General features: G+C 65.7%; 55 protein-coding genes and 1 tRNA gene (1 of these 56 running past the window's edge). 32 read left to right on the top strand and 24 right to left on the bottom strand.

Annotated features, from left to right (window positions below; translation table 11 throughout):
* The 3 genes from Q2T94_RS19690 to Q2T94_RS19700 form a co-directional block, all read left to right on the top strand.
* A protein-coding gene (locus Q2T94_RS19690) for a trans-aconitate 2-methyltransferase (RefSeq protein ID WP_264269148.1) crosses the window boundary here: on the top strand, window positions 1-20 show its end. Its footprint begins 769 nt before the window's first position; the window shows 20 of its 789 coding nt (coding positions 770-789); its start codon lies beyond the left edge, outside the window; its stop codon occupies window positions 18-20.
* Between the two features lie 39 nt (window positions 21-59).
* Window positions 60-371, top strand: a complete 312-nt coding sequence (locus tag Q2T94_RS19695; RefSeq protein ID WP_302266265.1) for a hypothetical protein — start codon at window positions 60-62, stop codon at window positions 369-371.
* Window positions 372-505: 134 nt separating this feature from the next.
* Window positions 506-1,960, top strand: coding sequence for an HNH endonuclease (locus tag Q2T94_RS19700; RefSeq protein WP_302266266.1), 1,455 nt, complete (start codon window positions 506-508; stop codon window positions 1,958-1,960).
* Here Q2T94_RS19700 and Q2T94_RS19705 read toward each other — a convergent pair.
* Window positions 1,947-2,609 (bottom strand): MBL fold metallo-hydrolase, encoded by a 663-nt coding sequence (locus Q2T94_RS19705; RefSeq protein ID WP_302266268.1) that lies wholly within the window; start codon window positions 2,607-2,609, stop codon window positions 1,947-1,949. The two genes, Q2T94_RS19700 and Q2T94_RS19705, sit on opposite strands and share 14 nt — an antisense overlap.
* An 85-nt stretch (window positions 2,610-2,694) precedes the next feature.
* Between Q2T94_RS19705 and Q2T94_RS19710 the strand changes: the two genes are divergently transcribed.
* The 13 genes from Q2T94_RS19710 (at window position 2,695) to secG (ending at window position 16,770) form a co-directional block, all read left to right on the top strand.
* On the top strand, window positions 2,695-3,078 hold the full coding sequence (locus tag Q2T94_RS19710) for a GntR family transcriptional regulator (RefSeq protein WP_264269144.1): 384 nt from the start codon (window positions 2,695-2,697) through the stop codon (window positions 3,076-3,078).
* A 62-nt stretch (window positions 3,079-3,140) separates the two neighbouring features.
* Window positions 3,141-6,023 carry an excinuclease ABC subunit UvrA gene (gene uvrA, locus Q2T94_RS19715; RefSeq protein WP_264269143.1) on the top strand — a complete coding sequence of 961 codons (2,883 nt, stop codon included), beginning with the start codon at window positions 3,141-3,143 and terminating at the stop codon, window positions 6,021-6,023.
* An 80-nt stretch (window positions 6,024-6,103) separates the two neighbouring features.
* On the top strand, window positions 6,104-6,823 hold the full coding sequence (locus Q2T94_RS19720; protein WP_264269207.1) for an HAD hydrolase-like protein: 720 nt from the start codon (window positions 6,104-6,106) through the stop codon (window positions 6,821-6,823).
* Window positions 6,824-7,492, top strand: coding sequence for a lysophospholipid acyltransferase family protein (locus Q2T94_RS19725; RefSeq protein ID WP_264269142.1), 669 nt, complete (start codon window positions 6,824-6,826; stop codon window positions 7,490-7,492).
* 17 nt (window positions 7,493-7,509) lie between these two features.
* Complete coding sequence (gene uvrC / locus Q2T94_RS19730) at window positions 7,510-9,471, top strand: excinuclease ABC subunit UvrC (protein WP_302266270.1); 1,962 nt, start codon at window positions 7,510-7,512, stop codon at window positions 9,469-9,471.
* A 36-nt stretch (window positions 9,472-9,507) separates the two neighbouring features.
* Complete coding sequence (gene rapZ / locus Q2T94_RS19735) at window positions 9,508-10,401, top strand: RNase adapter RapZ (protein ID WP_264269140.1); 894 nt, start codon at window positions 9,508-9,510, stop codon at window positions 10,399-10,401.
* 6 nt (window positions 10,402-10,407) lie between these two features.
* Window positions 10,408-11,448: a gluconeogenesis factor YvcK family protein gene (locus Q2T94_RS19740; RefSeq protein WP_264269139.1), complete on the top strand. Its 1,041-nt coding sequence runs from the start codon at window positions 10,408-10,410 to the stop codon at window positions 11,446-11,448.
* A gap of 10 nt (window positions 11,449-11,458) precedes the next feature.
* Window positions 11,459-12,439, top strand: coding sequence for a DNA-binding protein WhiA (whiA, locus tag Q2T94_RS19745; RefSeq protein ID WP_264269138.1), 981 nt, complete (start codon window positions 11,459-11,461; stop codon window positions 12,437-12,439).
* 93 nt (window positions 12,440-12,532) lie between these two features.
* Complete coding sequence (locus tag Q2T94_RS19750) at window positions 12,533-13,162, top strand: superoxide dismutase (RefSeq protein WP_264269137.1); 630 nt, start codon at window positions 12,533-12,535, stop codon at window positions 13,160-13,162.
* A 241-nt stretch (window positions 13,163-13,403) separates the two neighbouring features.
* On the top strand, window positions 13,404-14,417 hold the full coding sequence (gene gap / locus Q2T94_RS19755) for a type I glyceraldehyde-3-phosphate dehydrogenase (protein ID WP_264269136.1): 1,014 nt from the start codon (window positions 13,404-13,406) through the stop codon (window positions 14,415-14,417).
* A gap of 28 nt (window positions 14,418-14,445) precedes the next feature.
* Window positions 14,446-15,678 carry a phosphoglycerate kinase gene (locus Q2T94_RS19760; RefSeq protein ID WP_302266273.1) on the top strand — a complete coding sequence of 411 codons (1,233 nt, stop codon included), beginning with the start codon at window positions 14,446-14,448 and terminating at the stop codon, window positions 15,676-15,678.
* A complete protein-coding gene (gene tpiA, locus Q2T94_RS19765) occupies window positions 15,675-16,490 on the top strand; it encodes a triose-phosphate isomerase (protein WP_302266274.1) in 816 nt (271 codons plus the stop codon). Before Q2T94_RS19760 ends, tpiA begins: the two co-directional genes overlap by 4 nt.
* Before the next feature lie 28 nt (window positions 16,491-16,518).
* Entirely contained in the window at window positions 16,519-16,770 is a 252-nt protein-coding gene (gene secG, locus Q2T94_RS19770; RefSeq protein WP_264269133.1) for a preprotein translocase subunit SecG, read from the top strand.
* Window positions 16,771-16,857: 87 nt separating this feature from the next.
* Here secG and pgl read toward each other — a convergent pair whose 3' ends face one another.
* The 6 genes from pgl to tkt form a co-directional block, all read right to left on the bottom strand.
* On the bottom strand, window positions 16,858-17,628 hold the full coding sequence (gene pgl / locus Q2T94_RS19775; protein ID WP_264269132.1) for a 6-phosphogluconolactonase: 771 nt from the start codon (window positions 17,626-17,628) through the stop codon (window positions 16,858-16,860).
* A complete protein-coding gene (locus Q2T94_RS19780; protein WP_264269131.1) occupies window positions 17,612-18,553 on the bottom strand; it encodes a glucose-6-phosphate dehydrogenase assembly protein OpcA in 942 nt (313 codons plus the stop codon). Before Q2T94_RS19780 ends, pgl begins: the two co-directional genes overlap by 17 nt.
* Window positions 18,550-20,109, bottom strand: coding sequence for a glucose-6-phosphate dehydrogenase (zwf, locus tag Q2T94_RS19785; protein WP_302266276.1), 1,560 nt, complete (start codon window positions 20,107-20,109; stop codon window positions 18,550-18,552). Before zwf ends, Q2T94_RS19780 begins: the two co-directional genes overlap by 4 nt.
* Window positions 20,110-20,210: 101 nt before the next feature.
* Window positions 20,211-21,842: a phosphoglucose isomerase-related protein gene (locus Q2T94_RS19790; protein WP_302266278.1), complete on the bottom strand. Its 1,632-nt coding sequence runs from the start codon at window positions 21,840-21,842 to the stop codon at window positions 20,211-20,213.
* A complete protein-coding gene (gene tal, locus Q2T94_RS19795) occupies window positions 21,839-22,954 on the bottom strand; it encodes a transaldolase (protein ID WP_302266280.1) in 1,116 nt (371 codons plus the stop codon). Before tal ends, Q2T94_RS19790 begins: the two co-directional genes overlap by 4 nt.
* A 29-nt stretch (window positions 22,955-22,983) precedes the next feature.
* Complete coding sequence (gene tkt, locus Q2T94_RS19800) at window positions 22,984-25,095, bottom strand: transketolase (protein ID WP_302266282.1); 2,112 nt, start codon at window positions 25,093-25,095, stop codon at window positions 22,984-22,986.
* Window positions 25,096-25,420: 325 nt separating this feature from the next.
* Here tkt and Q2T94_RS19805 point away from each other — a divergent pair, with 325 nt between their 5' ends.
* On the top strand, window positions 25,421-26,401 hold the full coding sequence (locus Q2T94_RS19805; protein ID WP_264269126.1) for a heme o synthase: 981 nt from the start codon (window positions 25,421-25,423) through the stop codon (window positions 26,399-26,401).
* A 319-nt stretch (window positions 26,402-26,720) separates the two neighbouring features.
* On the opposite strand, the gene Q2T94_RS19810 is transcribed toward Q2T94_RS19805, so the two are convergent.
* Genes Q2T94_RS19810 through Q2T94_RS19820 form a run of 3 tightly spaced genes read right to left on the bottom strand, consistent with a single transcriptional unit; the run spans window position 26,721 to window position 29,392 of the window.
* Complete coding sequence (locus Q2T94_RS19810) at window positions 26,721-27,653, bottom strand: COX15/CtaA family protein (protein ID WP_302266285.1); 933 nt, start codon at window positions 27,651-27,653, stop codon at window positions 26,721-26,723.
* A 19-nt stretch (window positions 27,654-27,672) separates the two neighbouring features.
* Window positions 27,673-28,446, bottom strand: a complete 774-nt coding sequence (locus Q2T94_RS19815) for an ABC transporter permease (protein WP_302266287.1) — start codon at window positions 28,444-28,446, stop codon at window positions 27,673-27,675.
* Window positions 28,436-29,392 carry an ABC transporter ATP-binding protein gene (locus Q2T94_RS19820; RefSeq protein ID WP_302266288.1) on the bottom strand — a complete coding sequence of 319 codons (957 nt, stop codon included), beginning with the start codon at window positions 29,390-29,392 and terminating at the stop codon, window positions 28,436-28,438. The genes Q2T94_RS19815 and Q2T94_RS19820 overlap by 11 nt, the downstream gene beginning before the upstream one ends.
* Before the next feature lie 150 nt (window positions 29,393-29,542).
* On the opposite strand from Q2T94_RS19820, the gene Q2T94_RS19825 reads away from it, so the two are divergent.
* The 5 genes from Q2T94_RS19825 to Q2T94_RS19845 all read left to right on the top strand — a co-directional run bounded on the left by Q2T94_RS19825 (window position 29,543) and on the right by Q2T94_RS19845 (window position 34,260).
* Window positions 29,543-30,331, top strand: a complete 789-nt coding sequence (locus Q2T94_RS19825; RefSeq protein WP_372342872.1) for a helix-turn-helix transcriptional regulator — start codon at window positions 29,543-29,545, stop codon at window positions 30,329-30,331.
* Window positions 30,328-31,788 carry a Fe-S cluster assembly protein SufB gene (sufB, locus tag Q2T94_RS19830; protein ID WP_264269122.1) on the top strand — a complete coding sequence of 487 codons (1,461 nt, stop codon included), beginning with the start codon at window positions 30,328-30,330 and terminating at the stop codon, window positions 31,786-31,788. Before Q2T94_RS19825 ends, sufB begins: the two co-directional genes overlap by 4 nt.
* 2 nt (window positions 31,789-31,790) lie before the next feature.
* A complete protein-coding gene (sufD, locus tag Q2T94_RS19835) occupies window positions 31,791-33,077 on the top strand; it encodes a Fe-S cluster assembly protein SufD (protein WP_264269121.1) in 1,287 nt (428 codons plus the stop codon).
* Between the two features lie 77 nt (window positions 33,078-33,154).
* Window positions 33,155-33,913, top strand: coding sequence for a Fe-S cluster assembly ATPase SufC (sufC, locus tag Q2T94_RS19840; RefSeq protein WP_264269120.1), 759 nt, complete (start codon window positions 33,155-33,157; stop codon window positions 33,911-33,913).
* 2 nt (window positions 33,914-33,915) lie between these two features.
* Window positions 33,916-34,260, top strand: a complete 345-nt coding sequence (locus Q2T94_RS19845) for a metal-sulfur cluster assembly factor (protein ID WP_264269119.1) — start codon at window positions 33,916-33,918, stop codon at window positions 34,258-34,260.
* Between the two features lie 74 nt (window positions 34,261-34,334).
* On the opposite strand, the gene ypfJ is transcribed toward Q2T94_RS19845, so the two are convergent.
* Both ypfJ and Q2T94_RS19855 read right to left on the bottom strand, forming a co-directional pair.
* Window positions 34,335-35,249 carry a KPN_02809 family neutral zinc metallopeptidase gene (ypfJ, locus tag Q2T94_RS19850; RefSeq protein ID WP_302266289.1) on the bottom strand — a complete coding sequence of 305 codons (915 nt, stop codon included), beginning with the start codon at window positions 35,247-35,249 and terminating at the stop codon, window positions 34,335-34,337.
* Window positions 35,250-35,342: 93 nt separating this feature from the next.
* Window positions 35,343-35,999 carry a TetR/AcrR family transcriptional regulator gene (locus tag Q2T94_RS19855; RefSeq protein ID WP_302266290.1) on the bottom strand — a complete coding sequence of 219 codons (657 nt, stop codon included), beginning with the start codon at window positions 35,997-35,999 and terminating at the stop codon, window positions 35,343-35,345.
* 55 nt (window positions 36,000-36,054) lie between these two features.
* Here Q2T94_RS19855 and Q2T94_RS19860 point away from each other — a divergent pair, with 55 nt between their 5' ends.
* Together Q2T94_RS19860 and Q2T94_RS19865 are read left to right on the top strand one after the other, a co-directional pair.
* Window positions 36,055-36,507 (top strand): nuclear transport factor 2 family protein, encoded by a 453-nt coding sequence (locus Q2T94_RS19860; protein WP_302266291.1) that lies wholly within the window; start codon window positions 36,055-36,057, stop codon window positions 36,505-36,507.
* Window positions 36,504-37,397 carry an SDR family oxidoreductase gene (locus Q2T94_RS19865; RefSeq protein ID WP_302266292.1) on the top strand — a complete coding sequence of 298 codons (894 nt, stop codon included), beginning with the start codon at window positions 36,504-36,506 and terminating at the stop codon, window positions 37,395-37,397. Before Q2T94_RS19860 ends, Q2T94_RS19865 begins: the two co-directional genes overlap by 4 nt.
* Window positions 37,398-37,422: 25 nt before the next feature.
* On the opposite strand, the gene Q2T94_RS19870 is transcribed toward Q2T94_RS19865, so the two are convergent.
* The 3 genes from Q2T94_RS19870 to Q2T94_RS19880 form a co-directional block, all read right to left on the bottom strand.
* Window positions 37,423-38,049 carry a CbiQ family ECF transporter T component gene (locus Q2T94_RS19870; protein WP_264269114.1) on the bottom strand — a complete coding sequence of 209 codons (627 nt, stop codon included), beginning with the start codon at window positions 38,047-38,049 and terminating at the stop codon, window positions 37,423-37,425.
* Window positions 38,046-38,759, bottom strand: a complete 714-nt coding sequence (locus tag Q2T94_RS19875; protein WP_302266293.1) for an energy-coupling factor ABC transporter ATP-binding protein — start codon at window positions 38,757-38,759, stop codon at window positions 38,046-38,048. The genes Q2T94_RS19870 and Q2T94_RS19875 overlap by 4 nt, the downstream gene beginning before the upstream one ends.
* 61 nt (window positions 38,760-38,820) lie before the next feature.
* Window positions 38,821-39,432: a biotin transporter BioY gene (locus Q2T94_RS19880; protein WP_264269112.1), complete on the bottom strand. Its 612-nt coding sequence runs from the start codon at window positions 39,430-39,432 to the stop codon at window positions 38,821-38,823.
* A 290-nt stretch (window positions 39,433-39,722) separates the two neighbouring features.
* On the opposite strand from Q2T94_RS19880, the gene soxR reads away from it, so the two are divergent.
* The 3 genes from soxR to Q2T94_RS19895 all read left to right on the top strand — a co-directional run bounded on the left by soxR (window position 39,723) and on the right by Q2T94_RS19895 (window position 41,492).
* Window positions 39,723-40,202 carry a redox-sensitive transcriptional activator SoxR gene (soxR, locus tag Q2T94_RS19885; protein WP_264269111.1) on the top strand — a complete coding sequence of 160 codons (480 nt, stop codon included), beginning with the start codon at window positions 39,723-39,725 and terminating at the stop codon, window positions 40,200-40,202.
* An 83-nt stretch (window positions 40,203-40,285) separates the two neighbouring features.
* Entirely contained in the window at window positions 40,286-40,804 is a 519-nt protein-coding gene (locus Q2T94_RS19890; RefSeq protein ID WP_302266294.1) for a flavin reductase family protein, read from the top strand.
* A gap of 58 nt (window positions 40,805-40,862) precedes the next feature.
* Complete coding sequence (locus Q2T94_RS19895; RefSeq protein ID WP_264269137.1) at window positions 40,863-41,492, top strand: superoxide dismutase; 630 nt, start codon at window positions 40,863-40,865, stop codon at window positions 41,490-41,492.
* 102 nt (window positions 41,493-41,594) lie between these two features.
* On the opposite strand, the gene Q2T94_RS19900 is transcribed toward Q2T94_RS19895, so the two are convergent.
* Window positions 41,595-43,043, bottom strand: coding sequence for a DUF5129 domain-containing protein (locus Q2T94_RS19900; protein WP_302266295.1), 1,449 nt, complete (start codon window positions 43,041-43,043; stop codon window positions 41,595-41,597).
* 91 nt (window positions 43,044-43,134) lie between these two features.
* Window positions 43,135-43,911 (bottom strand): LysE family translocator, encoded by a 777-nt coding sequence (locus Q2T94_RS19905; protein ID WP_302266296.1) that lies wholly within the window; start codon window positions 43,909-43,911, stop codon window positions 43,135-43,137.
* 185 nt (window positions 43,912-44,096) lie between these two features.
* Between Q2T94_RS19905 and Q2T94_RS19910 the strand changes: the two genes are divergently transcribed.
* Window positions 44,097-44,543 carry an Lrp/AsnC family transcriptional regulator gene (locus Q2T94_RS19910; RefSeq protein WP_264269106.1) on the top strand — a complete coding sequence of 149 codons (447 nt, stop codon included), beginning with the start codon at window positions 44,097-44,099 and terminating at the stop codon, window positions 44,541-44,543.
* Window positions 44,544-45,138: 595 nt separating this feature from the next.
* Here Q2T94_RS19910 and Q2T94_RS19915 read toward each other — a convergent pair.
* Window positions 45,139-45,211, bottom strand: a tRNA-Arg gene (locus Q2T94_RS19915).
* Window positions 45,212-45,430: 219 nt separating this feature from the next.
* Here Q2T94_RS19915 and Q2T94_RS19920 point away from each other — a divergent pair.
* Window positions 45,431-46,651, top strand: a complete 1,221-nt coding sequence (locus tag Q2T94_RS19920; protein ID WP_264269105.1) for an MFS transporter — start codon at window positions 45,431-45,433, stop codon at window positions 46,649-46,651.
* Here the strand turns inward: Q2T94_RS19920 and Q2T94_RS19925 are convergent.
* Complete coding sequence (locus tag Q2T94_RS19925; RefSeq protein ID WP_302266298.1) at window positions 46,648-47,439, bottom strand: aldo/keto reductase; 792 nt, start codon at window positions 47,437-47,439, stop codon at window positions 46,648-46,650. The two genes, Q2T94_RS19920 and Q2T94_RS19925, sit on opposite strands and share 4 nt — an antisense overlap.
* A gap of 441 nt (window positions 47,440-47,880) precedes the next feature.
* Here Q2T94_RS19925 and Q2T94_RS19930 point away from each other — a divergent pair, with 441 nt between their 5' ends.
* Together Q2T94_RS19930 and ettA are read left to right on the top strand one after the other, a co-directional pair.
* Window positions 47,881-48,375, top strand: a complete 495-nt coding sequence (locus Q2T94_RS19930; RefSeq protein ID WP_264269103.1) for a single-stranded DNA-binding protein — start codon at window positions 47,881-47,883, stop codon at window positions 48,373-48,375.
* 149 nt (window positions 48,376-48,524) lie between these two features.
* Complete coding sequence (ettA, locus tag Q2T94_RS19935; protein WP_264269102.1) at window positions 48,525-50,207, top strand: energy-dependent translational throttle protein EttA; 1,683 nt, start codon at window positions 48,525-48,527, stop codon at window positions 50,205-50,207.
* 114 nt (window positions 50,208-50,321) lie between these two features.
* Here ettA and Q2T94_RS19940 read toward each other — a convergent pair whose 3' ends face one another.
* Window positions 50,322-51,206, bottom strand: a complete 885-nt coding sequence (locus Q2T94_RS19940) for an acyl-CoA thioesterase (RefSeq protein WP_302266300.1) — start codon at window positions 51,204-51,206, stop codon at window positions 50,322-50,324.
* 163 nt (window positions 51,207-51,369) lie between these two features.
* Here Q2T94_RS19940 and Q2T94_RS19945 point away from each other — a divergent pair, with 163 nt between their 5' ends.
* On the top strand, window positions 51,370-52,029 hold the full coding sequence (locus Q2T94_RS19945; RefSeq protein WP_302266301.1) for a DUF8185 domain-containing protein: 660 nt from the start codon (window positions 51,370-51,372) through the stop codon (window positions 52,027-52,029).
* On the opposite strand, the gene Q2T94_RS19950 is transcribed toward Q2T94_RS19945, so the two are convergent.
* The 4 genes from Q2T94_RS19950 to pepN form a co-directional block, all read right to left on the bottom strand.
* On the bottom strand, window positions 52,026-52,607 hold the full coding sequence (locus Q2T94_RS19950) for a globin (protein WP_310287826.1): 582 nt from the start codon (window positions 52,605-52,607) through the stop codon (window positions 52,026-52,028). The two genes, Q2T94_RS19945 and Q2T94_RS19950, sit on opposite strands and share 4 nt — an antisense overlap.
* A gap of 129 nt (window positions 52,608-52,736) precedes the next feature.
* A complete protein-coding gene (locus Q2T94_RS19955; RefSeq protein ID WP_302266302.1) occupies window positions 52,737-53,435 on the bottom strand; it encodes a DNA alkylation repair protein in 699 nt (232 codons plus the stop codon).
* A gap of 3 nt (window positions 53,436-53,438) precedes the next feature.
* Window positions 53,439-53,912: an OsmC family protein gene (locus Q2T94_RS19960; RefSeq protein ID WP_264269098.1), complete on the bottom strand. Its 474-nt coding sequence runs from the start codon at window positions 53,910-53,912 to the stop codon at window positions 53,439-53,441.
* 82 nt (window positions 53,913-53,994) lie between these two features.
* Window positions 53,995-56,538 (bottom strand): aminopeptidase N, encoded by a 2,544-nt coding sequence (pepN, locus tag Q2T94_RS19965; protein ID WP_302266304.1) that lies wholly within the window; start codon window positions 56,536-56,538, stop codon window positions 53,995-53,997.
* Window positions 56,539-56,606 lie beyond the last annotated feature (68 nt).

The following is a 56,606-nucleotide window of genomic DNA, read 5'->3' on the forward strand; positions in this document are numbered from 1 at the left end:
TGGTGGGCCGCAAGCGCTAGATTGCCCCGGGGAGCCGTGCCCTCTCGTAGGGTGGGGACATGGGAAAAAGCCTCTTGCCCGCGCTCGCCGTGGCCACCCTTATGCTCAGTGCCTGTGCGGGACCATCGGCCGACGAATTTCGCCAGCGCGATGTCCAGGGAAACACTGCCTGCATCCACTTTGGCAGTGGTTATACGGACGATGGAAGCGTAGGCCGCGCCAACATGGCCAAGGCCGCGGAACATGGCGCCGCGTCGTCAACCGAGTCGATTCGCGCGGCGGTGTCAACCGATGCCGCCGGAGTACCGGTCATCACGGACGAGGAATCTTTCAAGAGCGCCTGCGAGGCGCAGGGGATGCGTTTCAAGTAGGCAGGGGTGTCGAACGTGCTCCTCCGCATGTTGCCCAAGGTGGTATCTCGATCCCGCGGTGACATGGATTTTCGGGAGCCTGAAAATTCATCAAGCTCTTCATATTTGTCTGGAACAGGCGTATAGTAGTAAATATGTTCGAAGAGTGCGAAGGCTACTTGTCGAACCCGAGCTCGCTCTCCGCCGAGGCTGCCGGGGAAATTCTCCTTGGCCACCGCCATATACCCGTAGGCATGGAAATGCCCGCCAGGGAACGCGCGTTGGCGCAAAGGCCAGGGGATGAATACGTCGATTTCATCGACGACGTCGGCGTTGCCATGACCCTCCTGCCCCAGAATGTTGGAGAACGGGTCAGAGTGGCGAGGATTTCGGCACTGGAAAGGGCCAAGGCCGCAATCTGTGCGGCCCAGGCGAAGGAAGCCTACGGGCTCGAGCAGGACATCATCGCCCGGCATGAGGATGAGGGGATCTACACGGAGAACCCGAACCGCGGTGCTGGTGCCGAAGTGGCGCTGGCTCGCAAGGTCGCACAACGCCTAGGGTCGAGCTTTATCTCTTACTCGAAATCCATGATCGAGCACATGCCCTATACCTATAACGCCTTGGAGCGCGGAGAACTCAACGAAGATCGGGCCATGCTCCTGGTGCGCGAAACCAACAAGTTGGATCCCGGCGTCCGTGAACTCATTGACCGGGAAATCGCTGGCGAGCGTGGGGCGTTGGAAGGCGTAGGCGACAAACAACTCCTGGCTCGAGCCAAGAAGGAAGTTCTGGCGTTCAGCAACAAAACGGATATGAACAACCATGCCGACGCGATGAATAAGCGACGCATATCCGTGACGCCCACTCCGGACGGGATGATGCGAGTGAGCGGGCTGCTGCCAGTGGTGCAAGGCGTCGCCCTTAAGGAGGGGCTGGCCAAGGCTGCTGCCAAACGCCGCTCAGCGGAAGACAAGCGCACCGATGCGCAGGTCATGGCCGACTTCGTGGTGGAGTGTGTCACCGGCCAGCAACTGGCCTCGCGACCGCCACTGTCGGTTGAGGTCGTGATGACGGACCGATGCTTAATGGTAGGTGACAGCGAGCCGGCATTCATCAAAGGCTACGGAACCGTATCCGCAGAGTATGCACGCTGGATGATCACTGGTGACCGCACCGGTCCCGACGGTGAAAATGAAGCAGAAGCATGGGTCCGACGCCTATATACGGCTCCGGTTAGCGGTCAGCTCGTGGCCATGGACTCGGAAGCTCGGATTCTTCCCCAAAAGCTGAAGGAATTGATCTCGATACGAGATCAGTTCTGTCGCACACCCTATTGCGACGCCCCGATTCGCCACTACGACCACGTTTATCAAGTGGCCAGGGGCGGAAAGACGACGGAAGTCAATGGCGATGGACGATGCGTTCGCTGCAACCAGACCAAGGAAACGTCCGGTTGGGAAGAATTCGTGATTCTGGGTCCCCGGCACACGATCCTAATAAAAACGCCCAGCGGGCAGATGTACCGAGCCATGGCGCCGCCGTTGCCGGGGACGCCCGAATCGCCTCCGCCTGGCTCGACCGACAGTGTCGTGATTACCAGCCTCTAGCGCGCCACTCCGCCAGGCTCGGCCGCTCCGCGCCCAACGTCGTCGTGGCCCCGTGACCCGGAAGCACCAGGGTTTCATCGGGATACTGCTCGAAGAGTCGTGTGGTTACGTCATCAATCAACGTCGTGAAGCGCTGCGGATCGTTCTGCGTGTTCCCCACGCCGCCCGGGAACAGCGAGTCGCCACTGAAGATCACCGTGGTGCCTCCGCTGTCACGAAGTACATAGGCGATGGATCCTGGGGTATGGCCACGCAGGTGCACGCACTTCAGGACCGTTGTCCCCGCCGACACCGTGTCGCCGTGGTTCAACGCAACGTCAATGGCCACATCGGCACCCTCGGCAATTCCCTGTACGTCCTCAGTACCCGCATAGGTCTTCGCGCCGGTGCGCTCCGCGTACTCGTGCAGCGCCCTGATGTGGTCCCAGTGCTGGTGAGTGGTCGCGATGCCCTCAAGCCTCGGGGCAACCTCCGAATCGGACGAAGCGGATGCGATCAGGCCGTCGATGGCCGGCACATCGTCGGCGGCATCAATCAGGAGTTGCGAGCCGTCGCTCTTCGAAGTCACCAGGTAAATGTTGTTGGACATTTCGGAGACGCTCACGGATCGTATGCTCACGTCGGTGAGGTCAAGGAAGATTTCTGTCATGACTTCACCTTACGTGGCGCGGCCATGGCCAGGCGATAGTCTGAAACGAAGGCCCTGCCCCCAGCATCAACGAAGGAAGGCTCGCATGGACAGCAATCCACTGGCATTTGTCACTGTCGACAGCACCGACAAAACCCCTCCCTACCAACAAGTCAGGCAGCAGATCCTGGCCGCCATCTCCAAGGGGCGCCTCAAGGCAGGAACCAAGTTGCCTTCGGTTCGGGCGCTCGCCGAGCAGTTGGGCCTCGCGGTCAACACCGCGGCAAAGGTCTACAAGGAACTGGAAGCCAGCGGTGCGGTCGTGACCCGCGGGCGACACGGCACCATTGTCCAGGCCACCGGTGATGAAGGATCGGTTGCGGTGGCCGACGCCGCGTCGGAATTTGCTGCCGTTGCGACACGCTGGGGGATCTCCGAAAAAGCGGCCGTCGGCTACGTTCGCGCAGCGTTCAGTTCCCAGGTCGGCTAGACCCAAGTCTTGTTCCTCACAAGGACGCGCAATTCGAACCAGTTTTCGATTAGCATGTTCTGGTGGCTACTTCCCGCTCCCTTGAAACCCTCCGTCCGCACGACCTGACCCGCTTGGTGGTCAAGGGCGCGCGCGAGCACAACCTGCGCAATGTCGACCTGGATTTGCCGCGCGACGCGATGATCGTGTTTACCGGCCTCTCCGGCTCGGGCAAGTCCTCCCTCGCATTCGACACCATCTTTGCTGAGGGGCAGCGGCGCTATGTCGAATCGCTGTCTGCGTACGCCCGACAATTCCTCGGCCAGGTCGACAAGCCCGACGTCGACTTCATCGAGGGACTCTCGCCGGCGGTGTCGATCGACCAAAAGTCGACCTCCAAGAACCCCCGCTCCACCGTGGGAACCATCACGGAAATCTACGACTACATGCGCCTTCTCTGGGCCCGTGTGGGTCGCCCCTATTGCCCTGTCTGCGGCGAGGCCGTCACGAAGCAGACCCCGCAACAGATCGTTGACCAACTGCTTGAGCTGGAACCCAAAACCCGTTTCCAGGTCCTGGCACCCGTAGTCCGCGGCCGCAAGGGGGAATTCGTCGACCTGTTCAAGGAACTGGGTTCCAAGGGCTATTCCCGCGCACGGGTCGACGGTGAAACGATCCAGCTCAGCGATCCGCCGAAGCTCGGCAAGCAGTTCAAGCACACCATCGAGGTTGTCATCGACCGTCTGGCCATCAACGACACCGTTCGCCAGCGCCTGACCGACTCCATCGAAACCGCGCTCAACCTCGCAGAGGGCCGGGTCCTGATTGATTTCGTGGACCTCGATCCGGAAGACGAGGGTCGTATACGCGCCTTCTCCGAAAACCTTGCCTGCCCCAACGAACACCCGTTGGCCATCGATGAGATCGAGCCCCGCTCGTTCTCCTTCAACAACCCATTTGGCGCATGCCCGGCCTGCAGCGGCATCGGCACGCGCCTTGAGGTCGACGAAGACCTGATCATTCCCGACGTCGAGATGCCGCTGGGACAAGGCGCCATCGCGCCATGGTCGTTGGGAGCAGCAACCAGCGAATACTGGAACCGCCTGCTCGAGGGCCTTGGCGCCGAACTCGACTTCACACTCGAGACCCCTTGGAACAAGCTGCCCGCGGTGGCCCGGCAGGCCATTCTGCACGGCAAGGACCACAAGGTCGTCGTGCAGTACAAGAACCGCTTCGGTCGGGAACGGAAGTACTCCACCGGCTTCGAGGGAGTGGTGCAGTACATCCACCGCAAGCACCTGGAAACCGAGTCGGACAATGCCCGCGACAAGTACGAAGAGTACATGCGGCAGATCCCTTGCCCGGAATGCAACGGCGCACGCCTGAACTCCGCCTCCCTCTCGGTGTTGATCAACGGCAAGTCCATTGCCGAGGTCTCCGCCATGCCGATGCGCACTTGTTCCGAGTTCCTTGAGAACCTCGTCCTGAGCGGGCGCGAGGCACAGATTGCCACCCAGGTGCTCAAAGAGATCCAGGCCCGCCTGCGCTTCCTGCTGGACGTCGGACTCGAGTACCTGAACCTGGAACGCGCCGCCGGCACGCTCTCCGGCGGCGAGGCCCAACGCATCCGCCTGGCCACGCAGATCGGCTCCGGACTGGTGGGCGTGCTCTACGTGCTTGACGAGCCCTCCATCGGCCTGCACCAGCGCGACAACCGCAGGCTCATCGAAACCCTGACCCGGCTGCGTTCGCTGGGCAACACCCTGATCGTCGTCGAGCACGACGAGGACACCATTGCCGAGGCCGACTGGATCGTCGACATCGGTCCGGGCGCCGGGGAACACGGCGGCGAGGTCGTGCACTCCGGATCACTGGCGGACCTGAAGGCGAACACCCGCTCCATCACCGGCGATTACCTCTCCGGGCGTAGGAAGATCGAGGTGCCCGCCAAGCGCCGCAAGATCGACAAGAAGCGCCAGGTCACCGTCGTGGGCGCCCGCGAAAACAACCTCGAGGACCTCACCGCGCGCTTCCCGCTCGGTGTCCTGACGGCCATCACCGGCGTCTCCGGCTCGGGGAAGTCCACCCTGGTCAACGACGTCCTCTACAAGGTGCTGGCCAACAAGCTCAACGGCGCCAAGCAGGTCCCGGGGCGGCACACCCGCGTCGAGGGCCTCGAGCACCTGGACAAGGTCATCCACGTCGACCAGTCGCCCATCGGCCGCACCCCGCGATCGAACCCGGCGACCTACACCGGGGTCTTCGACCACATCCGCAAGCTCTTTGCAGAGACCAACGAGGCCAAGGTCCGCGGCTACCTGCCGGGCCGATTCTCCTTCAACGTGAAGGGAGGACGCTGCGAATCCTGCTCGGGCGACGGCACGCTGAAGATCGAGATGAACTTCCTGCCCGACGTGTATGTCCCGTGTGAGGTTTGCCATGGTGCGCGCTACAATCGCGAGACCCTGGAAGTGCACTACAAGGGCAAATCCATTGCCGACGTGCTGAACATGCCGATCGAGGAGGGCGCGGAATTCTTCGCCGCCTTCACCCCGATCGCCCGCCACCTGCGCACGCTGGTGGACGTGGGGCTCGGCTACGTCCGCCTCGGACAGGCCTCCACCACGCTTTCCGGCGGCGAGGCTCAGCGCGTGAAGCTCGCCGCGGAATTGCAGAAACGTTCCAACGGCCGCTCCATCTACGTGCTCGACGAGCCCACCACGGGCCTGCATTTCGAGGATATCCGCAAGCTCCTGCTGGTCCTGCAGGGTCTCGTCGACAAGGGCAACACCGTGATCACGATCGAGCACAACCTCGATGTCATCAAGTCCGCCGACTGGGTCATCGACCTGGGCCCCGAGGGTGGATCCGGCGGCGGCGAGATCATTGCCGTCGGCACCCCGGAAGAGGTCGCCAAGGTCGAAGACAGCTACACCGGAAGGTTCCTCGCGCCGCTACTTGGCTAGGCCCCACGGCCGTTCGTGTATGCCGCTTCGGGCATGCACGAACGGCGATGGCGCCCAGTCCATGCGAGAATACAACAGTGATGATTGCTCCCTCCGCCGTGCTCCTTGACCTCGATGGAACCCTCGTGGATCCGGCCGGGGCCATCACCTCGGGTATCCGCCATGCGTTGACGCAGGCGCAGATCCCCGACCCGGGTGAAGAAAAACTCCGTTCCCTCATCGGCCCGCCGCTGAGCATCGGGCTGGCCTCCATCGACGGCGTCACCGCCGCCGACATCGGCTTCCTGATCGCCACCTACCGCGCGCAATATGCCGAAACCGGCATGGCAGCCTCGCGTCCCTACCCGGGCGTGAAGGAGCTTCTGGCAGCACTTCGCACCGCCGGGACCACGGTGCTGGTGGCCACGGCCAAGCCCACGCACATTGCCCGCCAACTGCTTGCGGTGCAGGAAATCACACCGCTGCTTGACGGGATCTTCGGCAACGACGACGAGGGCGACGGCACATCGTCCTCCAAGACCCACATCATCGCCGCGGCGATGAGCGAACACAACCTGGACCCGGCAAGCTGCGTCATGGTGGGGGACCGCCGCTACGACATCGAGGCCGCCCACGAGAACAACATCGCGTCCATCGGCGCGGGCTGGGGGTTCGCCGACGACGGCGAACTGGCAGCCGCCGGGGCAGGCGCCCACGCGGCGGACCTTGCCGAACTTGCCGACCTCTTGCTGGGCAACGCCGCCGGGGAAGCCGTGCGCGCATCGGTCATGGCCGCCACCACCAAGGGAGCCATCGCCTAAATGAGCCTGTACACCATGACCCGCTCCTCGATCCGCGGGCTGCTTTCGGGGCTGTGCCGTCCCACCGTCACCGGCCTGGAAAACGTGCCGCGCACCGGGCCCGTCATCATCGCCTCAAACCACCTCTCCTTCCTGGACTCCATCATCATCCAGGCGCTGACCCCGCGCGACGTGGCGTTCTTCGCCAAGGCCGAGTACTTCACCACCCCCGGCCTCAAGGGCAAGGCCATGAAGACCTTCTTCGAGTCCGTGGGCTCCATCCCGGTGCAGCGCGGCGAGCAGGCTGCCTCCGTGGCGGCACTGGAATCCCTGGTCGACATCCTGGAAACCGGCGGCGGCATCGGCATCTACCCCGAGGGCACCCGCTCCCGCGACGGCATGCTCTACCGCGGACGCACCGGCGTGGGCTGGCTGGCGCTGAGCACAGGGGCGCCGGTGGTGCCCGTCGGACTCATCGGCACCGAGAAGCTGCAGCCGGCCGGAACCAACCGGATTACCCCGCACCACTTCACCCTGGCCTTCGGCAAGCCGCTGCAATTCGAGCACCTGGGACGCAAGCACCCGCTGCCGCAGCGCCGCGCAGCCACCGACACGATCGTCGATGCCATCGCGGAGCTCACGGGCCAGGAACGCGTGGACGCCTACAACCAGACACCCATCACCGACTAGCAACGAAGGGCGCAGACGTGGCAGACCCAAGAAGCTACCGCCCCGCGACGGGGGACATCCCGGTCAACCCCGGGGTGTACCGCTTTCGCGACGAAGTGGGACGGGTCATCTACGTCGGCAAAGCCAAGGTGCTGCGCTCCCGGCTGAACTCCTACTTCGCCAACCCGGCCGGGCTCACCCCCAAGACGCACGCCATGGTGCACACCGCCGTCTCCGTGGAGTGGACCGTCGTGGGCTCCGAGCTCGAGGCCCTCCAGCTGGAATACACCTGGATCAAGGAGTACAACCCGCGGTTCAACATCGTCTTCCGCGACGACAAGTCATACCCGTACCTCGCGGTGACCATGGGGGAGAAGTACCCGCGCGCCCAGGTGATGCGCGGGGACAAGCGCAAGGACACCAAGTACTTCGGGCCGTTCTACCCGGCCAAGGCCATCCGCGAAACCCTCGACACGCTGCTGCGTGTCTTCCCGGTGCGCAGCTGTTCGGCAGGGGTGTTCAAGCGCGCCGAATCCTCCGGGCGGCCCTGCCTGCTGGGCTACATCGACAAATGCGCGGCCCCCTGCGTGGGGCGCATCAGCCCCGAGGACCACAAGCAGCTCGCCGCGGACCTGTGCCAGTTCATGGGCGGTGAAGGCACCCGCTTCATCAAGGAGATCGAAGCCAAGATGGCCGATGCGGTCTCCAAGCTCGAGTACGAGCAGGCCGCCCGCCACCGCGACGACATCGCCGCGCTGCGCCGGGTCTTCGAACGCAACGCGGTGGTGCTGGCCGAAAACACCGAGGCCGACATCTTCGCCGTGCACGAGGACGAGCTCGAGGCAGCCGTGCAGGTCTTCCATGTGCGCAACGGGCGGATCCGGGGCCAGCGCGGCTGGGTCGTGGAAAAGGTCGAGGACTCGACCCCTGCCGAATTCATCGAGCACCTGCTCACCCAGGTCTACGGCGAGGCCGCCGGGGACGACAGGATTCCGCGTGAGGTGCTGGTCCCGGTGCTGCCGGAGAACACCGAGCAGGTGGCCGCGTGGCTGCACGAACGCCGCGGCTCGGCCGTCTCGCTGCGCGTTCCCCAACGCGGGGACAAGGCGACGTTGGCCGAAACCGTGCGGGAAAACGCCGAGCAGTCGCTGCGCCTGCACAAGTCCCGGCGCGCCGGGGACCTGACCACCCGCTCGGCCTCGCTGCAGGAACTGCAGGACTCGCTCGGGCTTCCCACCCCGCTGCTGCGCATCGAATGCTATGACGCCTCCCACACCCAGGGCACCAACGTGGTCGCCTCCATGGTGGTGTTCGAGGACGGGCTGCCGAAAAAGAGCGACTACCGCAAGTTCGCGATCACCGGGGACGCTGCGCGGGATGACACCGCCTCGATGTACGACGTGATCTCCCGCCGCTTCAGGAACTACCTCGCGGAAATGGCCGACACCGTGCCGATGGTCAGCGGCGAAATCGACATCGCCGACGCCTCCGAACGACTGCCGGCGCGCAAGTTCGCCTACCCGCCCTCGCTGGTCATCGTCGACGGCGGCCCGCCGCAGGTCGCCGCCGCCTCCCGGGCGCTTGCGGACCTGGGCATCGACGACATCTACGTCGTCGGCCTGGCCAAGCGGCTGGAGGAACTGTGGCTGCCCGATGACGAGTTCCCGGTGATCCTGCCGCGGGCCTCCCACGCGCTGTACATGGTCCAGCGGATCCGCGACGAGGCGCACCGTTTCGCCATCACCTTCCACCGCCAGAAGCGCTCGGCCTCGATGACCACCTCACTACTTGACACCATCAACGGCCTGGGACCGGCCAAGCGCGACGCCCTGCGCAAGCACTTTGGCTCGATGAAAAAGATGCGCGCCGCCTCCGTCGAGGAACTCACGGCCGTTCCCGGCATCGGCCCGGTGCTTGCCGCCACGGTGCATGAGGCGCTGGCCGCCGCAGGCACCGGTGCGCCGGCAGTGAACATGACGACCGGAGAGGTACTTGACTAGCAGGTTGGGCGCGCAAAGGCGACTAGGCTAGGGGTCATGACCTCCGAGCTTGCCCCCGTGAAACCTCCCGAGTCCGAACTTCTGGTGATAACCGGCATGTCGGGTGCCGGCCGCACCACCGCCGCCCACGCGCTGGAAGACCACGGATGGTACGTGGTGGAAAACCTCCCCCCGACGCTGCTGGGCATGCTCACCGAGATCGTGGCCCACTCCGGGGGATCGATCCCCAAGCTCGCGGTGGTGATGGACGTGCGCTCCAAGTCGCTCTTCCCGCAGCTGCGCGAGAACCTGAACGCGCTGACCAGCGCCGGCATCGCCTACCGGGTGCTCTTCCTTGACGCGGCCGACGACCTTCTGGTGCGCCGCTTCGAGCAGGGCCGGCGCCCTCACCCCTTGCAGGAGGACGAGCGGATCGTCGACGGGATCAACCGCGAACGCGAGGTGCTGCGCGAGCTGAAGGAAGCCGCGGAGATCGTCGTGGACACCACCGAGATGTCGGTGCACGACCTGGCGCGCTCGATCACCGAGCTCTTCTCCGAGTCGGGCCCCATCGTGCTGCGGCTGAACGTGATGAGCTTCGGCTTCAAGTACGGGCTGCCCACCGATGCCAACTACGTGGCGGATGTCCGCTTCATCCCCAACCCGCACTGGGTCCCGGAACTTCGCCCGCACACCGGCAAGGAAAAGCAGGTCTCCGACTACGTGCTGTCGGCCAAGGGGGCGGCGGAATTCATCGAGCGCTACATCGGCGCCCTGGAACCGGTCTTCGAGGGCTACCGCCGGGAAAACAAGCACTACGCCACCATCGCGGTGGGCTGCACCGGCGGCAAGCACCGTTCCGTGGCCACGGCCGAGGAGATCGGGCGCCGGCTGGCCCAGCTGCCAAGCGTGCGGGTCAACATCACGCACCGGGACCTGGGGCGCGAGTAGTCCACCATGGCGTTTTTCACCGGCCCCATCCCCATCCAGCCCCCCGCACGTTCCGCCGAGGACAACCAGGTGGTGCGCGTCGTCGCCCTCGGCGGCGGCCACGGTCTCTCCGCCTCGCTGTCGGCGTTGCGCCGGCTCACCACCGACTTGACCGCCGTTGTCACGGTCGCCGACGACGGGGGCTCCTCCGGGCGCCTGCGCGAGGAACTCGACGTGCTGCCACCCGGGGACCTGCGCATGGCCCTTGCAGCCTTGTGCGATGACACCGACTGGGGGAGGACCTGGCGCGATGTCATGCAGCACCGCTTCACCTCCAAGCCGGGCACCAACGCCACGCTGGACCAGCACGCTGTCGGCAACCTGCTGATCGTGGCCCTGTGGGAATTGCTCAAGGACCCGGTGGCGGGGCTGCGCTGGGCAGGTGCACTGCTGGGCGCCCGCGGCCAGGTGCTGCCCATGAGCACCACCCCGCTGACCATCACCGGGGACGTGCTGCAGGAGGACGCCGGCACCGGTCTGGTGCGCAGGCGCATCTCCGGCCAGGCGAACCTGGCCGAGGCAGGGGAGAGCGCGCTGGTTTCCAATGTGCGCCTGGAACCCGCCGACGCCGCCGCCTGCACCGAGGCGCTTGACGCCATCGAGCTGGCTGACTGGGTCGTGTTGGGCCCCGGCTCCTGGTACACCTCGGTGCTGCCCCACCTGCTGCTGCCGGAAATGCGCGAAGCGCTGCAACAAACCCCTGCCCGCCGGCTGCTGACCATGAACCTCTCCACGACCACCGCCGAGACCGGAGGGATGGATGCGGCGGCGCACCTCGAGGTCATCTCCAGGTACGCTCCACAGCTGCGCCTGGACGCCGTATTGGCCGACCCGACGACGATTTCCGACCACGAGGCCTTCACCCAGGCCGCCGCCCGGCTAGGTGCCCGCACGTTTTTCGGTAAAGTAGGGGTTGGTGCCGGACGAGCAGTCCACGACCCCTTGAGACTTGCCGCCGCCTACCACGACGTGTTCACCACGTTCAGCACAGACGAGCCCAGCAGTTAGGAAACAATCCATGGCACTGACGGCTTCCGTCAAGGACGAGCTGTCCCGGCTTGAGATTCGGAGATCCTCCGAACGCAAGGCTGAGGTATCCACCATGCTGCGATTCTGCGGTGGACTCCACATCATCTCCGGACGCATCGTCATCGAGGCCGAGGTCGACCTCGCCTCCACCGCCCGGCGGCTTCGTGCCGCCATCGCCGAAGTCTACGGACACACCTCTGAAATCATCGTCGTCTCCGGCGGCGGCCTGCGCCGCGGCAACCGCTACGTGGTCAGGGTCGTCCGCGACGGCGAGTCCCTGGCGCGCCAGACCGGCCTGCTCGACGGGCGCGGCCGCCCCGTGCGCGGATTGCCCTCGGTCATCGTCAACGGTTCCACCGCCGACGCCGAGGCCGTGTGGCGCGGAGCGTTCCTCTCCCACGGCTCGCTGACCGAACCCGGGCGGTCCTCCGCACTGGAAATCACCTGCCCCGGCCCCGAATCGGCGCTCGCTCTGGTCGGTGCCGCGCGGCGCCTGGGCCTGGTGGCCAAGGCGCGCGAGGTCCGCGGCGTTGACCGCGTGGTCATCCGCGACGGCGAGGCCATTGCGCAGCTGCTCACCCGCATGGGCGCCCACGATGCGTTGATGGTCTGGGAGGAGCGCCGCATGCGCAAGGAAGTCCGTGCCACGGCCAACCGGCTGGCCAACTTCGACGACGCCAACCTGCGCCGCTCGGCCCAGGCGGCCGTTGCCGCCGGTGCCAGGGTCGACCGCGCGCTGGAAATCCTCGGCGAGGAAGTCCCCGAGCACCTCAAGTACGCCGGAGCCCTGCGCGTGGCGCACAAGCAGGCCAGCCTCGATGAGCTTGGCCGCATGGCGGAGCCGCCCATGACCAAGGACGCGATCGCCGGGCGGATTCGCCGGCTCTTGGCCATGGCCGACAAAAGAGCTTCCGAGTTGGGAATACCCGGCACCGAGGCGAGCGTTCCCTTGGATATGCTGGAGCACTGAAACCACGAGTTTTCCGCCAGCTGCGCGGAGATGCAGTAACGAAGAAGAGTGCGCCCGCGTCCCGCTGGGTGCCGAAGAGAATGAGGAGTCATTTTGGCTATTTATACCTTGCCTGAGCTGCAGTACGATTACGCGGCCTTGGAGCCGAACATTTCGGCGCGGATCATGGAGCTGCACCACTCGAAGCACCATGCTGCCTATGTGGCCGGTGCGAACACGGCGTTGGAGCAGCTGGCCGAGGCGCGGGAGAAGGGCGAGTTCGGGAACGTTCCGAAGTTGTCCAAGGACCTGGCGTTCCACTTGGGTGGTCACACGAACCACTCGATCTTCTGGAACAACCTTTCCCCGGAGGGCGGGGACAAGCCCGAGGGCGAGTTGGCTGCGGCGATTGACGACGCGTTTGGTTCCTTTGACGCTTTCCGTGCGCACTTCACGGCCGCGGCGATGAGCCTGCAGGGTTCGGGTTGGGCGTTGCTGGGCTTTGAGGGCCTGGGTGGCCAGTTGGTCATCGAGCAGTTGTATGACCAGCAGGGCAACGTGCCGGTGGCGACGACTCCGTTGTTGATGTTGGACATGTGGGAGCACGCGTTCTACCTGGATTACGTGAATGTGAAGGCCGATTACGTGAAGGCTTTCTGGAACATCGTGAACTGGGCCGATGTTTCGGCCCGCTTCGAGGCGGCGCGTGCCGGTGCCCCGAAGCTTGTCGTCCCCGGCAAGTAATCCGAGGACTTGGAGACGTAAGCCTCCTCACATTTATCGCCTCTATGGCGTAAGATGTAAACATCGAGTTTTGCGTGTCTTGCGGTTAATTCCGCAAGACACGCAATAACCCGGTCAGCATCCCAGCTGACGACACAACGGAGTGTCCAATTTTTTCCAAGCCACTCCGTTTCCTGTGTCCCAACACCGGGGCCCTCTTTTCGCGGCAGTGGCAACACCACTCTGTTTAGGAGAAATACACGTGACTACCCGTGTTGGCATTAACGGTTTCGGACGCATTGGTCGCAACTTCCTGCGAGCCAGCCTGGCTCATGGCGCAGACATCGAAGTTGTTGCAGTAAACGACCTGGGGTCCATCAACGACCTGGCCATGCTGGTCAAGTACGACTCGATCATGGGCCGCCTGGAAGAAGACGTGACCGTCGACGGCGCCTTCATCGTTGTGGGAAAGAAGCGCATCAAGGTCCTCTCGCAGAAGGATCCCGCCCACCTGGGCTGGGGCGAACTGGGAGTGGACGTCGTCATCGAGTCCACCGGCTTCTTCACGAAGGCCGCGGATGCCGAGAAGCACCTGCAGGCAGGCGCCAAGAAGGTCATCATTTCTGCGCCGGCTTCCAAGGAAGACATCACCATTGTCATGGGTGTCAACCACGAGAAGTACGAGGCCGACAAGCACCACATCATCTCGAACGCCTCCTGCACCACCAACTGCCTGGGCCCCGTGGCCAAGGTCCTCAACGACCAGTTCGGCATCGTCGACGGCCTGATGACCACCATCCACGCCTACACCGCGGACCAGCACCTGCAGGATTCCCCGCACAAGAAGGATCCGCGCCGCGCACGCGCCGCCGCCTTGAACATGATCCCGACCTCCACCGGTGCAGCGAAGGCCATCGGCCTGGTCCTCCCGGAGCTCAAGGGCAAGCTCAACGGCTACGCCATGCGCGTCCCGGTCCCGACCGGCTCGGCCACCGACCTCACCGTGAACCTGGCCCGCGAGGCCTCCGTCGAGGAGATCAACGAGGCCTTCAAGAAGGCAGCGGAAGAGGGTCCGCTCAAGGGCTTCCTGAAGTACTCCGAGGATCCGCTGGTCTCCACCGACATCGTCCACGATCCGCACTCCGCGGTCTTCGATGCCGGCCTGACTTCCGTCATCGGCACCACCGCGAAGGTCGTCGCCTGGTACGACAACGAGTGGGCCTACTCGACCCGACTTGTTGACCTCACCGTTTATGTCGGCGCGCGTCTCGGTTAGTCCCGGACTCTTCCGATAGCCTAGTCAAATGACTTCCCACACTCTCGACGAATTGATCGCCGATGGTGTCCTTGGGCGGCGCGTTCTGGTCCGCAGCGACCTGAACGTGCCGCTCGATGGCCTCACCGTCACCGACGATGGGCGTATTCGCGCCTCCATACCCGTGGTGCAGAAGCTGGCCGTGGCCGGCGCACGCGTCATTGTCATGGCTCACCTGGGTCGCCCCAAGGGCGAACCCGACCCCCAGTACTCCATTGCCCCGGCGTCCACCCGGCTCGCCGAGCTCTCCGGGCTCGACGTGCGCACGGCCACCGACGTCGTGGGCCCCTCGGCCCGCCAACTGGCCGGGGAACTGACCGACGGCGCCGTCCTGGTCCTGGAAAACGTGCGCTTCGATGCGCGCGAGACCTCCAAAGACGCCTCGGCGCGCGCCGAATTCGCGGCGGAGCTCGCCGCGCTGACCGGCGAAGACGGCGCGTACATCAACGACGCCTTCGGTGCGGTGCACCGCAAGCACGCCTCGGTCTTCGACATCGCCGCACTGCTGCCGGCCTACCAGGGCGACCTGGTGGCCACCGAGGTGAAGGTCCTCAAGACCCTCACCGAGGCTCCCAAGCGCCCCTACGTGGTCGTGCTGGGCGGGTCCAAGGTCTCGGACAAGCTTGCCGTCATCGACAACCTGCTGGGCCGCGCCGACCACCTGCTGATCGGCGGCGGCATGGCCTTCACCTTCCTCAAGGCCCAGGGCCACGAGGTCGGCGGGTCCCTGTTGGAGGAAGACCAGCTCGAGACCTGCCGCGGCTACCTCAAGCGCGCCAAGGAACTGGGCTGCGACATCGTGCTGCCCACCGACGTGGTCGTGGCCTCCAAGTTCGGGGCAGATGCCGAGCACGAGGTGCTGGCCGCGGACAACATCACCGGCGGTGCCTTCGGCGCCACCGGCCTGGGCCTGGACATCGGTCCGGATTCCGGGGAGAAGTTCGCCAGCTACATCCGCAGTGCCAACACGGTGTTCTGGAACGGCCCGATGGGGGTCTTCGAGATCCCGGCGTTCGCCAACGGCACCCGTGCCGTTGCCGGTGCGCTGTCCGACTCGGAGGCATTCAGCGTCGTCGGCGGCGGCGACTCCGCCGCGGCCGTGCGCACGCTGGGTTTCCACGATGACGACTTCGGACACATTTCCACCGGCGGCGGTGCCTCCCTTGAGTACCTCGAGGGCAAGGAACTGCCTGGCCTGACTGCCTTGGAGGCGCGTAAGTGACCACATCCACGAATGGAAAATTCGACCGGAAGCCGCTGATTGCCGGCAACTGGAAGATGAACATGGACCACGTCCAAGGCATCACGCTTTTGCAGAAGCTGGCTTGGACCCTTGCCGACGCCGAGCACGACTTCGAGCGGGTCGAGGTGGCGGTCTTCCCGCCGTTCACCGACCTGCGCGGCGTGCAGACACTGACCATGGGTGACAACCTGCCGGTGCGCTACGGCGCCCAGGACCTCTCGGCGCAGGACTCCGGTGCCTACACCGGGGAAATCTCCGGGCAGTTCCTCTCACGGCTCGGTTGCGCCTACGTGCTGGTGGGCCACAGTGAGCGCCGTGCGCTGCACGGGGAGTCCAACGAGCTGCTGGCCACCAAGGTCGCCGCAGCGTACCGCCACGGGCTGGTCCCGGTATTGTGCGTGGGCGAGGGACTTGAGATCCGCCAGGCCGGCACCCACGTTGAATACACGCTGGAGCAGTTGCGCGGTTCGCTGGCAGGCATCACCGCCGAGCAGGCCGAGACCCTGGTGGTGGCCTACGAACCGGTGTGGGCGATTGGCACCGGCGAGGTGGCGGGACCGGCCGACGCGCAGGAACTCTGCGCGGCAATCCGCACCGAGCTCGCGCAGCTCTTCGGCGACGAGACGGCCTCCAAGGTCAGGGTCCTTTACGGCGGTTCGGTGAAGGCGTCGAACGTGGCGCAGATCCTGGCCGAACGCGATGTCGACGGCGTGTTGGTCGGAGGGGCATCCTTGGACGCCGCCGAGTTTGCTAATATTGTTAGGTTCGAGCACCACCTGGTGACCGACTAATCGCCACCGAGCTGATTGAAGGGCAATTATGGACGTCATCAAGTTGGTTTTGCAGATTTTGCTGCTCATCACGAGCCTGCTGCTCACGCTGCTGATCCTGCTGCACAAGGGTCGCGGCGGCGGCATGTCAGACATGTTCGGCGGTGGCATGACCACCTCGCTGGGTTCTTCCGGCGTCGCCGAGCGCAACCTCAACCGGGTGACCATCGTCCTGGGCATCATCTGGGCCGTCGTCATCATCGGGCTGGGCCTGGTTATGCGCTTCAGCGTGGAGTCCTAGCCCCCGGCACCCCCAGCAGCACAACGCGCGGCCCGCCCTCGTCGAATCGACGAGGGCGGGCCGCGCTTTTGCGTTTGCCGGCTGTTGCTAGATCAGTGCCGCGGCGGCGGCATCCATGAGCCACCAGGTGCCCTGCGTGCCGGCGACCCCCGAGGCAGGGACGCGTTCACGTGTCACGGGAGCCTCGCCGAGGGCGACTCCTGCGGCCGGCGCCTTGTCGGCGCCCGCCACCACGAGCCACACCGCGCGGGCGGTGTTGATGGCATCAAAGGTCAGCGAGACGCGCATCGGCGGCGGCTTGGGCGAATCGTGGACGCCGATGACGGAGACCCCGGTGCGGGTGGCGCCCTCGTGGTCGGGGAAGAGCGACGCGACGTGCGAATCCGGGCCCATGCCCAGCATCAGCACGTCGAAGACGGGCAGCGCGCCCGCGGTGCCCTCGGCGGCGGCTTCCTCGGCCAGCAGCTGCGCGTAGGCCCCGGCGGCGAGTTCGGGGGTGGCGAAGTCGTCGGGGGAGCCCATCGGGTGCACCCGGCCGCGGTCCAGCCCGTGGCCGTCGAGCACGCCCAGGAGCACCTCGGCCTGCACGGCGTTGCGGTCGGGGGAACCGGATTCGACGAAGCGCTCGTCGCCCCAGTAGATGTTCACCCGCGACCAGTCCACAGCGCCGAGGGCAGGGGAGGCGGCCACCTGTTCCAGGGACTTGATGCCCAGTGTGCCGCCGGTGAGCACGATGCTCGCCTCGCCGCGTGCGGCCTGCGCGTCGAGGATCGCGGTGACGAGCCGGGCCGCGACGGCCGCCGCGGTGGCTGGCAGGTCGGGATGGATGACGACGTGTCGCCTAGCGTTCACTGGCACGGATGCTCCTCAGGTTGGTGCGCTTCAGACCCTCGCGCACGACCTCGCCGAATACCTCGTCCGGATCCAGGCGACGCATTTCCTCGGCCAGGCAGTCTGCCACGGGGCGCTGCGGCAAGGAAATCAGCTGGGCCTTCTGGCCCGGCTGGTACAACTCGGCCACGTCCCCCGGAGGACGGGTCAGCTCGACGTCCCCGGAGGGCAGGGAAAAGCGCACGGAGCGTACACCGGTGCCCTCGGGGGAGGAGGCAAGGGTCACCGGGATCTTCAGGCACAGCCGCAGCCAGGCCGCGAGCAGCACGGTGGAGGGGGAATCCACGGCACCGGTGACGGTCGCCGCGGTGACCTGCGCCGGGTCCAGCTGGTCGAAGACCGAGGCCAGCTGGGCGCGCCAGAGCGTCAGCCGGGTCCAGGCCAGGTCGGTGTCGCCTGCACGGTAGGATTCGGCGAGCGAGAAGAGCGCGGCCCGTGGATCCGTCTCGGCACCGGAATCGGTGATGCGGCGGTGCGCGATCTTCCCCAGCGGGCTGCCGGCGGCGTCCTTCGGCACCCCGTGCGGCCACCAGGCCACGATCGGGGCGTCGGGCAGCAGCAGCCCGGAGACCAGGGACTCGTCCACGTGCGCGTCGGGCCCGAAGGTGTGCAGCACGATGACTTCGGCGGCGCCGGCGTCCCCGCCCAGGCGGATCTGGGCGTCCAGCCGGGTCCTGCCGTCGGCAGCGCCCTGGACCACCACCACGATGCGGCAGGGGTGTTCGCGGCTGGCCAGGGAGGCAGCTGCAATGGCGTCTTCCTCGTACCCGGCACTGGTGATCACCAACAGGGTCAGCACGCGGGAGAGCGCCGAGGATCCCCCGGCCCGGCGCATGGTGACCAGCTCCTTGGAGATCTTCGAGGTCGTGGTGTCTTGCATCTGCACTATCATGGGCGGCGCCATGTCCTTCCGTCGCGGGCCATCAATTCGTCGGCCGAGGCCGGGCCCCAGGAGCCGGGGGCGTAGGGTTCGGGCTGTTCGGGCAGCGACGCCCAGTGCTCCTCGAACGGGTCAAGGATGCGCCAGGACTGCTCGACTTCCTCGTGGCGGGGGAACAGCGGGGGCTCGCCCAGCAGCACGTCGAGGATCAGCCGCTCGTAGGCCTCCGGGGAGGACTCGGTGAACGCGTGCCCGTAGCCAAAGTCCATGGTCACGTCGCGCACCTCCATCGAGGTCCCGGGGACCTTGGAGCCGAAGCGGATGGTCACGCCTTCGTCGGGCTGGACCCGGATGACGATGGCGTTCTGCCCGAACACGTCGTCCTTGTGGTCGGTGAAGAGCAGGTTCGGGGCGCGCTTGAACGCCACGGCGATCTCGGTGACCCGGCGGCCCAGGCGCTTGCCGGCGCGCAGGTAGAACGGCACCCCGGCCCAGCGGCGGGTGTTGATCTCCAGCTTGATGGCCGCGTAGGTCTCGGTCTTGGACGCGGGGTTGAAGCCCTCCTCGTCCAGGAAGCCGGTGACCTTCTCCCCGCCCTGCCAGCCGGAGGTGTACTGGCCGCGGGCACTTGCCTGCGCAAGGTCTTCGGGCAGCCGCACGGCGGCCAGGATCTTTTCCTTCTCGCTGCGCAGGTGCTCGGCGTCGAAGGAGATCGGTTCCTCCATGGCCGTCAGCGCCAGCAGCTGCAGCAGGTGGTTCTGGATGACGTCGCGGGCCGCGCCCACCCCGTCGTAGTAACCCGCGCGCCCGCCGATGCCGATGTCCTCGGCCATGGTGATCTGCACGTGGTCCACGTGGTTGGCGTTCCACAGCGGCTCGAAGAGCTGGTTGGCGAAGCGCATGGCCAGCAGGTTCTGCACCGTCTCCTTGCCCAGGTAGTGGTCGATGCGGAAGACAGCGTCGGGCGGGAAGACCGACTCGACGATTTCGTTCAGCTCGCGGGCGGACGCCAGGTCGTGGCCGAAGGGCTTTTCGATGACCACCCGTGACCAGCCGGCGTCGGCGGAGTCGTCGTTCGCCAGCCCGTGCCGCGAGAGCTGCTCGCAGACGGTTTCGAAGGAATTCGGCGGGATCGAGAGGTAGAAGGCGTGGTTCTTGCCGGTGCTGCGGCTTTTTGCCAGGTCGTCGAGGGTCTCGCGCAGCGCGATGAACGCTTCGTCGTCGTCGAACCCGCCGGAGATGAACCGGAACCCGCTGGCCAGCTGCTCCCACACGGTCTCGTTGAAGGGGGTGCGTGCGTGGTCCTTGACCCAGGCCTTGGCCTCGGCGGCGAACTGCTCCGCGCTCCAGGGGCGGCGTCCGAAGCCGACGACGGCGAAGTTCGGCGGCAGCAGGCCGCGGTTGGCCAGGTCGTAGACGGCGGGCATGAGCTTCTTGCGGGCCAGGTCGCCCGTGATGCCGAAGAACACCAGGGCGGAGGGCCCGGCGATGCGGTCAAGCCGCCGGTCCCGGCGGTCACGCAGGGGATTGTGGTGGTTGCGCACGGGGCGCCGAGCGGACTCAAGCATCAAGATCGGGACCTTCGGATGTTGGGAGGGGGGAACTTAAACAGGGGTGCGCACACCGGGTGCGGGGGATGCACCCGGTGTGCGGCGGAAGGAACGGAGGATCAGGCCTGGGCCATCTCCCGCGCCAGCTTGTCCAATTGCCGGATGCCGGCTTCCTTGTCCGTCAGGTGCAGGCGCAGCACCGGGCGACCCAGGTCGGCCAGTACCTGCGCATCGCCGCTGGCCTGGGCGGCAATCAGCTCGCCGAAGGTGAAGGCCCGCTCCGGAATGGACAGGTCCATCGAGGACTCCGCGGTGAGCTGAAGGTAGGCGCCCACGCGCGGTCCGCCCTTGTGGAACTGTCCGGTGGAGTGCAGGAAGCGCGGCCCCCACCCGAAGGTCACCGGGCGGTTGGCGGCGGCGGCAAGCAACGGACGGATGTTCTCCAGCTCGATGTCCGACCGGCGGTCCAGGTAGGCGTGGATGCCGAGGTAGCCGTTGGACGGCATCGCGGCAACCAGGGCCGCCAGGGCGCCGGCGAGCGAATCGACGCCATCGAGCAAGCCCGCGGAAGCACGGACCTCGATGGCGCCGTCGCTGAACGCGGCCGGAACGGATTCCGGGGTTCCTTCCAACAGCGAGCGGGCGGCAACCTTGGCGGCCTCCACGTCGGGCTGGTCGAACGGGTCGATGCCCAGCAGACGCCCGGCCACGGCGGTCGCGTACTCCCACAGCAGCATCTGCGCGCCCAAGGCGCCGGAGAGCGCGACCGAGGCGGCCTCGGCGTCGATGTCCTCGTCGGTGAGCAGGCCGGTGTCGGCGACCAGGCGGATCTGCAGGAAGTCGGCAGCCGCGCTGATCGTTTCCGGTGCCCGGTCCTCCACGACAACCGGCAGCATGCCGGTCTGCTCCTTGCCGGTGGATTCTGAGATGAGCTGTTCCGCCCAGTCGGCGAAACCTGCCAGTCCCGAGCCCTCGTCGGCGAAGATGAGCTTGTCGCGCAGGGGGCTCGTGCCGGCCATTGCGGCGCCCAGGGCCAGGGCGATGTTGTCCTCGTCGTCCTCGGCCAGGAACTCGGCCGCGGCCGCGGCCTCGTCCAGGAAGGCCTCGATGTCGACGCCCGCCAGGCCGGCGGGAACCAGCCCGAAGGCGGTCAGCGCCGAGTAGCGCCCGCCCACGGACGGGTCGGCGTTGAACACCGCGCGGTAGCCCGCCTTGCGGCTTGCCTCGTCCATCGGCGAGCCCGGGTCGGTGACCACGATGATGCGCGAGGCGGCATCGAGGCCGGCGTCGTTGAACGCCTGCTCGAAGACCCGGCGCTGCGAGTCGGTCTCCACCGTGGAGCCGGACTTGGAGGCAACCACCAGGGCGGTGGTGGCCAGGCGGTCGGCGAGGATGCCGGCGACCATTTCCGGGTCGGTGGAGTCGCAGACGACCAGCTCGACGTCGTTGGTCGCGCAAATGACCTCGGGCGCCAGGGAGGATCCGCCCATGCCGGCAAGCACGATGCGGTTCACCCCTTCGGCGCGCAGCTCGTCGCGCAGTGCCAGGATGGCGGGTACCAGGGCGCGGGAGTTTTCCGGCGCGTCGACCCAGCCCAGGCGGACGGAGGCCTCGGCGCGGGCCGACTCGACCCACACGGTCGCGTCCTTGGCGGCGATGCGGCTGGCGACCTTCTCGGCCACCAGCGACGGCACATGTGCCTCGATGGCCGCCTGCGCGGCCCCCGTGGCTATGAACCCCAGGGAACTCATTTCACGTTCGCGTTCTTGAGCGAGGCCTCGAGGTCGGTCAGCAGTTCGTTCCAGGCGGCCTCGAACTTCTGAAGTCCCTCGACCTCGAGCTTGGCCACGACGTCGTTGTAGCTCACGCCCAGGGCCGCCAGCGCGTCAAGCACCGCGTTGGCCTCGGCGTAGCTGCCGGACACAGTGTTCCCGCTGATTTCTGCGTGGTCGGCGGTGGCCTCGAGGGTCTTTTCCGGCATGGTGTTGACGGTGTTCGGGGCGCACAGCTCGGTGACGTAGAGGGTGTCCGGCAGGGCCGGGTCCTTCACGCCGGTGGAGGCCCACAGCGGGCGCTGGGCGTTGGCGCCGGCCGCGGCCAGGACGTTCCAGCGCTCGGAGGTGAAGGTCTCCTCGTAGACCTGGTAGGCCAGGCGGGCGTTGGCGACGCCGGCCTTGCCGCGCAGGGCCAGTGCTTCGTCGGTGCCGATGGCGTTCAGGCGCGCATCGATCTCGGTGTCCACGCGGGAGACGAAGAAGGAAGCGACCGAGTGCAGCTTGGACAGGTCATGCCCGTTGGCCTTGGCTGCCTCCAGGCCGATGAGGAAGGCGTTGATGACAGCGCGGTAGCGCTCCAGCGAGAAGATCAGCGTGACGTTCACGGAGATGCCTGCCGCCAGGGTCTCGGCGATGGCCTCCAGGCCCTCGACGGTTGCCGGGATCTTGACCAGCACGTTCTCGCGGCCGACCATCTCGTGCAGGACCTTGGCCTCGGCGATGGTCTCGGCGGTCTTGCGGGCCAGGCGCGGGTCGACCTCGATGGAAACGCGTCCGTCGACGCCGCCGCTTGCTGCGGCGATCGGTGCGAACAGGTCGCAGGCCGCGGCGACGTCGTCGCTGGTGATCTTGAAGACGGCTTCCTCGGCGTCCATGCCGGCTGCCGCCAGCTCGGCGACCTGGGCCGCGTAGGACTCGCCGTCCTGCAGTGCGGCGTGGAAGATCGAGGGGTTGGTGGTGACCCCGACGACGTTCTTTTCCTTGATCAGGGCCTCGAGCGAACCGGAGGTCAGGCGTTCGCGGGAGAGGTCATCGAGCCAGATCGAGACGCCGGCGTCCGAAAGGGCCTGGGTGTTTGCGTTGCTCACGGTAAAAATCCTTTGCGTGTTGGGGGGTGTTACTTGGCGGCCGAGATGGAATCGAGGGCGGCGGCGGTGATGGCCTCCGCGGTGATCCCGAACTCGGTGAAGAGGCGCTTGTAGTCTGCCGAGGCGCCGTAGTGGTCAAGGGAGATGATGCGTCCGGCATCGCCCACCAGCTCGCGCCAGCCCTGGGCCACGCCGGCCTCGACCGAGACGCGGGACTTGACGGCGGCGGGCAGCACGGATTCGCGGTAGGCGGCATCCTGTTGGTTGAACCATTCCAGGCACGGGATGGAGACCACGCGGGCGGGTACGCCCTGGGCCTGCAGGGCCTCGCGGGCCTCGATGGCCAGGGAGACCTCGGAGCCGGTTCCCAGCAGCAGCACCTCGGGGGCGACGACCTCGCCGTTGGCGGTGGCGTCGGCGAGCACATAGGCGCCCTTTTCGACACCCTCGGCCGAGCCGAAGCCCAGCTGTGCACGGTCGTAGACCGGGAGGTTCTGGCGAGAGAGGACGATGCCGGCGGGATTGGACGTGGTTTCCAGGATCTTCTTCCACGCGTAGGAGACCTCGTTGGCATCCGCCGGGCGGACCACGTCAAGGTTCGGGATGGCGCGCAGGGAAGCCAGCTGCTCGACCGGCTGGTGCGTCGGTCCGTCCTCGCCCAGGCCGATGGAGTCGTGCGTCCACACGTAGATGGATGGCACGCCCATCAGCGCGGAGAGGCGGATGGCCGGGCGCTGGTAGTCGGAGAAGATCAGGAAGGTGCCCGAGTAGGCGCGGGTCGGGGAAGCCAGCGTGATGCCGTTGACGATCGAGGCGGCAGCGTGCTCGCGGATGCCGAAGTGCAGCACCCGGCCGTAGGGGTTGCCCTTCCAGGAATCGGTGGAACGCGATTCCGGGATGAAGGACGGTGCGCCCTCGATGGTGGTGTTGTTCGAGCCGGCCAGGTCGGCCGAGCCACCCCAGAGCTCGGGCAGTACGCCGGCGACGGCGTTGATGACCTTGCCGGAGGCCGAACGGGTGGCGACGTCCTTGCCGGGCTCGAAGACCGGCAGGTTCTCGTCCCAGCCGGCCGGCAGCTCGCCGGATTCCAGGCGCGCCAGCAGGGCGGCGTTTTCCGGGTTGGCGTTCGACCAGGCGTCGAAGCCTTCCTGCCAGGTGGCGCGGGCGGCGGTGCCGCGCTCCTGCACGGAGCGGGCGTGGGCCAGGACTTCGTCCGCGATCGCGAAGTTGGCTTCCGGGTCGAAGCCCAGGGCGGTCTTCAAGCCTGCAACCTCGGTGCCGCCGAGCTTGGAACCGTGGATGCCGCCGGTGTCGGCCTTGGTCGGCGAGGGCCAGCCAATGACGGTGCGCAGGGAAATGATCGAGGGACGGTTGCTCTCGGCCTTGGCGGCGCGCAGGGCGGCGTCGAGCTCGGCCAGGTCCTCGACGTAGTTCCCGGTCTTGGTCCAGTCCACGCGCTGGGTGTGCCAGCCGTAGGCCTCGTAGCGGCCGAGCACGTTTTCGGTGAACGCCACGTCGGTGTCGTCTTCGATGGAGATGTGGTTCTCGTCATAGACCACGACGAGATTGCCGAGTTCCTGGTGGCCGGCCAGCGAGGAGGCCTCGGAGGTGACGCCCTCCTGCAGGTCGCCGTCGGAGGCGATGACCCACACGGTGTGGTCGAAGGGGCTGGTGCCGGCGGGCGCGTCGGCGTCAAGCAGGCCGCGCATGCGGCGCTGGGCGTAGGCGAAGCCCACGGCCGAGGCCAGGCCCTGGCCGAGCGGACCGGTGGTGATTTCCACGCCGGCGGTGTGGCCGAATTCCGGGTGCCCGGGGGTCTTGGCGCCCCAGGTGCGCAGTGCCTCGAGGTCTTCGAGCTCCAGGCCGTAGCCGGAGAGGAAGAGCTGCAGGTACAGGGTCAGCGAGGTGTGCCCGGGGGAGAGCACGAAGCGGTCGCGGCCGATCCAGGCCGGATCGGACGGGTCGTGGCGCAGGTGCTGCTGGAAGAGCAGGTACGCGGCCGGGGCCAGCGAGATCGCCGTTCCGGGGTGGCCGTTTCCAACCTTCTCGACCGCATCCGCGGCGAGCACGCGGGCCGTGTCGACGGCTCGCTGGTCAAGATCGGTCCAAGCGAATTCGCTGTTTTCTGCTAGTGGCGCCACGTTGTGGGTCCTCCCTGTACGGTGTGCATTTCAAAGTCATGTGGTTGCGGGGCATCCCGCCCTGTAAGCACAACGCCGCCGTCCATCCAATGATTCACGGGACGGTTTCGGCGGCGGCGCAACGGTTCCAGCTTAGCGCCATTGGCCTCAAAAATGCCCGTTTGAGACCGCTTGTTGAGGCATGGCGAAAACTATTGTTGCCGGAGATTGCCGGCGGGCGCGCCCGCGTGTCGCCCGCGCGGAAAGATCGCGGCCCATTTCTACGTGCTGTAAAAGGGTATGCTAGAGGGTGATTGTCCTTATTGACCCCCGTAGAACTGAGTAGATGTCTGTGAAGACCGTGTCCGTTGACTCCGCAACGAGGGCCCGTGCAGCTCGTCAGCCGAATGAATCGGTTGGCGACTTCGTGTCGCGAAAGGCCAAGGCCTATGTGGCCCTGACCAAGCCTCGCGTCATTGAACTCCTGCTCGTGACCACGCTGCCGACCATGATGTTCGCCGAACGCGGTTTCCCCTCGATTTCGCTGGTGCTGGCCACCTTGCTGGGTGGGGCCATGGCTGCCGGGGCATCTGGCTCCTTCAACTGCTACATCGACCGCGACATGGACAAGGTCATGAAGCGCACCAAGGGGCGCCCGCTGGTCACCGGCGAGGTCACCCCGCGCGAGGCGTTGATCTTCTCCTACGCACTTGGCTTCGCGTCGCTGGCGGTGCTCTGGTTCGGAACGAACCCGCTGACCACCGCACTCGGCCTGGCTGCAATCCTCTTCTACGTGGTGCTGTACACGCTGATCCTCAAGCGCCGGACCGCACAGAACATCGTATGGGGCGGGATCGCCGGCTGCATGCCCGTGCTCATTGCCTGGGCAGCGGTCACCAACAAGATCGAATGGCCCGCCATCATCTTGTTCCTGATCATCTTCCTGTGGACCCCGCCGCACTACTGGCCGCTGTCCATGAAGTACGCCGACGACTACAACGCCGCACGGGTGCCGATGCTCGGTGCGATTTCCAGTGCCCGCCGGGTCTCGGTGCAGGTTGTCCTGTACGCCTGGGCCACGCTGGTCTGCTCGCTGCTGTTGGTCCCGATGGGCTACGCAGGCATCGTCTACACCGTGCTGGCCGGCGTCTCGGGCCTGTGGTTCGTCTACGAGTGCCACGTGCTCTACCGCGAGGCCCAGCGCGACCATGAGCCGGCGGACATGAACAAGAAGGCCATGAAGGTCTTCCACATCTCCATCACGTACCTGACGCTCGTCTTCGTCGCCCTGGCCATCGACCCGTTCGTGGGCGGCCCGCTCTTCTAGGAAACACGCCAGGGACAAGGCCGAAGCACCGATGGCGGCTCGCACGGGGAAACCCGGGCGGGCCGCCTTCTCGTTGCCCGGCAGTTTCTTCCACGGGCCTTGCGGGGCGGTTCCCCGTCTGACCGGCGTGGCTTGCCGCGCTCGTTCCCGCTGCCTGGTCCACGGGCGATCGGCGTGGAACTGACTTCCGGATATTGCGCGACCGCGAAAACGCCGGCAGGGAGCTCCGGCAGGGAGACCTGGCGGCGACATGCGGTGCAACGCAAAACGCTCGCCCGCGATGCAGGCGGGCGTTTGCTGAACGAAGGGGGGGGAGGTCCTAGAAGGGGAACTTCCCGGTGGTCCGGTCCCAGACGTTGGCGGCTGCCGCTGCCAGCAGCGATGCCCCGAGCATGTGGGCCAGCACCAGGAGGATCGGCAGGCCGGTGAAGTGCTGGACGTAGCCGATAACGCCCTGCAGCAGCACGACTCCGGCCATCAGCAACAGCGGATTGCGCAGCTTCACGTCCGTGGCCCGGCGGAATGCCAGCACCAGGGCAACGACGTTCGCTGCGACCAGCAGGTAGACCGGAACCACGTGGATCCGCGTGACGATGTACGGGTCGAACATGTGGCGCGGGGCATCCGCGTCCCCGGCGTGCGGGCCGGTCCCGGTGACGATGGTGCCCAGCACCAGAGCCAGCGCCGAGGTGGCGAAGATGGTCCAGGCAAGGAAACGCTGCGTGGATCCGGCGGGCGTCCCCAGCGAGGATTCGCCGCGGCGCAGGGCGCCGGTGCGGTTGACCAGCAGGGTGGCGGCCATGACCAGGGCAGCCGAGACCAGGAAGTGCAGGGACACCACCCACGGGTTCAGGTTGGACCAGACGGTGATGCCGCCGATGACCGCCTGGGCGGGGATGACCGCGAGCAGCGCGATCGACAGGCGGTAGATGGTCCTGTGGGTGGAGCGCATGCGCCAGATCGACACGATCATGGCCACCGCGATGGCCGCGAGGATGAAGGTGAGCAGGCGGTTGCCGAACTCGATGAGTCCGTGGATGCCCATTTCCGCAACCGGGGTCATGGATCCGGGCACGCAGTTGGGCCACTGCGAGCAGCCCAGCCCCGACTTGGTCAGGCGCACGGCGCCGCCGGTGACGATGATGCCGATCTGGGATGCGAGGGACGCAATGGCCAGGCGGTGCACCGTGGAGTTCACGGTGGCGGGCAACTTGTCCGTCCAGCGGTTGGCGGCGGGGGAGGTGGTGCTCATGGTGTTGTGCTCCAGGATTCTAGTTCCACTTGAACCAGCGTGTTGCGGCGAAACCGGCAATGATTGTCCATGCCAGCAGGATGAGGATTCCGGCGACCGAGGTGGTTCCGGCGATCAGGGCCGCCCGCAGGGAATCACCCAGGGCGGCGGAGGGCAGTAGGTCGACGATCGGCTGCAGGTATGCAGGTGCCCGGTTGCTGGGGAACAGGATCCCCCCGACCGCGGCCAGCAATACCCAGGCAAGGTTGGTGATGGCCAGGGTGGCCTCGGGGCGCACGGTGCCGGCGACCAGCAGCCCGAGGGCGGTAAACGCCGCGGCGCCCAGCACCAGCAGGGCAATGGCCCAGCCGATGCCAGCCGGCGCCGGCCGCCACCCCAGCAGCAGGGCGGTGCCGCCGATGACGACGACCTGGAGGAACAGGACCACCAGGACCGCTATGACCTTGCCGTAAATCAGACCGGCGCGGCCCAGCGGAGTCGTTGAAAGGAAGCGCAGCACCCCGTAGCGGCGGTCGAAACCGGTGGCGATGCCCTGCCCGGTGAACGCGGTGGACACCACGCACAGGGCCAGAACCCCGGGGGCTGCGGCGTCGATGGGCTTGGCGGCGACGTCCTTGAGCAGGTCGGTGAAGACCAGGCCGAAGAGCGCCATGAGCGGCAAGACCACGGCAACGACGAGTTGTTCCCCGTTGCTGATCATGCCCATGGTCTCGTAGCGCCCCTGGAGCAGGATGCGCTTGAGGGTTCCCTGGGCGTTGGCGGCCGCCGGCGCGGCCTGCATGCTAGTTGGCATTGTTTCCCTTGTCGGCAATCTCCAGGAACACGTCTTCAAGAGTTCGCGGTTGCATTGTCAGTGCGTGGGGCAGGACGCCCTCGCGGGACCACCACGTCGTCAGTTCCGCCAGGTCCCCGGGGGAGCGCACGCCGTCGAGGCGGTAGTGCCCGGGGGAGGCCTCGGTGAGGGTGAGGTGCGGCGGCAGCGGAGGCGGGACCATGGCTGCCGCGGCGGTGAAGTCAACGGCCTGGGTCGCGGTCTCCTGGTCGGCATGGGCGGTGAGTTCCGCGACAGTTCCCTGGGCCACGTTGCGTCCCTCGTGAATGATGTAGACGTAGTCGGAAAGCTTCTGCGCGTCTTCCATGAGATGGGTGGTCAGCACGATGCATTTGCCTGCCTCGCGCAGCTCGCCGATCAGGTCGAAGACCACGTGGCGCGATTGCGGGTCCAGCCCGGCGCTCGGCTCGTCGAGGAAGACAACTTCCGGATCCCCGGCCAGGGCGGCGGCCAGGGCCACCCGCTGCTTCTGGCCGCCAGAGAGCCGGCGGATGGAGGTTGTGGCAAACTCGTTGATGCCCAGGCGCTCGATGAGGGCGTCAAGGTCCGCCGGGTGGCGGTAGAACGAGGCGACGTGGCGCAGCAGCGGGATCGGGCGCAGCGACGGCGGCAGCCCGCCGTCCTGCAGCATGACGCCCACGCGCGAACGCAATGCCGGGCTGGCGCCGTAGGGATCCTCGCCCAACAACCGGACTGTGCCCCCGTTGGGGCGCAGCAGGCCCTGCGCACAGCCAAGGGTGGTGGACTTCCCGGCTCCGTTGGAACCCAGCAGCGTGGTGACGGTTCCGGGGTCGGCCTTGAGGCTGATGCCGTACAAGACGCGCATCATGCGGCCATCCAGGGCGGGGACGGGACCGAAATCTTTGAGCAAGTCCTCGATGACGAGACTTGGAGACACATTGGACACCCAGTTATTCTAGGCCAGGTAGAACTGAGGCGGAGCCGGATGTGGCCCCGGTCTCCACGGCGCACGGTCCCGGCGCCGCCGCGTTACGCCGGTGGCGAGGTAAGCAATGCCTTACTAGACGGGCTGGCTGGATTAGCGCATGCTTGTGTTGTGTATTCATCGAATCAGACAGTGCCGGTCGGCGACGCCCCGGCACACAACATTCCCGCGACAGGGGAAGCCGAAGAACGCACCCGCGACCGAGTCCTGTATTCCGTGTTGGAAGACGGCCCGGTCAGCGCCGCCGAACTGGGCGAGCGCCTGGGCTTTACCCCTGCAGCCGTCCGTCGCCACCTCGATGCGCTCTCCAAGCAGGGGCTCGTCGAGGTCAAGCTCGTGGCCAACCAGCGCACCGGCGCCGGTCGGCCTTCACGCCGCTATGTGCTGTCACACCGCGGCCAAACCAAAATGGGCAACGACTACCTGGATATCGCCACCGATGCACTGGCCGAACTTGGCCGGGCCGCCGGACCGGCAGCCGTCGAGGCCTTTGCCGCCCGTCGCTTTGCGAGCATGGAACGGCGCTACCGTCCCGTGGTCGCCGAGATCGAGGGCCTCGAGGAACGCGCCGAGGCGCTGAGCGAGGCCTTGAGTGCGGATGGCTTCGTTGCCTCCACCCGCAAGGTCGGCGCAGATTCGCCGACCGCCACCATGCTCAGCGTCCAGCTGTGCCAGGGGCACTGCCCCATCCAAGATTTGGCTCGGGAATTCCCCGTCTTTTGCGAGATGGAAACCCAGGCCTTTTCCCGTCTGCTGGGTGTCGATGTGCGAAGGCTCTCGACACTTGCCAGCGGCGGGCATGTGTGTACGACCCACGTTCCCGTGGGCCGGAACCAAACTCCTCAGCGCGCTGAGAAGAGAACTCGAATCAAGATTACGAAGCAGGAGAGGCCGCGATGACGGATCAGATTGCACAGGAGTCCCCCGACGCCGGCGTAATTTCCGAGATCCTGGAGAAGAACCCCGAACTCCAAGGAATCGGCAATTACGAGTACGGATGGAGCGACAAGAACGACGCGGGCGCCAATGCGCGCCGCGGCATCAGCGAGGATGTTGTCCGCAACATTTCGGAGCTCAAGTCCGAGCCCCAGTGGATGCTGGACATGCGCCTCAAGGGCCTGAAGTACTTCGATCGCAAGCCCATGCCCACTTGGGGCGCAGACCTCTCGGGCATCGACTTCGACAACATCAAGTACTTCGTGCGTTCCACCGAGAAGCAGGCCACCAGCTGGGAGGATCTGCCCGAGGACATCAAGAACACGTACGACAAGCTCGGCATCCCCGAGGCTGAAAAGCAGCGCCTGGTTTCCGGTGTCGCCGCCCAGTACGAGTCCGAGGTTGTTTACCACCAGCTCCGCGAGGACCTGGAAAAGCAGGGTGTCATCTTCCTTGACACCGATACCGCGCTGCGCGAGCACGAGGACATCTTCAAGGAATACTTTGGCACGATCATCCCGGTGGGCGACAACAAGTTCGCCTCGCTGAACACCGCGACCTGGTCCGGCGGATCCTTCGTCTACGTCCCCAAGGGCGTCCACGTGGAAATCCCGCTGCAGGCATACTTCCGCATCAACACGGAAAACATGGGCCAGTTCGAGCGCACCTTGATCATCGCCGACGAGGATTCCTACGTCCACTACATCGAGGGCTGCACCGCCCCGATCTACACCTCGGACTCGCTGCACTCGGCAGTTGTGGAAATCATCGTGAAGAAGGGCGCCCGCGTCCGCTACACCACGATCCAGAACTGGTCGAACAACGTGTACAACCTGGTGACCAAGCGCGCCGTCTGTGAAGAGGGCGCAACCATGGAGTGGGTCGATGGCAACATCGGTTCCAAGGTCACCATGAAGTACCCGGCCGTCTACCTGGTTGGCGAGCACGCCCGGGGCGAGACCCTGTCGATCGCCTTCGCCGGCGAGGGCCAGCACCAGGACACCGGTTCCAAGATGGTCCACATCGCACCGAACACCTCCTCCAAGATCGTGTCCAAGTCGGTGGCCCGCAACGGCGGCCGCGCCGCCTACCGCGGCCTGGTCCAGGTCCGCGAGGGTGCCAAGGGCGCTCGCAACTCGGTCGAGTGCGACGCGCTGCTGGTCGACCAGATCTCGCGTTCGGATACCTACCCGTACATCGACGTCCGCGAGGACGACGTGACCATGGGCCACGAGGCCACCGTTTCGCGCGTGTCCGAGGAGCAGCTCTTCTACCTGATGAGCCGCGGCATGACCGAAGAGGAAGCCATGGGCATGATCGTGCGCGGCTTCGTCGAGCCGATCGCCCGCGAGCTCCCGATGGAGTACGCCATGGAACTGAACCGCCTCATTGAACTGCAGATGGAAGGATCCGTCGGTTAATCATGACTGATACCGCAACTCACTCAACGGGCGAAAAGGCCCGTATCGGTGCACCCAGCATTTCCGGTTTCACCGAAGAGGGCGAGAACCTCTCGCCGTTGAACGAAGCAGAAGTAGCAGCCTCGCCGTTGGGCGGCGACGCAGCCAAGGCACACAGCCACGGCGGCGGGGCAGGAATCCCTGATTCCTCCCGCGCCGGTCGCAAGACCAGCTACAACGTCGAGGACTTCCCGGCGCTGACCGGACGTGAAGAGGACTTCCGCTTCACCCCGCTCAAGCGCATGGGCGGCCTGCACAAGAACGCGTTGGCCGGGGTTGCCCCCGAGCTGACCGTGGCCGGTGCCAACGTCTCCACCCTGGAAACCGTTGCGATGACCGATGCACGCGTCGGTTCCGCCGGCATCCCGGAGGACCGCATCTCGGCCAACGCCTGGAAGCATGCGGCCGAGGCCAAGGTGCTGACCATTCCCGCGAACTCCAGCGGCGAACAGGTCACGCTGACCTACACGGGCACCTCCACCGAAGCGGCCGCCAGCCACCTTGTGGTCGTCGCCGAGGCCAACTCCGAGTCCGTCGTGGTCATCGACCACGTCGGGTCCGCAGTGCTGGCGCAGAACATCGAAATCGATGTCCGCGAAGGCGCCAAGCTGACCGTGATCTCGCTGCAGGCCTGGGCCGACGACGCGATCCACGCTTCCTCGCACTTGGCGAAGGTCCGCAAGGACGGCCACCTGAAGCACATCGCCGTAACCTACGGCGGCGACTTGGTGCGTCTGACCCCCTCGGCGCACTTTGATGGCCAGGGCGGCGAGGTGGAGCTCTTTGGACTGTACTTCGCGGATGCCGGACAGCACCTGGAACACCGCTTGTTCGTGGACCACGCCACCGAGAACTGCAAGTCCAACGTGTTGTACAAGGGTGCCCTGCAGGGCAAGGACGCACACACCGTGTGGGTCGGCGACGTCTTGATCCGCAAGGAAGCCAAGGGGACCAACTCCTACGAGGCCAACCGCAACCTGGTGCTCACCGAGGGCGCACGCGCCGACTCGGTGCCGAACCTGGAGATCGAGACCGGTTTGATCGACGGAGCCGGACACGCCTCCACGACCGGACGTTTCGACGACGAGCACCTCTTCTACCTGATGAGCCGCGGCATCGACGAGAAGACCGCACGCCGCCTGGTGGTGCGCGGCTTCCTGAACGAGATCGTGCAGCAGATCCGGGTACCGGAGATCGAGGAACGCCTGGCCGAGACGATCGAGCGCGAGCTCGCCGCCACGGACAGCTAGTCCAGGCTTTTCCCCCCACCAACACCAAAACTTCGTCGATCCACATCGACTTCACGGAAAGAGAACGGACTCAAGGCATGTCTACTCTGGAAATCAAGGACCTGCACGTCTCCATCGAGACCGAGCAGGGCAACAAGGAAATCCTCAAGGGTGTTTCCCTCACCATCAAGACCGGCGAAACCCACGCCATCATGGGCCCCAACGGCTCGGGCAAGTCCACCCTGGCCTCGACCATCGCCGGACACCCGCGCTACACCGTCACCTCCGGCTCGATCACCCTCGACGGTGCCGACGTCCTGGAGATGGGCGTTGACGAGCGCGCACGCGCCGGCCTGTTCCTGGCCATGCAGTACCCGGTCGAGGTTCCGGGCGTCTCGATGACGAACTTCCTGCGCACCGCCAAGACCGCCATCGACGGGGAAGCCCCGAAGCTGCGGACCTGGACCAAGGACGTCAAGAGTGCCATGGAAAAGCTGAAGATCGATGCCGAGTTCGCCTCGCGCAACGTCAACGAAGGCTTCTCCGGCGGCGAGAAGAAGCGCGTGGAGATCCTCCAGCTGGAGCTCTTCAAGCCGAAGTTCGCCATCCTGGACGAGACCGACTCCGGCTTGGACGTCGACGCGCTGAAGGTCGTCTCCGAAGGTGTCAACCGCGCCCAGGAAGAGAACGAGATGGGCACCCTGCTCATCACGCACTACACCCGCATCCTGCGCTACATCAAGCCCGACTTCGTGCACGTCTTCGTTGACGGCAAGATCGCCGAGCAGGGTGGCGCCGAGCTGGCCGACCGCCTCGAGGACGAGGGCTACGACCGCTTCCTGAACGTTCCGGCCTAGTCATGAGCGTATCGAACGAAACGACCAGCGGGTCGGCAGAAACCGAACTCGAGGACGTCGAAGAAGCGCTCAAGGATGTCATCGACCCGGAGCTCGGCGTCAACATCGTTGACCTGGGCCTGCTCTATGGGCTGAAGTACGCCGAAGACGGCGCACTGCTCATCGACATGACCCTGACCACCGCCGCCTGCCCTTTGACCGATGTCATCGAAGAGCAGGTCAGCCAGGCACTGGAGTCGGTTGTCGATTCCTACCGGCTGAACTGGGTCTGGATGCCGCCGTGGGGTCCGGAGCGGATCACCGATGACGGCCGCGACCAGATGCGGGCCCTGGGCTTCAACATCTAGTCCTGCGGACAAGACAAAAGCGAGGTGCGTTTCCCCTTCAGGGGGGATCGCACCTCGCTTTTCGTCTTTTGGATTCAGCCGCCGGGCTTGTCCAGGTTCCGCGCCGAGAGCGTGTCACACTGGTTGATGTCCCCGGTCGCATATCCCTGCAGGAACCAGGACTGGCGCTGCGCCGAGGAACCGTGGGTCCAGCCCTCGGGATTCACCCGCCCGGTGGCTGCCTCCTGGATCCTGTCATCGCCCACGGCCGAGGCCGCCGACAGTGCCGAGCGCAGGTCTGCCTCGGTGAACGGCTTCATGAAGGTGTTGCCCTCGGCGTCCTTGGTGTTCGCCGCATGCGCGGCCCACATGCCGGCAAAGCAGTCGGCCTGCAGTTCCACGCGCACCGAGCCGGAGGTCGCACCCTTGGCCCCCTGCTGGGAGGCTGCGAGGGTGCCGATGGTGTTTTGGATGTGGTGCCCATACTCGTGGGCCACCACGTATTCCTCGGCCAGCGCCCCGCCATCCGAACCGTAGTTGGTGCTCAAGTCGGCAAAGAACCCGGTGTCGAAGTATGCGACCTGGTCAGCGGGGCAATAGAACGGGCCCACCGCGCTGGTCGCGGTCCCGCATTCCGTGCTCACCTGCCCGTCGAAGACCTCGACCCCGGGCTGCCGCACCTGCACGTCGTACTGCGGCAGGTAGCTGAGCCAGAAGCTGTCAAGCGATTGCGTGGTTGCCAGGATCCGGCAGTCGGTGCGCGCATTGGCGTCGGCCCCGGTCTGGCATTCGGTGATGCCCGCCGGCCCGTTCTCGTTGGCTCCCTGCTCGATGCCGGGATCCCCGCCGAGTCCCAGCTGCGTGAGCATGTCGGGGTTGACACCCAGCAAGGCGGCAAGCAGCACCACGATGATGCCGCCACCGCCGGCGGCGATCTTGCCGCCGCGGCCCCGGCCGCGCGAGTCCCTGATGCGTCCGGAATCGAGTTGTGCGTCGTCATTGAAACTCATGGTTCATACAATACGTGCGCGTAGCCGATTTGGGAGGTTTATCGGGCGATCGCCCCGCTGTTGCCCCGGGACCCTACGCAGGAACCGGGCGGGTCAGGGGCGCGGAGGTGCCCGGTGCACGAGAGCGCCTGCCATGGATTCGGCCACGTAGCGTGCGAATCGCTCGGCGCTCCAGCCGCGCTGCAGCACCAGCAGCTCATAAAGCTCGGGCGAGCTGTGCAGCCACATGACATCGACGGCCTCGTCGAAGCTGACGTCCTCGCGAAGGTACCCGCGCTCCTGCAGGAAACGTGCGTTGTGTTGCATCCTCTCCAGGCGCTCGGCGCTGGATTGTTCCTGGAGTTCGGCCATGTTCGCGTCGCTTGCCGCAGCCGAGCGCACCAGCAGCAGGATGGGAGTCAGCGTGGCCGCAACCTCCGCCGTGAGGCGTCCCCACGTGAGCATCAGCGACTGGGCGTCGGCGGCGTGCTGCCGCAGCGCATCCGAGCGGTCGAATGCGGCTTCGGGACCGCTGCCGCGAAGCCCGCGATCGTAGATGGCCCTGACCAGCCCGGGTTTTCCGCCGAACGACTTGTAGATGGTCTCGACCGAGACCTGGGCGTCGGCGGCGATCAGGGCGACCGTTGTCGCCGGGTATCCCTGGGCCAGGAGCCGTTCCCGGGCTGCCTCGAGAATCGCTTCCCGCGTTTTCTCTGCGGCCGCGCGCCGGCTCCGGGAATCGTATCCGCGGCGGCTATTGACTGTGGGCATCATTGGTTCCATACTTCGTATTGGATACACCGTACTGTATCAAATAGGAGTTGTCATGGTCGACCCTTCAAGCCCGGGCCTTGAGGCTTTGCTGATCCGTCTGGTGGACGCCGTCAACGCCCACGACCTGGACTCCCTCGTCGCCTGTTTCGCCCCCGGCTATCGAAACGAAACGCCCGCCCATCCCGCGCGCGGCTTCACCGGCACCGGGCAAGTCCGGCGCAACTGGAGTCGGATGTTCGCCGGCATCCCGGACCTCCGGGCACAGCTGCTCGGCTCGACCATCGACGGCCAGAGGGCCTGGACCGAGTGGGAAATGCGCGGCACCAGGGTTGACGGCGCACGGCAACTCTTGCGCGGCGTCATGATCTTCACCGCCGGTGACGGGCTCCTGACCGGGGTGCGCCTCTACCTGGAACCGGTTGATGAAACCGGCGGCGATGTCGACGCCGCCATCGCACGAACAGCAGGTGCCGCAGGCCCGGCACCGGAAGAGGACTTGCCATGATTCTCGTCATCGGAGCCACCGGCCAACTCGGCGGATTCATCGCGCGGCGGCTACTGCTCCGCGGCGATGCCGTGCGGGCGTTGGTGCGGGACCCGGCCTCCGCTGCTGCCCGCGACCTGGCCGACGCCGGCGCCCACCTTGTTCTTGGGGACCTGACTGACGCCGCTTCCCTGCGGACCGCCTGTGAATCGGTGCGGGGAATCATCACCACCGCGAACTCGATGTCCCGCGGCGATCCGGACACCATTGAATCGGTTGATCGACGCGGCAATGCCAACCTCGTCGATGCGGCCGTCGAGCAGGGAGTGCGGCGCTTTGTCTTCATCTCCGCGCTCGGGGCCGACGCGCACCACCCGATGCCGCTGCTGCAGGCCAAAGGCGAAACCGAGCAGCGCCTGCGGGAGAGCGGCATGGAGTGGACGGTGCTGCAGCCGGACTTCTACATGGACATGCTGCCGATGGCCGTCGTCGGCGCACCGGCGCTGGCCGGAGGTGCCGTCACGCTGGTCGGCGAGGGTCGGCGCAGGCATTCGATGGTGGCGATCTCCGACGTCGCGGACTATGCGCTCGCGGCCTTCGACAGCGACGACGCCGTCGGCCAGGCCCTGCAGATCGGCGGTCCCGAACCGGTGGCATGGCGCGATGTGCTGGCAGCGTTCGAACGGCACCTGGGACGGGAGATTCCGGTGAGCTTCGTTGCCCCCGGGCAGCCAATCGACGGGATGCCCGGGATGCTCTGCGGACTGTTGGCCGCGCTGGAAACCTACGACTCCCCGCTGGACACCGGCCGGTTGGCCAAGCGCTTCGGGGTGGTGCCGACGTCGCTGGATGACTTTGTGCACGCCGTGGTGGCGGCGGCCCGCGGCGGCGCGCAGATGCGCACGGCCTGAATCCGCGGTCAGGGAGAGGGAAACGTTAGTTGCGTTCCATGATGCCGCGGGCGGCCAGCGCGTCCGCGGTGCGCTGGGCATAGGCCACGGTGTTGATGACCACCGGTGCTGCCAGCGTCGCGGGGTTGCGCCCGATTCCGCGGGCCTTGGCTGCGTCCGCGAGGTCCTGCACCGAACTTGCTATCGCCGGGATGCTGCGCAGCATCAGGGCCACTGCCAGCGCGATGGTGGCGGGGTTCCCGCCGATCAGGCGGACCGGCGCGGCGGCGCGTTCCAACCCGTCGAGCAGCGCGGCCTGGGTGGTGGTCAACAGGACCAGGCGCCCGCACTGGATGACAGCGAGCATCCCGCTGACCAGCGTCAGGGCGAAGAGCGGCGTGTTGAGGATCGACTGGTAGATGCCCAGGATCGCGAAGATCCACCACAGCTGGCGCAGCGGAGCGGCCCACGCGCGCAGCACCCGTGGACCGGCCAGGGCGAAGAGCCCCACACCCAACAACAGGGTGCCGAGCCCGACGGCGGGAATCCGCCAGAGGAGCACCGCGGCACCCACCGCCAGGACCACCAGGTACTTGGCCAGCAGCGGTGCCCGGTGCACCGGGCTGGCACCGGGCAGGTAGTGGCCGAGCAGCATCTGGTGCGAGGCGCTCACGCGGCCGGGCTTCCATGGCGGACCAGCCGGCGGTAGGTGTCCACGGCCTCGGGCGCCGGGCCGTCAAAGACGATCTTGCCGCCGGCCACCAGCAGCGCCCGGTCGGCGGCCGCGGCGAAGTCCAGGTCGTGGGTCGCGTAGATGACCTGCTGGTCCAGTGCACCCAGCGTTTTTTGGAGCAGTTCGTTGTTGGCCAGATCCAGCAGCGTGGTCGGTTCGTCCGCCACGAGGATGTCCTGGCCCGCGGCCAGCACGCTGCACAGGGCCACCAGCTGGCGCTCGCCCCCGGAGATGTCGTAGATGCTGCGGTGGGCCAGGTGTTCCAGGCCGAGCGCTGCCAGCGCGCGCAATGCGGAGGCGCTCCGCTTGGCCCGGTCCTTGTGCAAGGCCTTGAGGGAGAGCTCGACGTCCTCGGTGACGATGGGCATGACCAGCTGCGAGAGCGGATCGGTGAACAGGAAGCCCACGCGCCTGCGCACGGACTTGGACTGGCGGACCGTGTCGAAGCCGTGGACCTCCACTGCCCCGGTCGAAGGGGTCACCAACCCGTTGAGCATGCGCAGCAGCGTTGACTTGCCTGACCCATTTGCGCCGATCACGGCGATGCGCCGTTCGTTGAGTTCGAGGGTGCACGGGGCCAGGACGGTGCGCGGGGCCTGCGCCGGGTCGTCGGCGGGCACTGACAGGCCGGCATTGTTGAATCGGATCACGCTTAACGGTATTCCCTGCTGGTGGTGTGGATCGAATTGCGCTGCTGGCGCAGCCGGCACTCTATGCGTTGAAGCGGCGGCGGGCGAAGGACGGGAAGGCCTTGAAGACGCTGACCGCGATGGCAGCGGCCAGCAGGTTCTTCACGACGTCTCCGGGCCAGTAGGCCATGTCCAGGATGAAGGCCTGGCCCAGCGGGATCTGCGCGTTCAAGCTCATGCCCAGGATGCCCAGCGGGTGGATCACCAGGATCGAGCCGCACATGGCCGAGAGGAACAGCCAGACGAAGCGCCGGCGGGTGACCCTGCGCAGCACCAGCGTGGCGAGCGCGCCGGTGACCAGGGCGGCAAGGGGGAAGGCGAGCAGGTATCCGGCGCTGGGTGCGGCGAGCGAACCCAAGCCGCCGGAGAACTTGGCAAAGATCGGCACTCCGGCCAGCCCCACCAGCAGGTACAGGCCCACGGCCGAGCCGCCGCGCAGCGAGCCGAGGATCAATGCGGTGAGTGCCACGCCCATGGTCTGCAAGGTGATCGGCACGCCAAGGGCTCCCACCGGGACGGCCGGAACCAGGGTGAGCACGGCGATGAGCGCGGCAAAGACCGAGACCAGGGCGAGATCGCGGGCGCCGATCCGGGCAGGGGTGTGCGCGTCGATGCGCGGGCTGGAGGTCGTCATGGTTGGGTGTTCCTGTCGATTCGAGATGGTGGCGCTGCGGTGCGTGGATTCGCGTCGCGGTTGCGTTACGAATGACAATACTTGAACACTGTTCAAAAGTCTTGGTCGCCGGTCACAAAAGTGTTGGCCACCACCCGACGCCTGGCCAAAAACCGTCGCCGCGGCATCGGGCTCGAGCGTACCGTTTGGCCCGATTCATCAACCATGCATCGCTTCAACGCCTGAAGCCTTCGACTGCCGCGCCTCAGCCGATGTGGTCGCGAACGGTGGACGGCAGGCAGAATGGTGGCATGGATACGGGTGATGGAACGTCGCAGGATCTGTCCGTGGGGCAGCTGGCTGACAGGTCAGGCGTTGCAGTCTCGGCGCTGCACTACTACGAGCGCGAAGGGCTGATTTCTTCCTGGCGAACCACGGGTAACCAGCGGCGGTTCGACCGAAGCGTGCTGCGCCGCGTGGCAGTGATTCGTGCCGCCCAGCGCGCCGGCATCCCGCTTCGGTCAATCGCCGAACTCTTCGCCGGGCTGCCCGCTGACGGAACGCCACGCAAGGAGGACTGGCAAGCTGTTTCCGCGGCCTGGAGGGACGACTTGCAGGAGCGGATCCACCAGTTGCAGTCGTTGCGGGACGGGTTGGGTGGCTGCATCGGCTGTGGTTGCCTGTCGCTGGCCGAATGCGGATTCGTCAACCCCAATGACCGATTGGCCGACGGTCTTGGAGGCGCGACGTTGTTCCGGGAGGACACGGAATTTGACCTCAACCAAGGTTGAGGTTCTAGCGTGGGGGAGTAGTTGGACCAAGCCCGCCGCACCCGTGCGGGCGCCCCGCATGACGAGAGGAACCTGGACCCGCCGTGCAAACCCACATTCCAGCCGCCACGATCGCGGATCAATTTCGCCTCGCCTTTGGAAACCATCCGGCGGGCGTTGCCGTGGTGACGGCCACCGGCCACTGCGGACCTGTTGGAATCACTGCCTCATCCTTGATCTCCGTTTCGGCCGAACCGGCCTACCTGGCGTTCAACATTGCGCAGCGATCGGGCTCCGCCGAAGTGATCCTGGACGCCGAGCACATCGTGGTCCACTTCTTGACGGAGCCCAATGCCGATGTGGCAACCTTGTTCGCCACACCCGGCGAGGAGCGCTTCTCGAAACTGGCAGGGTGGGAACAGCTGCCCACCGGGGAACCCCTGGTCCACGGGGTGGGTGTCGCGATGCGCTGCACCATCGAATCGCGGGTTGCCGCCGGACCGGCCACGGTCGTCGTCGCTTCGGTGCTCGAGGTCATCCCCGGCCAATCCACCGCTGCCCCGCTGGTGTACCACCGGCGCGGCTACCACAGCATCGGTGAGCACACCAGGCTCATCGCTTGACCGTCCCCGGGAAAACCCGGGTCCGGTTTTTCACCGAAACATGAGTTGAGGAGTCATTTTGGCTATTTATACCTTGCCTGAGCTGCAGTACGATTACGCGGCCTTGGAGCCGAACATTTCGGCGCGGATCATGGAGCTGCACCACTCGAAGCACCATGCTGCCTATGTGGCCGGTGCGAACACGGCGTTGGAGCAGCTGGCCGAGGCGCGGGAGAAGGGCGAGTTCGGGAACGTTCCGAAGTTGTCCAAGGACCTGGCGTTCCACTTGGGTGGTCACACGAACCACTCGATCTTCTGGAACAACCTTTCCCCGGAGGGCGGGGACAAGCCCGAGGGCGAGTTGGCTGCGGCGATTGACGACGCGTTTGGTTCCTTTGACGCTTTCCGTGCGCACTTCACGGCCGCGGCGATGAGCCTGCAGGGTTCGGGTTGGGCGTTGCTGGGCTTTGAGGGCCTGGGTGGCCAGTTGGTCATCGAGCAGTTGTATGACCAGCAGGGCAACGTGCCGGTGGCGACGACTCCGTTGTTGATGTTGGACATGTGGGAGCACGCGTTCTACCTGGATTACGTGAATGTGAAGGCCGATTACGTGAAGGCTTTCTGGAACATCGTGAACTGGGCCGATGTTTCGGCCCGCTTCGAGGCGGCGCGTGCCGGTGCCCCGAAGCTTGTCGTCCCCGGCAAGTAACTCACCGTCCCGGCCTTTGCGGGCCAAGCAAGCGGGCTGCCGATCGGAAACATTCCGGCCGGCAGCCCGCTTGTTATCTGAGGGCCCTCGAGGGGCCAAAGACTAGAAACGCGACGAGGAACCCGACCCGGAGAAACTGCCGCCGCTGGATCCGTAGCCGGTGCTTCCGCCTGAGGACGAACTTGCGCTGCGGGATTCCTGGACGCTGGACTGGCCGGAGCGGAAACCCGAGGTGAATCCGACGACCGACCAGAACCTGTTGGACGGGTACACGGTTCCAAGGATGCTGTGGCTCGAGGATCTCCTGGTGTCGGGTGCCTTCGGAGTTCGCATCGCCTCGCGCATGAGCTTGGCTTCCTTGGTGGTTTTCGCGTACTTGGCGATCACGGCCTCGGAGTGATCCTTGAGCAGCCCGGTCAGCTCCTGTCGGGCAGCGGCGATCTTGTCCAGGGCGTCCTCCGGGTCCAGGTTGCCCGCTTGGAGCCCCGCCGCCCACTTTTCCGGCTCGGCCGCTGTCATGGACTTGAATCGGCGCAATGCCATCGCCGACGGGGCCTCCGGGGCGGCATCCTTGTGGCTGAGCAGTTCATCGATTTCGGCAAGGTCCTCCCGAAGCGGTGCGAGCTGCCGCTCCCAGGCTCCCGCCCAGCCCGAGCCCATGTTCAAGAGCATGTTGGTATCGGCGATCACGTCATCCATCCGGTCCAGCTCCGAGGCGTTCGCCGCGTACTTTTCCAGGAACAGCGCCGTCTGCTTGCGAACGTGTAATTTTGTCTCCAGGCCATTGGCCTTGTTGCTTTGTTCGGCGAGCTGGTTGTAGGCGGAGGAAAAGCCGCGGTATTTCTCCAGCACCAGACTTCCGTACCGGGAGTCGCTGCCGATGGTCTTGGCGTTCAGTTCGGTGACTTCGAGGTCCATGCTCACATTCGCGTAACTCGCATTGCCCGCGCCCAGTGCCTTTGCGGAACGTTTCCGGTAGGTCCTGCGCACGTACAGGGTGCTGCCGGTGCTGATGCCGCCAACGACGAGTATGACGCCGCTCCAGGCATACAGCCTTGGTGATTCGTACCATGGCCGGTTCATCGTTTGAGCGGCACGCTCGATCCCGGCCACCGTTCCCTCGGTCCACTGGGCCTCGCTGAACAAGTCCTTGGTGGCTGCCTGGATGTCGTCGCGCTGGCCGGGGGAGACCTTGCGATCTTCGCCGAAGTAGGTTCCCACCTGCCTACCCATCGGATCGAGGGCGAAAAGGAACAGCGAGTCGGCCCATTTTTGCTTATCCGGGCTGAGCCATTCGGGGTGGTTCTCGCGCGCGAAGCGCAGCACTTCCTCGTTGAGGTTGTCGCTGAATTCACCGTTGCGGGTGTAAATGGCGACCTTGGTCGGTTCGTTGAAATCGATCTCTTCGATGGCCGGGAACAGCGTGTCCAAATCCAGCGTCCCGGCGGTGTCCTCGACAACGATGTCGGTCGCCGCGGCGGCTTGGGCAGCGGGTGCGCCGCCGATCAGCAGCATGGCACCCAGGGCCAGGACGGTCAGAAGCTTTCGCATGCGTTTTGCCGTTCGTCGATTGCGGTCGTCCCTATGAACCCTAACCGGGTTACGCAAATCGTTCGACTTCGAGGTTGTGCGTCGAATGGGGTCAGCCCCCGAGCAGTACCACCAGCATCTGGATCGAGCCCCACAAAGTGGGAACTTGCTCGATGAGCAGCACCAGACCCAGCGCGATCATGACCAGTCCGCTGGCCAAGGTGATAAATCGTGCCGCGATGGGGCGCTGGCGCAATAACGCCCTCGCACCCAGGGCGACGCCCGTGTAGATGAACAGCGAGAGCACCATATGGCTGGTGCCCAGGATGGCGGTTTGCGCCGGGACCGGCAATGCGGCATCCGCGTGGATGAACTGTGGGATCAGCGCCAGGTAGAGCAGCAGCGCCTTGGGGTTGGTGCCGCTGGTTCCCAGTCCACGGAAGAAGGCAGGCCCGAAGAAGCGTTGCCCGCTCGTGGTCGTGCTTGCCGCGGAGACCTTTACCTGCAAGAGCGTGCCTGCTCCGCTGTGCGTACCCGCTGGCTCCGACGGATCGAGGTCCGCGCCGAGTGGCTCCCGAGCGGGGCTTTCTTCGGCGGTGAAGCCGGCCTTTCGCCAAGAGCGGCAGGTGCTGATGCCTAGCCAGAGAAGGTAGGCGGCGCCGATGAGCGTGAGCCAGGAAAGCAGCTGTGGCAGACCGGCGATCAGGGCTGCCATTCCGCCAACAATGAGCAGTGTGTGAAAGACGTATCCGCTGCACAGGCCGGCAACCGCGGACGAGACCCGGTGGCGACCGAGACCCGCGGAAATGGCGTACGCCCAGTCGGCACCTGGCGTCATGGCCAGGGCGAAGGACACTGCGATAAAGCCGTAGATGACTTGAAGGTCCATGACCGGATCTCTTTCCTGCTGGGAATCTACCGGCAAGCTTAGGAAGAAAACGGCGAAATGTGCTTGCCAGTTCTCGCGCAATTCATCACGAATGAACAAGAAATCTCCTGCTATGTTTGGTTGAGAGCAAGAATATAGCGCGACCATCACGGTTGATCGAGAAAACAAGCGAATGGAGCTGTCACATGGACGGAATCGACCGGGCAATCCTGCGCCGCCTGCAGGACGACGGGCGCATGACCGCCACTGCCTTGGCGGAGGAGGTGGGTCTCACCTTGGCTCCCTGCCACCGGAGGTTGCGAGAATTGGAAAACAGTGGCGTCATCCGCGGCTATCGGGCCGACGTGGATCCCGCGAAGGTGAACCTCGCGTTCGAGGCGCTGGTTTTTGTCACGCTGAAGGACCGGCTGACCATGAAGGACTTCGAATACGAGGTCGGCAAGATCGGCCAAATCATCGACGCCCAGCGGCTCTTTGGGGAACCGGACTTCTTGTTGCGGGTCATGGCCGTAGACTTGCCGGCGTACCAACGCTTTTATGATGATGTACTGGTGACATTGCCTGGCGTGGAAAAGCTCACGAGCACCATTGTCATGAAGAACCTCAAATCCGGCGGGCGGCTCCCGATCTAGGCGACGAAGCTGCCTCTTGCGGAATTCAACCGGCTGCGTGAAGCTGGGGTTGCCGCGGCAACCGCCCGCGTGGGAGCCAACAAGCGATTGAGGACAAGACGATGAAAATCCGCGAGCTCGTTCAGGTCGACGTTGGCCAGGTCGCGGGGTCGCATTGGCTGGCGACCTGCGGTTCCGACGCAGCAGCTCCAAGGGCCGGGGGTCGACGATGACAACTGTTCAGGTTGTGTTGCGCGGCGGTCCATTCGACGGTCGCCAGCTGACTTTCTCGAATTGGCCGGACCCGTTGACGGTGGAATCCTTGCCCGAGGACCTGCACGCGGAGCCAGGGTCCGCGCCCGGTATGTTGCCATAACTGCGGACGAACCGGTGACCGGGCCGCGGGTGATGATATGGGACGGCGCCCACCGGGTCGGGGGAATCCACCATGCCTGAGAAGCCGGCCAAGTAAGCGTCGGGGAGATTCGGCCGAGGGCCCGTAAGACCGGTCAACGTCCAGTTGGCCCAAACGGAATCCCGCAGATCGAATCAATTCTCCTGGAACGAAGAACGGTCTTGGCTCGGTAAGTACCTAGTCAAGACCGCCTCGTATGTGTGCCCCCGGCGCGATTCGAACGCGCGACCGACAGATTAGAAGGCTGTTGCTCTATCCACTGAGCTACGGAGGCGGGCACAAGAATCATAGCCCAAACACGGGCCGGGCCGATATTTCACCGATGGCGATACTGCGTTTTGAACGAGCGTGGGGCCGTGAAAAACAATTACTCCGGACGTATGATGAAATAGCAGTCAACCTCTGCGGGCGATAAAAGACCGACACCGTCCGAAGCCACAGTTTCAAAGCCGAAAGAATGCCATTGCCGCGCCAATCCGAAGCAACCGTCGAAGTGGACCCAACGCCAAGCCACACCGCCTGGCGCAACTCCATCTTTGGCATCTTCTTTTTGTGCGGTTTCGCGTTTGCGACGTGGGTTGCCCGGCTTCCGGCGGTCCGGATGGAGCTCGATCTTTCAACCTCTGACGTTGGTATCCTGCTGTTTGCCCTGGCCATTGGATCCATCGGCGGGTTGGCCTTCGCTCCAGGTATCCTGGCACGACTGGGTATCCGCCGCGGCATCATGCTGGGCCTGCTCATTCTGGGCGCGGCGCTGGCAGTCCTGGGAACAGTGACCGAAATGCTCGGCAGTACCGTGGGCGCCATGACGATCCTCGTCCTCTACGGCTTCGTTTTTAGCACCACCGACGTGATGATGAACGTCGACGGAGCGGCGGTCGAACGTTCCCAGGGCAAGACACTCTTGCCGCTGATGCACGCGTTCTTCAGTTTCGGAACCATCATCGGAGCGGTCTTGGGCGCCGGTGCGGCAGGCATAGGGATCAACGTAATGTGGAACTTCACCATCGTCGGCGTTCTGATCATGGGTCTGGGCCTCTACTTCGTCCGCAACGTGTCGGGGCTTGAACCGCCAGCAGCCCGCGGCGGCGAAGTTGCTGTCCGCGCCGCGACGTGGTGGCAGCGCTTCACCGGCATCTTCCGTGATGGACACCTGATGCTGATCGGGCTCATGGTCGCCGGGCTGGCCTTTGCCGAAGGCACGGCCAACGACTGGCTCACCATTGCCTCCGTCGACGACCACGGATTTAGCGAGGCCTCCGGGGCGCTGGTCTTCGGCGCGTTCGTCGCCGCCATGACCGCAGGACGCATTTTCGGCGGACCGCTGATCGACCGGATCGGCCACAAAAGGGTTCTGGTGTTCATGGGCCTGCTTGGGCTGGCCGGCATCGTGCTGTTCATCCTGGCCCCGGCCCCCTGGGCCGTTTTCACCGGCGCAGTCCTGTGGGGCTTGGGTGGATCCCTCGGTTTCCCTGTTGGCATGAGCGTGGCCGCGGCCCACCCAACCGATGGGCCGCGTCGCGTGGGCATTGTGGCAGTCTTCGGCTACTCTTCCATGCTTGTGGGGCCGCCGGTGCTGGGCTTCCTCGGCGAACACTACGGGGTGCTCAATGCCTTCATCCTCGTGGCGGGAATCCTGTTCGTGACGTTGCTGATCACGCCAAAGGCCACTGCGGTCCCGGGGCTGACCCCGAGGCCGCAGCGAGTGGACTAGTGCCCGAAACTCATTGGATCGGCCGGCTCATCGGCGGTGCCGTCCAACGCGTCAATGGCCTTGATCTCCTCGGGGGAGAGGTTGAACGTAAAGACATCGAGGTTTTCGGCCAGTCGCTCGGGGCTTGAGGTCTTGGGAATGGGCACGACGCCGCGCTCGATTTGCCAGCGCAACACGGCCTGCGCCGGAGTGACACGGTGATCCTCGGCCGCAGCGAGCACCGGTGCAGAGCTGAGAAGGTCGTGCTTTCCACGGCCAAGCGGAGCCCAGCCTTCGGTGAGTATCCCGTGTTTGGCGTGGAAGGCCAGCCGTTCGTCGTTGAGCCAAAACGGCGAGTGCTGTACCTGGTTGACGTCCGGAACCACGCCGGTGGCGTCCATCAGTTCCTGTAGCTGCCCGACCGTGAAGTTCGACGTGCCGATGGCCCGGACCCTGCCGCGCTTCAGCAGCTTGACCAAGCCCTCCCAGGCCTGGACGTAATTTCCCTCCTGCGGATTGGGCCAGTGGATCAGGAACAAGTCAAGGTATTCCATGCCCAGCCGCTTGCAGCTGTTCTCCCAGGCGTCCTGCACGCCCTGGACCGAATGCCACTGCACATTGAACTTGGAAGTGATGAACAATTCCTCACGGGGAACCGACGTCGAGCCGATGCCCTCGCCGATTCCTTCCTCGTTGCCGTAGTTTTCCGCGGTGTCAATGAGCCGGTATCCGGCATCCAACGCGTGGGCTACTGCTGCTCCGGCCTGGATGTCATCCAGCGGCCACGTGCCCAAGCCGATGGATGGCATGAAGGCGCCATTATTGAGTTCACGTAACGGGACCGATGCATAGTTGTCTGGCATTTGGCCATGCTATGGCACCAGCTGGAATACCGATAGGGGCAGGACACGCTAACGGCCTAGTGAGTCAATGACTCTAGACGGCGCGGGGTCTGCTCCGGGGAGGTGAAGGCCGGTCTTCCGCGACCTGTGCGATTCAACGAAGCCGCCTCGGGGCATAGTGCGAAAGCGATGCGGTCGCCGGTGGCCCATCGCTATGCCACTGTCCATCGGGTTGCGAGGTCACCCGCTCAGTTCCCCACACAAACATCGAAGGCGGGAAACCATTTCAATCCCTCCAGCTACTTGTCCACAGCACCGACCCCTCGCTGCCTGGCGGTGCGATAGCGACACCAAGCTTGGGTGACGGGGCAAGAAGTACTTGCCCAGAGCCGAACATTGGAGTGCACCATGACGGACCACATTACGTTGCGCGGTGTGGTGGGAACCGAACCCCGCCCGAGCGGGGGGAGCAGCGGCACGCTCATTGCAAAGTTTCGCCTGGTCAGCAACGAGCGGAGGCAGGACCCCGAGACGGGGCAATGGAACGACGTGCACAGCAATTGGTACACCGTCTCCTGCTTTCGTGCCATGGCCACCAACATGCTTGCCAGCATTCACATGGGCGACCATGTGGTGGTCTACGGCAAGATGCAGGTCCGCGAATACGACCGTCAGGACGGAACGCGTGGATTCAGCGTGGACATCGACGCCATGGCGCTTGGCCACGACCTGCGGTTCGGGGTCAGCCGCTTTGAAAGAGTCAGGCGCGCAGGGGGAGACGACAACACCGAGCAGCACCTCCGTCACGGCAAGGCGGAGAGGGAGCCCGAGGAGTCGAACAGCGAGTTCCCGGTGACCGGCTGGCCGGACTCGGGGCAGGGCGCGGACACGGAGGCTGCCTAGCGTCCCCGGGCACAAAAGTCGACGAACGTGTGGGCGGCCACGGCGCATTGGCGCCGTGGCCGCCGGATGTGGGCAGGAACATGCCCCCTCGGCTTAAACCGGGCGCGATAATTGGGAGTAAGACTCTCCGAGGCACTAGCCTTGATGGCATGGCGGAATTCATTTACACGATGACCAAGGCTCGCAAGGCCGTTGGCGACAAAGTCATCCTCGACGATGTCAGCATGTCCTTCTACCCAGGCGCAAAAATTGGCGTGGTTGGACCGAACGGTGCTGGCAAGTCGACGATCCTTAAGATCATGGCAGGGCTGGATATACCTTCCAACGGCGAGGCACGCCTCAGCCCGGGATACAGCGTAGGAATCCTGTTGCAGGAACCGCCGCTGAATGAGGAAAAGACGGTCCTGGGCAACGTCCAGGAAGGCGTTGGGGAGATCTACGAAAAGATCACCCGGTACAACGAGATCTCTGAGGAGATGGCCCAGGACGGTGCCGACTTCGACGCGTTGCTCGAAGAAATGGGCCACCTGCAAGAAGCCATTGACAGTGCCGATGCCTGGGATATTGACTCCCAGCTCGAGCAGGCCATGGATGCCTTGCAGTGCCCGCCGGGAGACTCCGAGGTGTCCCACCTTTCCGGTGGTGAACGACGCCGCGTGGCGCTGTGCAAGCTGTTGCTGCAGAAGCCAGACCTGTTGCTCCTCGATGAGCCCACCAACCACCTTGACGCCGAGTCCGTGTTGTGGCTCGAGCAGCATTTGTCCGCGTACCACGGTGCCGTTCTGGCCGTGACCCACGACCGGTACTTCCTGGACCACGTGGCCCAGTGGATCTGTGAAGTCGACCGCGGTCGCCTGCACGCCTACGAAGGTAACTACTCGGCCTACCTGGAAAAGAAGCGCGAGCGCCTCGAGGTCCAGGGCAAGAAGGACCAGAAGCTTGCCAAACGACTGAGCGAGGAACTCGAATGGGTTCGCTCCAATGCCAAGGGCCGCCAGACCAAGTCGAAGGCCCGTCTGGCTAGGTACGAGGAAATGGCTTCGGAAGCCGAACGCACTCGAAAGCTCGACTTCGAGGAGATTCAGATCCCGGCGGGCCCACGATTGGGCTCGGTTGTCATCGAGGCCAATAACCTGAAGAAGGGCTTCGACGACCGTGTGTTGATCGACAACCTTACTTTCTCGTTGCCGCGCAACGGCATCGTGGGTGTCATCGGCCCCAACGGCGTGGGCAAGTCCACCCTGTTCAAGACCATCGTGGGCATGGAACCGATCGACTCCGGTGAACTCAAGGTCGGCGACACCGTCAAGATCTCCTACGTTGACCAGAACCGTGGCGGCATCGACCCGGAAAAGTCGCTGTGGGAAGTTGTTTCCGAGGGAAACGACTACATTCAGGTCGGCCAGGTCGAGGTTCCCTCGCGTGCCTACGTTTCGGCCTTCGGCTTCAAGGGTCCGGATCAGCAGAAGAAGGCAGGTGTGCTCTCCGGTGGTGAGCGCAACCGCCTGAACCTCGCACTGACCCTCAAGCAGGGCGGCAACCTGTTGCTCCTTGACGAACCGACCAACGACCTCGACGTCGAAACCCTCGGCTCGCTGGAAAACGCGTTGCTCGAATTCCCGGGTTGCGCAGTGGTCGTGTCACACGACCGTTGGTTCCTGGACCGTGTGGCCACCCACATTCTGTCCTACGAGGGCACCGACGAGAACCCGTCCAACTGGTACTGGTTCGAGGGCAACTTCGAGTCTTACGAGGCAAACAAGGTCGAACGCCTGGGTCCGGAAGCTGCCAAGCCGCACCGCGTCACGCACCGTCGACTGACCCGCGACTAGCAGTCGCCAAGGCTTCGGCCCGGGGCATCCCGGGACCCAGCCCGCAAAGAGGGGCAGGCGGTGCGGATGAAAATTCATCCGCACCGCCTGCCCCTTCTTGGTGTAGCCGCGGCGCTAGCCTTCCTCCGGAATGCGCACCATGCCCTCTTGGGCGACGGTGGCCACCAGCTGACCCTCGCGGTTGAAGATCCTGCCCGTGGCCAGTCCGCGGGCACCGGAGGCGCTGGGGGATTCCTGCACATAGAGCAGCCACTGATCCACGCGGAACGGGCGGTGCCACCACATGGCGTGGTCCAGGCTCGCCACCGACATGCCCGGGGCGATCCAGGTCAGCCCGTGGCGGCGCAGCACCGGTTCCAGCAGCGTGTAGTCGCTGGCATAGGCGAGCGCGGCGCGGTGCATGGCATCGTCGTCGGGCATCGGGGCCGTCGTCTTCATCCAGACGGCGTTAACCGCCCGTCGGTCCCGCGGTCCCTTGAAGTACAGCGGTTCGCTGATGTATCGGATGTCGAAGGGCCGGTTGAACGCGTACTCCTGCGCGACCGGATGGTCGAGGTCTCCGATGAGCTCGGCGGTGGTGGGCAGCGAATCGGGATCCGGGATGCCTTCGGGCATGGTGTCCTGGTGGTCGAGCCCCTCCGAGGGGGCCTGGAAGGATGCGATCATCGACAGGATCGGCACGCCGTTTTGGTACGCGTGCACCCGGCGGGCGGAGAACGACCTGCCGTCACGCAGCCGCTGCACCCCGAAGGTGATGGGCAGGGCTGCGTCCCCGGCGCGCAGGAAGTAACCGTGCATGGAATGGATCGGGCGGTCCCCGGCGATGGTCTTGGACGCGGCCATGACCGATTGCCCCAGCACCTGGCCGCCAAAGACCCGGTTGCGCGCCTGTGGCGGGGTGTGGCCCACGAAGATGTCCTCGTCGGTGCGGGCCTCGGGGTCCCCGCTGAGCTCCAGCAGCTCAATCAGCTTCTGCGTCGTGGTGTCGTTGGTGCTCACGTGTCTGCTCCTAGGGGCCAGGAATATTGATCTGCTAAGACACTATCGCCCCCGCGGCGGGTTCGCCGTAACCTTCGGCGGGTGGCCGCTGCCGTGTTCCGGCATGCGTCGGCGCGGGCAACGGCATTGAGTCCAGCGGTGCGGGACATGAAAGTATGAAGGCATGGCAAGTGAAACCGTTGTACTCGAGGACCAGGAAACCGTCGCGGACCTGGCTACGTTTTTCTCCCGCGCACGCTCGATCGAGGACGGAGCGGTGCTGATCCAGGCCGCCGGCAGCGCGTTGGCGCTGTACGTCCCGGTGCTCTATCCCGAGTTCCTGGGTGACTCGGTACCCACCGTGCTGGGGATGCGCGCGGTGCGCCTGGGACGCCCGGCCGAAGCCGGCGGGGTCTTTGCCATCTCCGCGTTGACCGACCGGTTGGCCCGCATGGGCGAAACCTCGCTGGAGCTGTCGATTCCCCCCGCGGAGGTCCAGGCATCGTGGGCGGGCCAGCAGGTTCCACGCGGCGGCTGGGAACAGCGCGAGACGCTCGAGGACGATGCGCTGCTGGCCGAGGCGATGCGGGGGATCGGCGTGGTGGCCCAGGCCCTGCCGGAGAATGCCGGCAAGCCGGTGCTCAAGACCGTGCGCGCCCGCATCTGGTCCTCACCCGTTGAAGGTGTCCAGACGCCGATGCCGCTGGGCATGGCCTTCGGCGCGCATGCGCTGGGGTTCCTGCGTGCGGGGGCCACCTCCACGCTCTTTGCCTCCGGGCAGTGGCTGCGCCTGAGCAGCGGCGGCGGGCACGTGGTGGCACGCCAGGGCGGCGTCCTGGGCTAGGTGGACTGGGCGCCGGCCGGGCACCCCGGCGCCTCGTCAGGCGCGTTCATCAGCGAATGCGCAGCACGGTCGAAGTAGTCCCAGAGCGTGTCCGCCTGCAACGGCGGCAGCTGAAGGGAATCCACGGCGATGCGCATGTGGTGCAGCCAGACGTCGCGGTTGTGCGAATTGATGGTGTACGGCACGTGCCGCATGCGCAGGCGCGGGTGGCCACGGCGCTCGGAATAGGTCGTGGGGCCGCCCCAGTACTGCTCCAGGAACAATTGCAGGCGCATGGTCGCCGGGCGCAGGTCGGTCTCCGGGTACATGGCACGGAATTCCGCGTCCTCGCCGACCGATTCATAGAACTTCTCCGCCAGCTTGCGGAACGTCTCCCGGCCGCCGACCTGGGCGTAGAAGGTGCCCTCGTACTGGCTTGGGTCGTGGTCGTCGTTTGGCGTCAGGCGGCCCTCGGGCAGGCTGGCACTGAGCGAGGCGCCCACCGGGCGCAATTGCGCCACGGGCTTGCCGAGGCTCTGGCCGGCCGGCAGCAGGACCGGCTTGGGGGTGGAATCTTGTTCCGGGTGGTTCGCGTTCACGGCGGTGGTGTCCTTTCAGTTCCCGGCTGAGGCCCGGGACCCTTCAACGCCCATTATCCCGTGGAAGCGGTGCCGTCCGCCGGGCTTTCGCGCAGGGCGTGAGAACGCCGCCGACGGGCCACGGGCAGGCTACGGCGTTTCGCCCAGGTGCTTGAGCGCCTCGCGGATGGACAGCGGGCTCATCCGGGCCCGGTGTGCGTCGACCCAGGACCTTACCCAGGCGGGGTCGGTCTTGCCGTATTGCCGCAGCGCCCAGCCCAGTGCCTTGCGAATGAAGAACCACGTGTCGTCCACGTTGGCTGCCAGGGCGTCATCGAGCAGGTCGGTGTCGGTGTGTTCACCCAGGTGCAGCTGGCAGATCATGGATTGGCGGCGCTTCCACCCATTGGCGTCCCGGGACCACTCGCGCATCATCGGGCCGATGGTTTCCGGATGGGCGCGCAGCAGCTCCCCGTAGCGCCGCGAACAACCGTCGACGATGTCCCACCAGGCGCCCTCGGTGACCATCCGCTCATACAGCGGCAGGAATTCCAGGCGCCCTCGGCAGGATGCGGCGGCGCAGATCTCCTGGGCGGCGTACCAGTGTTCCCGGTGCGTGGCCTCGGAGAAGAGCTCGGTGGCAAGTGCCAGGCGGTCCGCGGCACTTGCGGCACCCGTCTCCCGGGCGAAGTCGCGCGCGATGCGGCGCACCTCGGGGACCGGAACGCCCAGGAAGGGCTGCGTGGTCTTCATGTAGGCCTGTGCCGCCGCTGCCTTGCCGTCCACGATATGCGGCAGCAGCCTGGCGGTGAGCAGGTCAAGGGCCGAATGCGCCTGCCTCCCGTCCATGGTTCAGGCGCCCGGGGGCACCGGGGCGTGGTGCACCGGGAAATTCACGCTGCGGGCGATGAAGCAGACGGCGTTGGCCGCCGCATGAAGCGAGTCGGCAAGTTCGCGCTGGGATTCGTCCTGCAGTGCCACGCGCGGGGCGAGGGTCGCCTCGAGGAACTCCCCGCTGCCGTCGCGGTTCAGCCGCAGCACCCCGGCGGCAGCGTCGGTGTAGCCGGTCACCACCACGGAGTGCTTCACCGCCACGTGCAGATAGGAAAGCATGTGGCACTGGGACAGGGCGGCAAGCAGCAGCTGCTCCGGGTTCCAGCGGTCCTTGTCCCCGTGGAAGGTCGGGTCGGCGGTGCCGGGCAGGTCGGGCAGGCCGGCGGCGCGGATGACGTGGTCGCGTCCGTAGCTGCGGTACCCGGAGGTCCCTTGGCCGCGGTTGCCGGTCCAGGAAATGTCAACGCGATAGTTGTGCAGGGCCAGGTTCATGACTCCATTCTCGCCGCAGACGGGGGATGCCGGTGCACATGACGCACCGACATCCACCCGAGTTTCCGCGGCCTCGGTGGCGCTAGGCGTCGGCGGCCTGGGCTGCCAGCGCGCGGACCACCGCATCGCGGCTTTCGATGACCAGCCGTCGCAGGGCGGGGGAGTCCTCGCCCAGCGAATGCAGGAAGGCGTCGGTCTTGGCCAGCGTTTCCGGGGTGGTTTGCGCCGCAGGGTAGAGCCCGGTGACGATCTGCTGGGCAATCTCGTAACTCTTCGTTTCCCACACCGTGCCGGCTACGTCGAAGTACTCCTCGACGTAGCCGGCGATCAGGGCGGGATCGTGCACGTGGTTGAAGCCGGTGATGGCGGCGCGCTGTTCGAGGTTCGAGAGCTTTCCGCCGATCACCGCATCCCAGGCCGCACGCTTGGCCTCGGGGGTGGGCATGGCGGCCCGTGCCGTGTGGGCGGACAGCTGCCCGGTGGAGGTGGCATCGCGTTCCAGCTCCGCCGCGATGGCCCCGGCGTCGGCGAGACCGCCGGCGGACAGGGAGGTCAGCAGGTCCCAGCGCATCTCCGCATCCACCTCCAGCCCCTCCAGCACAAGCTCGCCCGAGAGCAGCGCGGCCACGGCGTCGAGCTGTGGGCCGGTGTGCGCCAGGTGGGCGAAGGCGCCGACAAATTGCAGCTGTGCGTCGGAGCCTGCTTCCGCCGCCCGTGCCAGCTCCCAGAGCCGGTCGGCGGCGGCAAGGCGCGCCGCCGGGGCTCCCATGCGGTCGACGTAGTAGTCAAGGGCTGTATTCAGCTGGCGCAGCAGCACCATGATGACGGTGGAATCGGTTTCGTGCCCGATGTTGCCCAGCACCAGCTCCAGATAGGCGCGGGCAGGGGTCTCGGCGTCGCGGACCGCGTCCCAGGCAGCGCCCCAGACCAAGGTGCGCGGCAGGGATTGTTCGAAGTCCTTCAGGTGTGCGGTGGCGGTGGCCAGCGACTGCCCGTCCAGCCGGATCTTGGCATAGGCCAGGTCGTCGTCATTGACCAGCACCAGCGCCGGTCGCTTGCGCCCCACCAGGGCCGGGACGGCAGTGGTGGGGCCGGCCACGTCGAGTTCCTCGCGGTGCACGCGGATGAGCGACCCGGCGGCATCAAGGTCGTAGAAGCCCACGGCCAGGCGGTGCGGGCGGATCACCGGGTGTTCGGCGACTGCGGTCTGGGTGATGGAGAAATCGGTGATCAGTCCCGCATCGTCGGTGGAGATCACCGCGCGCAGCGTGTTGACTCCGGCGGTTTCCAGCCACAGCTTCGACCATTCTGACAGGTCGCGGCCGGAAGAGGCCTCAAGCTCGCGCATCAAGTCCGGCAGCTCGGTGTTGGACCAGGCGTGCTTGGCGAAGTAGCTGCGCACCCCGGCCATGAATTCCTCCTGGCCGACCCAGGCGACCAGCTGGCGCAGCACCGAGGCGCCCTTGGCGTAGGTGATCCCGTCGAAGTTGACCTGCACGTCCTCGAGGTCGCGGATCTCGGCGACGATCGGGTGGGTTGAGGGCAGCTGGTCCTGGCGGTAGGCCCAGTTTTTCTCCAGGATGTTGAAGGTGGTCCACGAGGAGGTGAACTCGGTGTTCTGCGCGGCGGCGAGCGTCGACATGAACTCGGCGAAGGACTCGTTGAGCCAGAGGTCGTTCCACCAGCGCATGGTCACCAGGTCGCCGAACCACATGTGGGCCAGTTCATGCAGCACCGTGATGGCACGGCGTTCGACCATGGCATCGGTGGGACGGGACCTGAACACATAGGACTCCAGGAACGTCACCGCCCCGGCGTTCTCCATGGCCCCGGCGTTGAACTCCGGCACGAAGAGCTGGTCGTACTTTTCGAACGGGTACGGGGTGCCGAACTGCTTCTCGAAAAACTCGAAGCCCTGGCGGGTGAGCGTGAAGATGTTCTCCGCGTCCAGGTGCTCCATGAGCGAGGCGCGGGCGAAGACGCCCAGCGGGATCATCCGTCCGTCGCTGCTGGTCAGCTCGGAGCGGACGCATTGGTACGGGCCGGCGATGAGCGCCGTGATGTACGAGGAGATGCGCGCCGTCGGCGCGAACGCCCACGTCTTGGCGCCGTCGTGGGCGTCGACCGGCACCGGGGTGGCGGCGTTGGAGATGACGTCCCAGTGCGCGGGTGCGGTGATCGTGAACGCGAAGGTGGCCTTCAGGTCGGGCTGCTCGAAGACCGCGAACATGCGCCGGGAATCGGGCACCTCGAACTGCGAGTACAGGTACACCTCGTCATCCACCGGGTCCACGAACCGGTGCAGGCCCTCGCCGGTGTTCATGTAGAGCGCATCGGCGTCGATGACCAGGGTGTTCTCCGCGGCGAGGCCCGGCAGAGCGATGCGCACGCCGTCGGAGACCTCGGCCGGGTCCAGCTCGGTGCCGTTGAGGTTCACCGAGCGGACGGCATCGGTGACGGCGTCGATGAAGGATTCCGCGCCCTCGACGGCGGAGAAGCGGACGGTGGTGCGCGAGGAGTAGACGGTGTCGGACCCGGTCAAGTCCAGCTCGACGTCGTAGGAGTGGACGGTGATCAATGCGGCCCTGGTGCGGGCCTCTTCGCGGGTGAGGTTCATTCCTGGCATGGTCGCTGACGCGCCTTTCGATGGTTGCCGGTGGCGAAAATCTTGGTGTTTCGGGCCTGCCACCCGGC

It is taken from the genome of Paeniglutamicibacter sulfureus (assembly GCF_030512175.1).
Classification (GTDB): Bacteria; Actinomycetota; Actinomycetes; order Actinomycetales; family Micrococcaceae; genus Paeniglutamicibacter; species Paeniglutamicibacter sulfureus.

Coding starts and splice junctions, on each gene's coding strand:
- Q2T94_RS19695 (WP_302266265.1), top strand. CDS start 60: ATGGGAAAAAGCCTCTTGCCCGCGCTCGCCGTGGCCACCCTTATGCTC.
- Q2T94_RS19700 (WP_302266266.1), top strand. CDS start 506: ATGTTCGAAGAGTGCGAAGGCTACTTGTCGAACCCGAGCTCGCTCTCC.
- Q2T94_RS19705 (WP_302266268.1), bottom strand. CDS start 2,609: ATGACAGAAATCTTCCTTGACCTCACCGACGTGAGCATACGATCCGTG.
- Q2T94_RS19710 (WP_264269144.1), top strand. CDS start 2,695: ATGGACAGCAATCCACTGGCATTTGTCACTGTCGACAGCACCGACAAA.
- Q2T94_RS19720 (WP_264269207.1), top strand. CDS start 6,104: ATGATTGCTCCCTCCGCCGTGCTCCTTGACCTCGATGGAACCCTCGTG.
- Q2T94_RS19725 (WP_264269142.1), top strand. CDS start 6,824: ATGAGCCTGTACACCATGACCCGCTCCTCGATCCGCGGGCTGCTTTCG.
- rapZ (WP_264269140.1), top strand. CDS start 9,508: ATGACCTCCGAGCTTGCCCCCGTGAAACCTCCCGAGTCCGAACTTCTG.
- Q2T94_RS19740 (WP_264269139.1), top strand. CDS start 10,408: ATGGCGTTTTTCACCGGCCCCATCCCCATCCAGCCCCCCGCACGTTCC.
- whiA (WP_264269138.1), top strand. CDS start 11,459: ATGGCACTGACGGCTTCCGTCAAGGACGAGCTGTCCCGGCTTGAGATT.
- Q2T94_RS19760 (WP_302266273.1), top strand. CDS start 14,446: ATGACTTCCCACACTCTCGACGAATTGATCGCCGATGGTGTCCTTGGG.
- secG (WP_264269133.1), top strand. CDS start 16,519: ATGGACGTCATCAAGTTGGTTTTGCAGATTTTGCTGCTCATCACGAGC.
- Q2T94_RS19780 (WP_264269131.1), bottom strand. CDS start 18,553: ATGATAGTGCAGATGCAAGACACCACGACCTCGAAGATCTCCAAGGAG.
- zwf (WP_302266276.1), bottom strand. CDS start 20,109: ATGCTTGAGTCCGCTCGGCGCCCCGTGCGCAACCACCACAATCCCCTG.
- Q2T94_RS19790 (WP_302266278.1), bottom strand. CDS start 21,842: ATGAGTTCCCTGGGGTTCATAGCCACGGGGGCCGCGCAGGCGGCCATC.
- Q2T94_RS19805 (WP_264269126.1), top strand. CDS start 25,421: ATGTCTGTGAAGACCGTGTCCGTTGACTCCGCAACGAGGGCCCGTGCA.
- Q2T94_RS19810 (WP_302266285.1), bottom strand. CDS start 27,653: ATGAGCACCACCTCCCCCGCCGCCAACCGCTGGACGGACAAGTTGCCC.
- Q2T94_RS19815 (WP_302266287.1), bottom strand. CDS start 28,446: ATGCCAACTAGCATGCAGGCCGCGCCGGCGGCCGCCAACGCCCAGGGA.
- sufB (WP_264269122.1), top strand. CDS start 30,328: ATGACGGATCAGATTGCACAGGAGTCCCCCGACGCCGGCGTAATTTCC.
- sufD (WP_264269121.1), top strand. CDS start 31,791: ATGACTGATACCGCAACTCACTCAACGGGCGAAAAGGCCCGTATCGGT.
- sufC (WP_264269120.1), top strand. CDS start 33,155: ATGTCTACTCTGGAAATCAAGGACCTGCACGTCTCCATCGAGACCGAG.
- Q2T94_RS19845 (WP_264269119.1), top strand. CDS start 33,916: ATGAGCGTATCGAACGAAACGACCAGCGGGTCGGCAGAAACCGAACTC.
- ypfJ (WP_302266289.1), bottom strand. CDS start 35,249: ATGAGTTTCAATGACGACGCACAACTCGATTCCGGACGCATCAGGGAC.
- Q2T94_RS19855 (WP_302266290.1), bottom strand. CDS start 35,999: ATGCCCACAGTCAATAGCCGCCGCGGATACGATTCCCGGAGCCGGCGC.
- Q2T94_RS19860 (WP_302266291.1), top strand. CDS start 36,055: ATGGTCGACCCTTCAAGCCCGGGCCTTGAGGCTTTGCTGATCCGTCTG.
- Q2T94_RS19865 (WP_302266292.1), top strand. CDS start 36,504: ATGATTCTCGTCATCGGAGCCACCGGCCAACTCGGCGGATTCATCGCG.
- Q2T94_RS19880 (WP_264269112.1), bottom strand. CDS start 39,432: ATGACGACCTCCAGCCCGCGCATCGACGCGCACACCCCTGCCCGGATC.
- soxR (WP_264269111.1), top strand. CDS start 39,723: ATGGATACGGGTGATGGAACGTCGCAGGATCTGTCCGTGGGGCAGCTG.
- Q2T94_RS19900 (WP_302266295.1), bottom strand. CDS start 43,043: ATGCGAAAGCTTCTGACCGTCCTGGCCCTGGGTGCCATGCTGCTGATC.
- Q2T94_RS19905 (WP_302266296.1), bottom strand. CDS start 43,911: ATGGACCTTCAAGTCATCTACGGCTTTATCGCAGTGTCCTTCGCCCTG.
- Q2T94_RS19910 (WP_264269106.1), top strand. CDS start 44,097: ATGGACGGAATCGACCGGGCAATCCTGCGCCGCCTGCAGGACGACGGG.
- Q2T94_RS19925 (WP_302266298.1), bottom strand. CDS start 47,439: ATGCCATCCATCGGCTTGGGCACGTGGCCGCTGGATGACATCCAGGCC.
- Q2T94_RS19930 (WP_264269103.1), top strand. CDS start 47,881: ATGACGGACCACATTACGTTGCGCGGTGTGGTGGGAACCGAACCCCGC.
- ettA (WP_264269102.1), top strand. CDS start 48,525: ATGGCGGAATTCATTTACACGATGACCAAGGCTCGCAAGGCCGTTGGC.
- Q2T94_RS19945 (WP_302266301.1), top strand. CDS start 51,370: ATGGCAAGTGAAACCGTTGTACTCGAGGACCAGGAAACCGTCGCGGAC.
- Q2T94_RS19955 (WP_302266302.1), bottom strand. CDS start 53,435: ATGGACGGGAGGCAGGCGCATTCGGCCCTTGACCTGCTCACCGCCAGG.
- Q2T94_RS19960 (WP_264269098.1), bottom strand. CDS start 53,912: ATGAACCTGGCCCTGCACAACTATCGCGTTGACATTTCCTGGACCGGC.
- pepN (WP_302266304.1), bottom strand. CDS start 56,538: ATGCCAGGAATGAACCTCACCCGCGAAGAGGCCCGCACCAGGGCCGCA.